The sequence below is a fragment of the Arthrobacter globiformis NBRC 12137 genome (assembly GCF_000238915.1).
Taxonomy (GTDB): domain Bacteria; phylum Actinomycetota; class Actinomycetes; order Actinomycetales; family Micrococcaceae; genus Arthrobacter; species Arthrobacter globiformis.
This window is the reverse complement of sequence record NZ_BAEG01000091.1, coordinates 57,303-114,973: the sequence shown is the minus strand read 5'-3', so window position 1 is coordinate 114,973 and position 57,671 is coordinate 57,303. Positions and strand designations below refer to the sequence as shown.

Here is a 57,671-nt window from a genome sequence, read left to right as displayed (position 1 = left end):
GCGCAGCCGGAACCGACGCCGGCTGCCTTCGTGGACGGCGCGATCGAGGTCCGCGGCGGTGAGTGGCTGGGCGACGCTGCCACGGCAGCGGATGCGGTTTCGGAGCTGCTGGCCCAGCTCGGCGGCGACGGCTACCTGAGCGTCCAGGCATACTTCGACCGCCTGGCCTACGCACAGCTCGAGGGTGTCCGGGACGAGCTCGCCGCCGTGAGCGGCCGTCCGGTCACCTTCGGCTGGGGACCGCGGTTCCTGCACTCCACCGGCCAGTTCCACAAGGGCGGTCCCGCCATCGGTGTCTTCCTGCAGGTCACGGCGGCGTCCGCGCAGGACCTCACCATTCCCGAGCGTCCGTTCACCTTCGGCGAGCTGATCGCGGCCCAGGCCGCCGGTGACGCCCAGGTCCTGGGCGAGCACGGCCGGCCCGTCCTGCGCCTGCACCTGACCGACCGGGCAGCGGGCGTTGCCCAGCTGCAGGAGATCGTTTCGTCGCTGGCCAGCAAGGCAGCATCCGCCACTGAGAGCTAAGGCACCGAATAAACCATGCCAGATACTTTGAACGGCAAAAGGCCAGCCAGCCGGTCCGGGAACCCCTTGCGGGATCCGCGGGACCGGCGGCTGAACCGGATTGCCGGACCGTCCTCGCTTGTGCTCTTCGGCGTCACGGGGGACCTTGCCCGTAAAAAGCTCATGCCCGCCGTGTATGACCTCGCCAACCGCGGCCTGCTGCCGCCCAGCTTCGCGCTGGTCGGTTTCGGCCGGCGGGACTGGGACAACGAGGACTTCGCCTCCGAGGTGAAGGACGCCGTGAAGTCCTACGCACGGACCCCGTTCGATGAGGCGGTCTGGAACCAGCTCTCCGAGGGCATCCGGTTCGTGCAGGGCGCGTTCGACGACGACGCCGCCTTTGAGCGGCTCGGCGAGACGATCAAGGAACTCGACGAGAACCGCGGCACCCGCGGCAACCACGCGTTCTACCTCTCGATCCCGCCGAAGGCCTTCGAGCAGGTCTGCCGGCAGCTGTCCAAGCACGGCCTGGCGCAGGCCGAGGGCGAGAAGTGGCGGCGGGTGGTGATCGAGAAGCCGTTCGGACACGACCTCGAATCGGCCCGGCAGCTGAACGACATCGTCGAATCGGTGTTCCCGCAGGACGCGGTGTTCCGGATCGACCACTACCTGGGCAAGGAGACGGTCCAGAACATCCTGGCGCTGCGCTTCGCGAACCAGCTCTTCGAACCGCTCTGGAACGCGAACTACGTGGACCACGTGCAGATCACCATGGCCGAGGACATCGGCACCGGTGGCCGGGCAGGGTATTACGACGGCGTGGGCGCGGCCCGCGACGTGATCCAGAACCACCTTCTCCAGCTGCTCGCCCTCACCGCGATGGAGGAGCCCATCTCCTTCAACGCCGATGACCTGCGCGCGGAGAAGGAAAAGGTCCTGGCCGCGGTGAGGCTACCGGAGGACCTGTCCACGCATTCGGCCCGCGGGCAGTTCGCCGGCGGCTGGCAGGGCGGGGAGCAGGTCCAGGGGTATCTGGAAGAAGAGGGCATCCCGGCCGACTCGACCACCGAAACCTATGCCGCGATCCGGGTGGACATCAACACCCGGCGCTGGAACGGGGTGCCGTTCTACCTGCGCGCCGGCAAACGGCTCGGCCGCCGCGTGACGGAGATCGCGGTGGTGTTCAAGCGGGCACCGAACCTGCTCTTCCGTGACCACGGCGACGACGATTTCGGCCAGAACGCGGTAGTCATCCGCGTCCAGCCCGACGAGGGCGCCACGATCCGGTTCGGGTCCAAGGTCCCCGGCACCCAGATGGAAGTCCGGGACGTGACCATGGACTTCGGCTACGGGCACTCGTTCACCGAGTCCAGCCCCGAAGCCTACGAGCGGCTGATCCTGGACGTGCTCCTCGGCGAGCCGCCGCTGTTCCCCCGGCACGAGGAAGTGGAGCTGTCCTGGAAGATCCTGGACCCCTTCGAAGAGTACTGGGCCGGCCTGGGCGAACAGCCCGAGCCGTACGCACCCGGCAGCTGGGGCCCGGCCTCGGCGGATGAGCTGCTAGCCCGCGACGGACGCACCTGGAGAAGGCCATGATCGTAGACCTGCCGAACACCACCACCTCGAACGTTTCCAAGAAGATCCAGTCCCTGCGCGAGCAGGGCGGCGTGATCGCCCTAGGCCGGGTCCTAACCCTCGTGGTGGTCACCAAATCCGGGCTCGAGGAAGAAGCGATCGAGGCGGCCAACGAGGCCAGCCGCGAACACCCCTGCCGGATCATCGTCCTCGCCGACGCCGGCTCCTCCGCGCCGAACCGCCTCGACGCGCAGATCCGGGTCGGCGGGGACGCCGGCGCGTCCGAGGTCATCGTGCTGCGCGGCTTCGGTGAACTCGCCGAGGAAAGCGAGTCCCTCGTCGCCGCGCTGCTGCTGCCCGACGCCCCGATCGTGGCCTGGTGGCCGCACGGGGCACCGAAGAACGCGTCCGAAACCTCGATCGGCCGGATCGCGCACCGCAGGATCACGGATTCGGCGAATGAGGCCGAACCCCAGGTGGCCCTGGAAAACATCCGGAACACCTACAAGGCCGGCGATACCGACCTGGCTTGGACCCGGCTGACGAACTGGCGCATCCAGCTCGCCGCGGTCCTGGACCAGGCCGACTCCTCGCCCGTCACTGCCGTGGCGGTCGAGGGCGCCTCGGACTCGCCCAGCACCATCCTGCTCGCGGCCTGGCTGACCCTGTCCTTGGACGCCCCGGTCACGATCGTCGCCGACCCGGCCGGCACCGGCATCCGCCGGGTCCGGCTCACCCGCCCTGGCGGGGACGTCCAGCTCTTCCGCCCCGGACTCTCCGTCGCCGAACTCACCCAGCCAGGCCAGCCCGCACAACGGATCTCGCTGCCGCGGCGCAGCCTCCGCGACTGCCTCGCCGAAGAACTGCGCCGCCTCGACCCCGACGAAGTCTTCGGCGAAGTGATTACTATTGGACTGCCCCGTACCAATCTAAGGAGTGTCCGTCCCAGTGAGCGCTGAGCCCAGAGTAAGCATCCATCCTGACTCTTCTGTACTCATGGCCGCCATCGCGGCCCGCCTGATCACCAAGCTCGTGGATGTGCAGGACCGGTTCGGCGAAGCGACGGTGGTGCTTACCGGAGGCACGGTGGGCATCGGAACGCTGAAGGCCGTGGCGGATTCGCCGGCTGCGCCGGCGGTGGACTGGGCCAAGGTGAACTTCTGGTGGGGTGACGAACGCTTTGTCGGCTCCCAGGACCCGGACCGCAATGCGTTCCAGGCCCAGGAGGCGCTTCTGAAGCACATCGATGTTGATCCCGCGAGGGTTCACGTGCCGGGGTCTACCGATGACTTTGGATCACCGGAACAGGCCGCTGAGGACTACGCGCGCCGGCTCAGCGAGGCGGCAGCTGCCGAGCACGCCGCGGATGCCTCGGACGACCGTCCCGAGGAGCCGGGCAGGCTTCCCCGGTTCGACGTCGTCCTGCTCGGTGTGGGGCCTGACGCGCACGTCGCGTCCCTGTTCCCGGAGCAGGCCGGCATCCGCGAGAAGCAGCTTACTGTGGTGGGGGTCCGCAACTCCCCCAAGCCGCCGCCAGAGCGCATTTCCTTGACCCTGCCGGCGATCAACACCGCCGCGGAGGTGTGGATGGTGGTCGCCGGCGAAGACAAGGCCGGTGCAGTGGGCCTGGCCCTGGCCGGGGCCAATCCGGTGCAGGTGCCCGCGTCCGGTCCCGCAGGACGGTCCCGGACGCTGTGGCTGATCGACGAAAACGCGGCCTCGCGCGTTCCTGAACAGCTAGTCAGGAAGGCGCCGGCCGGCTCTTAGCCGCTGCAGCGCTCCAGCCAGAACGTCTTCGGCGTCCTGGCTGGAGCGTCTTTCTTTAACGTATTCCAGGTGGGTCTTGAAGCCCTCTTCCTGGGTTTCGCCGGGCACCACGGCGCCGGGATTGCGCGACGCCGGCCGGCCGCACTGGCGGCAGTCCCACACGTCCGGAATCTGGTCGTCCGGCAACTTAAGAAAAACAGGCCGCGTCTCATGGCCCATGGCGCACCAATAGGACACACAAATACGCGGCAGGGGCTCCCCGAGAGGATCATCCCCCTGGTTCTTCAATCCGGCCCCTTGAATGACACCCACGCGGGTGCCGCGGAATCCTGAAGAGGAATGCACCATGGGAACTCCCTCGCTGCTAATGGCGGCGTTGCCGTTAGGTCCGATAGCGACAGTTTAGTCTGCCGTTCGCCCTGGCGGCACGAAAAGCCCGGCCCAATCAGCAACGGATCCTGACTGGGCCGGGCTTTTCTGCTGGTGGCTGAGACAGCGTTAGGAGTCAGCCACACCTGTGAAGCGCATGAGGAGGCCAAGGGCGATGATCACAACGCCCCAGGTGACGCCGAGGATAATGGTGAACCTGTTCAGGTTGCGCTCAGCAACACCGGAGGAGGACAATCCCGAGCTCATTCCGCCGCCGAACATGTCCGACAGGCCACCGCCGCGTCCCTTGTGGAGCAGGATGAGCAGGGTCAGCAGAAGGCTGGTAATGCCCAGCAGGATCTGCAGAATCACATGAAGAACGTCCACGACGGCCTTTCCAAAGTTGGTGGATGCGGGAGCGCCAGGTAAACGGACTAGCCCGTTACGAGGTGGCTCTCGAACCTGACAATATTAGCAAACTCAGCGGGATCAAGGCTGGCACCGCCCACCAGCACACCATCGACGTCGCGTTCTTTGAGGATGGCGGCAGCGTTGCTGGCCTTGACCGAACCGCCGTACAGCAGACGGACCTTGGCTGCCACGTCGGCGTCGAACAGTTCGGTCAGTTCGGCACGGATCGCGGCGCACATTTCCTGGGCGTCCTCCGGGCCCGCAACCTCACCGGTGCCGATGGCCCAGACGGGCTCATAGGCGACGACGAGCTCGGCCGCCTGCTCGGCGGTGAGGCCTTCGACGTCGGCGCGGAGCTGGTCCAGCGTGTGCTGGACGTGGGTGCCGGCCTGGCGGATCTCAAGGCCTTCCCCGACGCACAGGACGGGGATGACGTTGTGTCGGTAGGCCGCCTTGACCTTGGCATTCAGGACTTCGTCCGACTCAGCGTGAATGGTGCGGCGTTCGCTGTGGCCGACGAGGACATACTTGCAGCCAAGCTTGTTCAGGAACTGTCCCGAAATGTCGCCGGTATAGGCACCTGAGTCGAATTGGGACAGGTCCTGGCCGCCGTAGGCGATATCCAGTTCGTCGCCCTGGACGAGGGTCTGCACACCGCGGAGGTCGGTGAAGGGCGGGAAGACAGCGGCTTCCACGCGGCTGTAGTCGTGCTTGGCGTCGGACAGTGTCCAGGCCAGCTTCTGCAGGAGGGTGATGCCCTGGACGTGGTCCATGTTCATCTTCCAGTTGCCTGCGATCAAAGGCGTGCGGTCAAAGTTGCCGTTGGTTGACGTAGTCACGTGTTCTCCAAAAATGCCGGTCAAGTGTGCTGATCATGTGAACAGCCGGCAGGGCGCCTTCGCGGTGCGGAAGGTGCCCTGCCGGCTGGTGTGTCTTTAGCGGTCCAGAACGCTCAGGCCGGGAAGTTCCTTGCCCTCAAGGTATTCCAGGCTGGCGCCGCCGCCGGTGGAAATGTGTCCGAACTGGTCATCGGCGAACCCGAGGGTGCGCACTGCAGCCGCGGAGTCGCCGCCGCCGACCACCGTGAACGCGTCCGTCTCCGTCAGCGCCTGGGCGATGGCCCGGGTGCCTGCGGAGAAAGCCTCGAACTCGAAGACGCCCATGGGTCCGTTCCAGAACACCGTCCTGGCACCCTTGATCTGCTCGGCAAACGCCGCGGCGGACTCGGGTCCGATGTCCAGGCCGATGCCCTGTGCCCCGAAGCTGCTGCCTTCAATGGCGTCGGCGCTGACCGTCTCGTGGTCGGCGTCGGCTGCGAACTTGGCTGCAACCACGACGTCGGTGGGGATCACGAAATCCGTGCCGGCGTCGGCAGCGCGCTTGAGGTAGTCCTGGACGACCGGGATCTGGTCCTCTTCCAGCAGGCTGCCGGCCACCTTGTGGCCCTCAGCCGCAAGGAACGTGAACAGCATTCCGCCGCCCACCAGGATGGTGTCAGCCTTGCCGAGCAGGTTGTCGATGACTGCGAGCTTGTCCGAAACCTTCGAGCCGCCCAGCACCACAACGTAGGGACGCTGGGTGTCGGCGGTGAGCTTGCGAAGGACTTCCACCTCGGTACCCACAAGGTCGCCGAGGTACGACGGGAGCCGGGTGGCGACGTCGTAAACGCTGGCGTGCTTGCGGTGCACAGCGCCGAAGGCGTCGTTCACGAAAGCGCCGTTTTCACCGGTGAGTCCCACCAGCTCGTCGGCGAATGCGCCGCGCTCGGCTTCGTCCTTGCTGGTCTCGCGTGCGTCGAACCGCACGTTTTCGAGGACCAGGACCTGGCCGTCCTGCAGCGCAGCCGCCTTCTCCTTGGCCGAGGGGCCCACCGTGTCGTCCGCGAGGGAGACCGGGAAGGAAGCCAGCTCGGCCAGGCGGGCAACCGCAGGCTTGAGCGAGTACTTGTCTTCAGGGGCGCCCTTGGGGCGGCCGAGGTGGGCTGTTACCAGCACGCGGGCACCGGCGTCCGTGAGCTTTCCCAGTACTGGCAGTGAGGCCCGGATGCGGCCGTCGTCAGTCACTGTAGAGCCGTCGAGCGGCACATTCAGGTCACTTCGAACCAGAATGTACCGCCCGCGGACACCTTCAGCGATCAGTTCGTTGAGGGTGTGAGATGTCATGTAGCTAACCCTAGCCCAGCTTTGCGGCGACGAGCTCCGTGAGGTCCACCAGGCGGTTCGAGTAGCCCCATTCGTTGTCATACCACGAAACAACCTTGACCTGGTTGCCGATGACCTTGGTCAAACCGGAGTCAAAGATGGACGAGGCGGGGTCGCCGACGATGTCCGAGGAGACGATCGGAGCGTCGGTGTAGGTCAGGATGCCCTGCCATTCGTCGGACTCTGCGGCCTTCTTGAGGGTGGCGTTGACTTCCTCGACGGTGGTCTCGCGGGAGACCGTGACGGTGAGGTCGGTGGCGGAGCCGGTGGGGACCGGAACGCGGATGGCGTAGCCGTCCAGCTTGCCCTTGAGCTCCGGCAGGACCAGGCCGATGGCCTTGGCGGCACCGGTGGAGGTGGGGACCATGTTGATGGCGGCGGCGCGGGCACGGCGGAGGTCGTTGTGCGGGCCGTCCTGCAGGTTCTGGTCTGCGGTGTAGGCGTGGACGGTGGTCATCAGGCCACGCTCGATGCCGAAGGCGTCGTTAACAACCTTGGCCAGCGGTCCGAGGCAGTTGGTGGTGCAGGAAGCGTTGGAGATGATGTGGTGGTTCTCGGGGTCGTACAGGCCGTCATTGACGCCCATCACGATGGTGATGTCCTCGTCGGAGGCGGGGGCGGAGATCAGGACCTTCTTGGCGCCGGCTTCGATGTGCTTCTTGGCGGCAGCTGCCTTGGTGAAGAAACCGGTGGACTCGATGACGATGTCAACGCCCAGGTCCTTCCAAGGGAGGTTGGCGGGGTCGCGTTCGGCCAGGACCTTGATGGCGTTGCCGTTGACGACGAGGTTGCCTTCCTTGACCTCGATGGTTTCGGCCAGGCGCCCGCCGACGGAGTCGTACTTGAGCAGGTGGGCCAGCGCCTCGGGGCTGGTGAGGTCGTTGACGGCAACGATCTCGAGGTCCGCACCCTGAGCAAGTGCTGCGCGGAAGTAGTTGCGGCCGATGCGGCCGAAGCCGTTGATACCAATACGGGTGGTCACTTTTAGTCTCCTTTGTGCCTTGGAAGCACAACTAGTAAGCGGGCGTTCAAGCCAACTAACAGATCCCGCACGCCATTGGGCAGAGATATTTTTCAGATCGGAGGGCGACCAGCCTCATTGCTGAAGGCTAACCGCCTTCCGTGATCCATCTTACGTTTAAGTGGGTCTGCCCCCGCAAGTGCGGGGGCAGACCGTCCACAATTCGGCCCTAAAGTCGCCGAATGTGAAGTTTGTTACTGCTTTGTGTACGCCGGATCACACCTAGAGGGTGATGAGACCCGTCGCGTTGGCGCGGGCCGCGGCGAAGCGGGCGGACACGTCAGCCCAGTTGACGATGTTCCAGAACGCCTTGACGTAGTCGGCCTTGACGTTGACGTAGTCCAGGTAGAAGGCGTGCTCCCACATGTCCAGCATCAGCAGCGGGGTGGTGCCCAGCGCGACGTTGCCCTGCTGGTCGTAGAGCTGCTCGATGACGAGGTTCCCACCGATGGGCTCGTAAGCCAGGAAACCCCAGCCAGAACCCTGCAGGCCGAGGGCGGCGGCGGAGAACTGCGCGCGGAAGGCATCGAACGAGCCGAAGGCGTCGTCGATGGCCGCGGCGAGCTCACCTTCGGGCTTGTCGCCTCCATCCGGGGAGAGGTTGTTCCAGAACACGGAGTGGTTGATGTGGCCGCCGGTGTGGAAGGCCAGGTCCTTGGAAAGACGGTTGATGTTGGCGAAGTCGCCCTTTTCGCGCGCCTCTGCCAGCTGGGCCAGCGCGTTGTTGGCGCCCGTCACGTACGCGGCGTGGTGCTTGCTGTGGTGCAGCTCCATGATCCGTGCAGAGATGTGGGGCTCGAGCGCTGCGTAGTCGTAGCTGAGTTCGGGCAGAACGTACTCGGTCACAAAATCCTCCAATGTCGTGGACAGTTTGTCCGGTTTTGCTAACTCTGGGATTGTGCATCCCGGATGACGGGTCATCCGGAAAACTCCGATGGCGGCAACAGCCGCCACCTGGTCTTGATTCTATGGGCGCCGTTTACTCGTCCAACATTTCCGGCGTCACATTGGCATCCGTGCCCGGGATGCCAAGATCCGAGGCACGTTTGTCCGCCATTGCCAGCAACCGGCGGATGCGCCCGGCGATGGCGTCCTTTGTCATGGGCGGATCGGCAAGCCGGCCAAGTTCGTCGAGGCTGGCCTGCTTGTGGGCCACCCGGAGTTCGCCGGCGTACTTGAGGTGGTCCGGGACGTCGTCGCCGAGGATCTCCAGGGCCCGGTCCACCCGGGCGCCGGCTGCCACGGCGGCCTGCGCGGAGCGGCGGAGGTTGGCGTCGTCAAAGTTGGCGAGCCGGTTCGCCGTCGCCCGCACTTCCTTGCGCATGCGCCGCTCTTCCCAGACCATGAGCGCGTCATGGGCGCCCATCCGGGTGAGCAGCGCGGCGATGGTGTCGCCGTCGCGAATTACCACGCGGTCCACTCCCCTGACCTCCCGGGCCTTGGCCTGGATCCCCAGCCGGCGCGCCGCGCCGACCAGGGCCAGGGCGGATTCGGGACCGGGGCAGGTGACCTCCATGGACGAGGACCGGCCAGGTTCGGTGAGTGAGCCGTGCGCCAGGAAGGCGCCGCGCCACACCGCCTCGGCGTCCGCGGCTGAACCGTTGACGACGACGGACGGCAGCCCGCGCACGGGGCGTCCCCGGCCGTCCAGGAGCCCGGTCTGCCGGGCCAGCGCCTCACCGTCGCGGACAACGCGGACGACGTAACGGCTGCCGCGGCGCAGGCCGCTGCCGGAGACGACGATGATTTCGCTCTGGTGCCCGTAGACCTCCGCGATGGCGGCGCGCAAGCGCCGGGCGGTGGAGGCAAGATCCACCTCGGCCTCGATGACAATGCGGCCCGAAATGATGTGCAGTCCCCCGGCGAAGCGGAGCATGGCCGAGACCTCAGCCTTGCGGACTGATGATTTCTTAATATCCAGGCGGGAGAGTTCTTCCTTGACTGATGCTGTCAGTGCCATGGCACCTTTCCTAACTATTCCCGAAAATATCCTGGTAGGCCGTAGCCAGCCGCAAGGGGTCGTGGACCGGTCTCCGGCCCGAAGCCCCTACTCTACCCAAGACAACCTCGGCGCCGATCATCCCCGCTGCCCGCTCAAACTCGGCCAGGTCCGAAACCGAAGCCGGGTCCGCGAGGACCACGTCCGCGCTGAACTCCGGCGCGTAGTCCCGCAGGACGTGAAGGTGGTCCGCGGCGGACATGCCAGAGGTTTCCTTCGTGTCCATGGCGAGGTTCATGGTGAGGCAGCGCTTGGCCGGAGTATCGCAGAGCGCCTGCCGCATTTCCGGCAGCAGCAGGTGCGGCAGCACGGACGTGTACCAGGAGCCCGGACCCAGCACCACCCAGTCGGCAAGCTCAACCGCGGTCAGGGCTTCGACGCAGGCCGGAGCCTGCTCGGGCAGCAGCCGGACGCTCTCCAGCGAGCCCGCCACGGCACAGCGCGCCTGGCCCGTGATGGTGGTGACCGTGCTGCTGCCGTCCGGCGCCGTCACGCGCACATCGCCCTCGATGGTGAGCGGAACCGTGGACATGGGCAGGACCTGTCCGCGGGCGCCGAGCAGCGCCCCGGCCCATTTCAGGCCGGCCACTGCGTCGCCCAGCAGTTCCCAGAGGGTGACGATCAGCAGGTTGCCCATGGCGTGCTCGTCAAGGGAGGCGCCGCCGCGGGCGGACCGGAACCGGTGCTGCATGACGTCGCGCCAGGTGCGGCCCCAGTCGGTGTCATCGCACAGGGCGGACAGCGCCATCCGGAGATCACCGGGCGGAAGGACGCCGTACTCCTCGCGGAGACGGCCGGAGGACCCGCCGTCGTCCGCCACGGTGACGACCGCGGTCAGTTCGGACGTCAGCAGGCGCAGTGCCGAGAGTGAGGCCGAAAGGCCGTGGCCGCCGCCAAGCGCGACGACGGTCGGTCCCTTGGCAGGCTGGGAACCGGTCAGGCCGGTCGGCGGAATGAGGGGCAGCGGGCCGGTGAGAACGCCCATTACTCGCGGCCCAGGTCCCGGTGAGTCGTGGTCACAGTTACGCGCGGATATTGCGCGAGGCGTTTGGAGAGCTCCATGGCGACTGCCACCGAGCGGTGCTTTCCGCCCGTGCATCCGACGGCGATGGTGGCGTAGTGCTTGTTCTCCCGGCGGTAGCCCTCCAGGACAGGTTCCAGGGCGAGGACGTACCGTTCCACGAAGTTCGGCACGCCCTCGGCACCGAGGACGTACTCGCTGACGTCCTGGTCCAGGCCGGTGTGCGGCCGCAGCGCGGGCACCCAGTGCGGATTCGGGATGAACCTGACGTCGGCCACGTAGTTGGCGTCCACGGGCAGGCCGTACTTGAAACCGAAGCTCATGATGTTGAGGCGGATCGCGATGGGGCCGGTCTCGGTGAACAATTCGGTGATCGCGGTGGCGAGCCCGTGCACGTTCAGGGAGGAGGTGTCCAGGACGAGGTCCGAGGAGTCGCGCAGTTCCTTGAGGAGCTCACGCTCCGCGGCGATGCCGTCCAGGATCCTGCCGCCGGCCTGCAGCGGATGCGGACGCCGTCCCTGCTCGAAGCGGCGGACCAGGACGTCATCGCTGGCGTCGAGGAACAGCACCCGGAAGGTGACACCGCTGGCTTCGAGGGCCCGCAAGGCCGCACGGATATCGGCGAACAGCGCCTTGCTGCGCACGTCCATCACCACGGCAAGCTTGGGGATGGACTGCGGGGCGTGGGACACGAGTTCGGCGAGCGTCCCCAGCATCTGCGGCGGCAGGTTCTCGACGACGTACCAGCCGTGGTCCTCCAGCGCATCGGAGGCGGTGCTGCGGCCTGCGCCGGACATTCCGGTCACGATGAGCAGTTCCGCTTCGGCGGGCTTGACCGGTGTCAGGCCGTCCTCCTCGGTACTGGACTCCGCCGTCGACTCTGCCATTAATTCCAGCCCCATTCCTGCTGTTGCTTCCCGCGCGCAGTTCCTGCGCGGTTGCTGTTTGCGGCACACGCCGATTTCCCGTACTTACCCTAACCAAGTTTCGGGGCGCGGGCTAAGTTTCCAGCACTTCCCCGGTGGTCATGTTGATCGCCGGAACGGTGTCACCCGAGCCGCCGCCTTCTCCGCCCGGACTGAAGTGCGTGACGATGGCCGCCGCCAGCGCCGGCCCAACACCCTTGGCAGCGGTCAGTTCCTCCGCCGATGCCGCCTTGATCTTCTTGACGGAGCCAAAGTGGGCGAGCAGGGCCTTCCGCTTGGAATCGCCCAGCCCGGGTACACCGTCCAGTGCTGAGACGGTCATCGCCTTGCCGCGCTTTTGCCGGTGGAACGAGATGGCGAACCGGTGGGCCTCGTCACGGATGCGCTGCAGCATGTAGAGGCCCTGCGAGGAGCGGGGCAGGATCACCGGAAAGTCGCTGTCCGGCAGCCAGACCTCTTCGAGGCGCTTGGCGAGCCCGACCACGTAAACGTCGTCGATGCCCAGCGATTCGAGGGCGCGGGCAGCCGCGTTGACCTGCGGCTTGCCGCCGTCCACCACAACAAGGTTGGGCGGGTAGGCGAATTTTGCCCGCGGGGCCGGCGTGGTGGTGTCGGACAGCGCGTCGTCCGGCGCCGCGGCACCCGGGGCCGCCCCGTTCGCGCCGGCAGCCGCGACTGCCGGCGTGGCGACCAGTTCGGCGGCTTCAACCTGGGCCGTTTTGTCCACGAGGTAGTGCCGGAAGCGCCGCGTCAGGACGTCGTGCATCGCGGCGGTGTCGTCCGTGGCCGCGGCTCCGGTGATGGAGAACTTGCGGTAGTCGGACTTCTTGGGCAGCCCGTCCTCCACCACCACCATGGAAGCCACCACATTGGTGCCCTGGACGTGGGAGACGTCGTAGCACTCGATGCGCAGCAGCGGGACGGGCAGCTCCAGCGCCTCCTGAAGTTCCTGCAGCGCCTGGGAACGCACGGTAAGGTCGCCGGCCCGGCGGGTCTTGTGGAGCCGGAGCGCGTGCTCGGCGTTTTCGCGTACCGTGGACATGAGGGCGGCCTTGTCCCCGCGCTGCGGAACGCGGATGTCCACCTTGGCTCCGCGGATGCCCGCCAGCCACACGGCCAGGTCCTGCGCATTGCTCGGCTCAACAGGCACCAGCACCTCGCGGGGAAGCCTGCCCTGGACCTCGGCGTCCTCGCCGTAGACCTGCTGGAGGAGGTGTTCGACGAGGTCGGGTGTGGTGAAGTCCTCCACCTTTTCGACCACCCAGCCGCGCTGGCCGCGGACCCGTCCACCCCGGACATGGAACACCTGGACGGCCGCTTCGAGCTCGTCCTCGTGCAGGGCAAAAACGTCGGCGTCGGTGTCTTCGGCGAGCACCACGGCGTTCCGCTCGAAGACCTTCCGGAGGGCGGTGATATCGTCGCGCAGCCGGGCGGCGCGTTCGTAGTCGAGGACGGCGACGGCGGCCCCCATCTCCTTTTCGAGCCGGGCGATGAACCGCTTGGCCTCGCCGCCCATGAAAGCGCAGAAGTCATCGGCCAGGGCGCGGTGTTCCTCAGGGGTGACGCGGCCGACGCAGGGGGCCGAGCATTTGTCGATGTAGCCCAGCAGGCAGGGCCGGCCGCTGGCCTGGGCCCGCTTCAGCACCCCCGCACTGCAGCTCCGCACCGGAAAGACCCGCAGCAGCGTGTCCATGGTTTCCCGGATGGCACCTGCCGTGTAGGGCCCGAAATACCGCGTGCCCTTCCGCCGTTCGCCGCGCATGACCTGCACGCGGGGCAGCTTCTCGCCCATGGTGACGGCGAGGTAGGGGTACGTCTTGTCGTCCCGGAAAACCACGTTGAACCGCGGCTTGAATTCCTTGATCCAGGTGTATTCCAGCTGCAGGGATTCAAGTTCGCTGCCCACCACCGTCCACTCGACGCTGCTGGCCGCGTACACCATGGCGTGGGTCTTGGGCAGCAGCCCCGCCGGGTTCGCGAAATACGAATTCAGGCGCGACCGGAGGTTCTTCGCCTTGCCGACGTAGATGACCCTCCCATGGGGATCCCTGAACCTGTAAACACCCGGATTGGTCGGAATCTCACCCGTCTGGGGTCTATAACTCGATGGATCTGCCACGATTCCAGTCTACTGAGCTGAGGGCCTCCGGATTGCCGCAGGCCATCCTGAACGGACGGCCGGCTGCTGTGAGGAAGCAGCCTACTCGATGACCTTGCTCTGGTTGTAGCTGGTGGAACGCTCCTGGCCGCTGAGCTCGGCAATGGCGTCCATGATCCGGTCGGTCACCTGGCGCCGGGCGGGAAGGGAATGGTCCGGTCCGGTCTTGTCGAAGTAGATCGGCTCCCCCACCTTCATGGTGAAGTGCTGGGGCTTGACGGCATTGCGGCCAGCGGGCTGCAGCTTCTCGGTACCGATGAGTCCCACCGGGATCACCGGCGCGCCGGTGGTGAGGGCCAGCCAGCCGACGCCGGTCCGGCCGCGGTAGAGGATTCCGTCACGGGAACGGGTGCCCTCGGGGTAGATCCCGATGCCCCGGCCGTCCTCGAGGATGTCCAGGAGTGTCTTGAGGGCCTGCACGCTCGCGGCCTGCTCCCCGCGTTCCACAGGAATGGAGCCGACTGCCTCGAAGAAGGACTTCATCACCCGGCCCTTGATGCCCTTGGTGGTGAAGTACTCCGCCTTGGCAAAGAACGCCACGGGACGCGGCATGAGCGCCTGGACAATCACGCTGTCCAAAAAGGAAAGGTGGTTGGGCGCCACAATGAAGGGACCGTCCTTGGGCACGTTCTCCAGCCCGATGACGGTTGGCCGGCAGCTACCGGAGATAAGGGTCCGCGTCGTCCAGCGGACGCCGTCAAACAGCTCCATCGTTGCGCACCTCGCTCAGGGCTGCGGCACGGACGTTCTCCAGCTCCTCGACCTTGGCGCGCAGGCCGGCGGTGTCGTGCACGACGGCCACCGCTCCCGCTGCCTCCAGTTCGCCGTCGGGCGCAAAACCCCAGCTGACACCGATGCAGTCGAGCCCGTTGGCCAATGCTCCGGCCACGTCCTGCGCGCGGTCGCCCACCATCACGGCATGCTGCGTGCCGAGGGCCGTCATGGCGGCGGCGATGATGCCGGTCTTGCCTACCGGACCTGCCGCAGCCGCGGTCTCGTCCGCGCCTGAGCCTTTGATGGTGAGGAACCGGCGAGCGATCTTGTGGTGTTCAAGCACGATATGCGCAAGGGCCTGCGGCTTTTGCGTCGCCACCGCTACGGGCCGCCCCGCCTCGACATAGCCGTCCAGCAGGTCCACGATGCCCGGATACAGGCGGCTCTGGGCAATGCCGGAGTCCAGGTAATGCATCCGATAGGTCCGGATGACCGCCTTGAGCATGGCCGGCGGAACAGCCGCGACGTTCAGCAGGGAGTCGCTCAGCTTGGGACCCACCATCGCGTCTAGAAGGTCCTGGCTTGGGACAGCAAGGCCATGTTCGGTGAGGGCCGCGGCAATTCCGTCTGTTATCCCGCCGGCCGGATCGACAAGAGTGCCGTCCAGGTCGAAGATCACGGGCACTGTTGTTGAAGTCACCGGCTTAGTTTCTCACGATGGCACGCCTGCTCAAACTCGTATGCCTTCCGAAGAATACTTCCGCCCCCGCAGACGAGTTCTTGCACACATATCACGACTTCCGGGGCGTTTAGCGGCCATTGCCTGTAGAAAAACTCCAACCGGACGGTGGACGACGGCGGGCCGCCATGGTGGTTAGGCGCCTTAGTTGGTTGGCGTCTCGGGGCTTGGGCCGCTAGCCGAGGATTTCGGCCAGGAACTTCGCGGTGTGGCTTTCCGAGGACTTGGAGACCTGCTCGGGGGTGCCGGAGGCCACGATCCGGCCGCCGCCGGAACCCCCGTCAGGGCCCAGGTCCACGATCCAGTCGGCGCTCTTGATGACGTCGAGGTTGTGCTCGATGGTGATGACCGTGTTGCCCTTCTCCACGAGGCCCTGCAGCACCATGAGCAGCTTCCGGATGTCCTCGAAGTGAAGCCCCGTGGTGGGCTCGTCCAGGACGTAGACGCTGCGGCCGTTGGACCGTTTCTGGAGCTCGGCGGCCAGCTTCACGCGCTGCGCCTCGCCGCCGGACAGCGTGGTGGCGGGCTGGCCCAGGCGGACGTATCCGAGGCCGACGTCCACGAGCGTCTTGAGGTGGCGGGCAATCGGGGAGAACGCCGCGAAGAACTCGGCTCCCTCCTCGATGGGCATGTTCAGGACATCGGCGATGGTCTTGCCCTTGTAGTGCACCTCGAGGGTCTCGCGGTTGTAGCGGGCACCGTGACAGACCTCGCACGGGACATAGACGTCCGGCAGGAAGTTCATCTCGATCTTGAGCGTGCCGTCACCGGAGCAGGCCTCGCAGCGGCCGCCCTTGACGTTGAAGGAGAACCGTCCGGGCATGTAGCCGCGGACCTTGGCTTCGGTGGTCTCGGCAAAGAGCTTCCGGATGTGGTCGAACACTCCGGTGTACGTTGCCGGGTTGGAGCGCGGGGTACGGCCGATGGGGCTCTGGTCCACGTGCACCACCTTGTCCAGGTGCTCGAGGCCCTGGACAGTGCGGTGGCGCCCGGCCACCTGCTTGGCGCCGTTGAGCTTGTTGGCCAGCACCTTGTACAGGATCTCGTTGACCAGGGTGGACTTGCCGGAGCCGCTGACGCCGGTCACGGCTGTGAACAGGCCCAGGGGGAAGGCGGCATCAACGTTCACGAGGTTGTTCTCGCGGGCGCCGACCACCTTCAGCTCACGCTTCTTATCGTACTTGCGCCGCTTCTTGGGGACGTCGATGCTCTTTCGGCCGGAGAGGTAGTCCCCGGTCAGGGACTTCGTGTTCTCCAGGAGTGCCTTGTAGGACCCCGAGTGGACCACCTGCCCGCCGTGCTCGCCGGCTCCCGGGCCGATATCCACGATCCAGTCTGCCTCGTGGATGGTGTCCTCGTCGTGCTCGACCACAATGAGGGTGTTGCCCAGGTCCCGCAGCCGGGTCAGGGTCTCAATCAGGCGCCGGTTGTCCCGCTGGTGCAGCCCGATGGAGGGCTCGTCCAGGACGTACAGGACGCCCACGAGGCCGGAGCCGATCTGGGTGGCGAGCCTGATGCGCTGGGCCTCGCCGCCGGAGAGGGTGCCGGAGGGGCGCTCCAGGTTGAGGTATTCCAGGCCCACGTCCAGCAGGAAGGTCAGGCGGGCCTGGATCTCCTTGAGGACCTGATGGGCGATCTGGGCCTCACGGCCGGTCAACACGAGGTTGTCCAGGAATGCTGCGCATTCGCGCATGGGCAGCCGCGCGACGTCGGCAATGGATTTGCCGTTGATGAGAACCGAGAGCGACGCCGGGTTCAGCCGGGCGCCGTTGCAGGCGGGGCAGGGGATCTGCCGCATGTATTCCTCGTAGCGGTCCCTGGCGTAGTCAGACTCGGTTTCGGTGTGCTTGCGGTGCACGTACTGCACCACGCCTTCGAAGCCGGTGCTGTACTTGCGCTCCCTGCCGAACCGGTTGCGGTACTGCACCACAACCTTGTGGTCCTTGCCGTGCAGGACAGTCTGCCGGACCTCGGACGGAAGGTCCTGCCACGGTGTGGTCATGGAGAACCCGAGCTCTTTGGCGAGTCCGCCGAGCAGACGGTTCCAGTACTCGGTGGTGGCGGTGCCCAGGGACCACGGCGCGATGGCTCCGTCCTCCAGCGCGAGCTCCGGGTTGGGAATGATGAGTTCCTCGTCGACTTCCAGCCGGGTGCCGATGCCGCTGCAGGCCGAGCAGGCGCCGAACGGGTTGTTGAACGAGAAGGACCGCGGCTCAATCTCGTCGATGGCGAGCGGATGCTCATTGGGGCAGGCCAGGTTTTCCGAAAAGGCACGCGTGCGGTGGGGGTCGTCGGATTCCAGGTCGACGAAGTCGGCAAGGACACGTCCCTCAGCCAGGCCAAGCGCCGTCTCGATGGAGTCCGTCAGGCGCTGCCGGATGCCTTCCTTGACCACGAGCCGGTCCACCACCACCTCAATGGTGTGCTTGAACTGCTTGCCCAGCTTGGGCGGATCGCTCAGCTGGACGAGGTCGCCGTCGACCCGGGCGCGGGAATAGCCCTTCGCCGTCAATTCCTTGAAGAGGTCGACGAACTCACCCTTGCGCCCCCGCACCACGGGAGCGAGGATCTGGAAGCGGGTGCCGTCCTCCAGTTCGAGCAGCTGGTCCACGATCTGCTGCGGCGTCTGCTTGATGACGGGTTCACCGCAGACGGGGCAGTGCGGACGGCCCACGCGTGCCCACAGGAGACGCATGTAGTCGTAAATTTCGGTGATCGTGCCCACGGTGGAGCGTGGATTCTTGCTCGTGGACTTCTGGTCGATTGAGACCGCGGGTGACAGGCCCTCGATGAAGTCGACGTCGGGCTTGTCCACCTGGCCCAGGAACTGCCGGGCGTAGGCGGAGAGCGATTCGACGTAGCGGCGCTGGCCCTCGGCGAAGATGGTATCGAAGGCCAGGGACGACTTTCCGGAGCCGGACAGGCCCGTGAAGACGATCATGGCATCGCGCGGCAGGTCGAGGTCAACGTTGCGGAGGTTGTGCTCGCGGGCGCCCTTGACCACCAGCCGGGACAGGTCCGGGCGCGCCGGTTTGGCGGGGTTCAGGGGGACGACGGCGGAGGGGACAACGGCGGTTTCTTCAGCTACGGCTTTAGGCACCCACTAATGCTAGTCGAAAACTTCTTCGAATATCCACGCGGGTGTGCTATGCCACCCTCACTACTCAGCGTCGTAAGCAGCCGCCAACAGGTGGACCGCCTCCGCGAACGTTGCGCCCTGCGATTTCGCGGCTGCCGCATACCCGGCTGCGGCCTCGGACAATGCCCCCCAGCGCTCGTCGCGGGCGCAGACCACCGTCCCGTTCCGGCCCTTCGTGGCGACGACGCCCGCAGCTTCGAGTTCCTTGTACGCCCGGGCCACCGTGTGGGGTGCCACGCCGAGGGTTCCGGCGAGGGCCCGCACCGCCGGCAGCCGTGTACCGGGGGCAAGCTTTCCCTGGTCCGCCTGTTCGATCACGTGGAGCCGCAGCTGCTCGAAGAGGGCCACGGAGCTGCCGGTGTTCGGCTTCCACCGCCCCGGGAAGGCATCCCCGGCGGTCACAGGCCGGACTCCCGGTAGCGCTGCTTGCCGGCGGCGTGCCTGCCGTGGTGCCGGCGGATGGCGCCGAGTTCGCGGTCTACCCCGCGGAACTGGGCCTCATACAGGTGCCGGTAATGACCGTCCACGGACAGCAGGCTGCTGTGCGTCCCCTGTTCAACAATGCGTCCGTGATCCATGACGAGAATTAGATCAGCGTCGCGCACGGTGGACAACCTGTGGGCAATGATGAAGCTCGTCTTGCCCTGCCTCAGCCGGTTCATCGCGAGCTTGATCTGCACCTCGGTCCGGGTGTCAACGGAACTTGTTGCCTCATCCAGGATCAGGACGCTGCGGTCGGCGAGCCGGGCCCGCGCGATGGTGATCAGTTGCCTTTGGCCCTGGCTCAGCGAATCGCCGTCGTCCCCCAGGACCGTGGCGTACCCGGCGGGCAGCGACCGCACAAAGTGGTCCACGTGGCTGGCCTCGGCGGCTGCCAGGACCCGGTCATCGTCCGCCCCAGGCCAGCCGTACTCGATGTTGTCGCGCACCGTGCCGCTGAACAGCCAGACGTCCTGCATGACCACGGCGAAATTGGACCGCAGCGAGTCCACAGGCACCGTGGCGATGTCCGTGCCGTCGATCGTAATACGGCCTGAATCGAGCTCATAGAAGCGCATGAGGAGGTTCACCACGGTGGTCTTGCCGGCGCCGGTGTGGCCCACGATGGCCACGGTCTGGCCCGGCAGGACGGAGAACGACAGCCCGCTGACGGCCGGTGCCCCCCGGGTGTATGCAAAGGTGACGTCCTCGAAATCAATCCGCCCGCGGAGGTTTTCGTGGCGGGCCGGAACCTGGTCCTCGCGGGGGATCTCAGGTTCGTCCAGCAGGGCGAAGACCCGCTCCGCCGAGGCTGCGCAGGACTGCATGAGGGTAAGCATGCCGCCGATCTGGCCCATCGGCTGGGTGAACAGCCGGCTGAACTGGATGAACGCCTGGATGCCGCCGATCGTCATTCCGCCGGCCGCCACCTGCAGGGCACCGACGACGGCCACGGCCACGTAGTTGAGGTTGGCGACGAAAACCATGAGCGGCTGCACGGCTCCGGAGACGAACTGGGCGCGGGCGCTGCTCCGGGCCAGCCGGTCGTTGCCGCGGCCGAAGATGGCCGAAACCGTGTCCTGCTGCCCAAATGCCTTGATCACCTCGTGACCGGTGATGAATTCCTCAATATGGGCGTTCACCTCCCCGGTGGATGCCCATTGGGCGCTGAAATAGGCCTGCGACTGGCGCGCCATGAACACCGTTATCAGCGTGGACAGCGGCACGGACAACAGGGCGATGACGGCCAGCAGAGGGGAGATCCACAGCATCATGGCCAGCGAACCGCACAGCATCAGAACGGACATGATCAGCTGCGTGAGCAGCTGGTTGAGCGCCTGCGAGATGTTGTCGACGTCGTTGGTTGCCCTGCTGAGGACATCGCCCCTGGCCTGCTCGTGGAAGTGCGCGGACGGCAGCCGGTGCAGTTTGTCCTCGACGGCGGCGCGAAGACCGAAAACAAGCCGCTGCACAGTCTGGGCGGTCAGGGCTCCCTGGACCCAGTTGAAAACGGAGGTCCCGACGTACATCAGCGACACCACAGCGAGCAGCGCCGCCAGCCTGCCGGCGTCGAACGTGCCATGCATGAAACCGTCGACGATGACGTCGGTGGCGTCACCCAGGAGCTTGGGAGCCGCCACATTGAGGGCGGCGAAGCCGCAGGTCGCCGCGACGGCCAGGGCCATCCTGCCCTTGAACGGGCGCAGCAAGCCCAGGAGGCGTCTGGCCGCCGGCAGGAAACTGCCCGTCTTGCGTTCGGCGGCGTGCGAGCCCTTCATGGGCGCCCGCCCCTCATGGCTGCCCGGCCCTCATGGCTGCTCATCGAGGGCCAGCTGCGACTCGGCGATCTCCCGGTAGGTGGGTGATGAGACCAGCAGTTCAGTGTGGGTTCCCTGGGCCACCAGCCGGCCTTCGTCGAGCACCAGGATCAGGTCCGCACCCATGATGGTCGGGATGCGTTCAGCCACCATCAGCACCGTTGCCGCTGCCAGCACCGGCTCGAGCGCCCGCGTCACTGCGGCCTCGGTGGCATAGTCCAGGGCGGAAAAACTGTCGTCAAAGAGGTAAAGATCCGCGGTGCGGAGCATCGCGCGGGCAATGCAGAGGCGCTGCCGCTGCCCGCCCGAAAGCCCGGCCCCGCCCTGCGCGACGGCGGCATGCAGGCCGTCCGGGAGCAGACGGACGAAGTCCTCGGCCTGCGCCAACCGCAGGGCCCTCCACAGGTCGTCCTCAGTGGCCCCCGGCGCGGCCATCCGCAGGTTGCCTGCCACAGTGCCTGAGAAGAGATACGAGTGCTGCGGCACCACCGAAATCCGTTCCCGAAGCCGGTCAGCGGGCAGTTTCCGGATGTCGGCTCCGCCCAACCGGATTTCGCCTGACGTGGCGTTCAGGAACCGTGGCAGGAGATTCAGGAGCGTGGTCTTGCCGCTGCCGGTGGCACCGATGATGGCCGTGGTGGTGCCCGGTCCGGCAGTAAAAGAGATGTCGGCCAGGACCGGGGACTCCGCCCCGGGATAGGCGAACCAGACGTGGCTGAACTCGACTCCCCCGCCGGAGCCGGCAGCCGGCTCCGCGATGGCTGGCACCGCGATTGTTGGCACCGGGGCGGACGCCGTCGCGGCCTGCCCTGCCCCTGCGGGACCCGGCACGGCGGGTACAGCCAGTGCCGGGGTCACGTCCAGCACAGCCTGGATCCGCTCGGCGCAGACGGCCGCGCGGGGTGCGGTGCTGAACACATACATGGCCATCATGATGGCCAGCAGGATCTGCAGGATGTAGGCGATGAGGGCCGTGAGGGCACCCACCTCCATATTGCCGCTGCCGATCAGTTGCCCACCGAACCAGACCACGGCCACCGAGGAGAGGTTCACCACGATCATGATCATCGGAAGCATGCCCGCAACCAGGAGCGCGGACTGGAGGTTGTTGCTGGTCAGCCGCCGGTTCGCTTCCGTGAACCGGGCCACTTCATGCTTCTGCCGGACAAAGCCCCGGATGACGTTGGCGCCAATGATCTGTTCGCGGAGGATCCGGGTGATGCCGTCGATAAGGGCCTGGCCCTGCCGGTAGAGCGGTATGAGGCGGCGCACGATCAAGTACATGATGAGCACCAGCACCGGGACTATGACGATCACGACAGAGGACAGGGCCGCATTTTGCTGGATGGCCAGGATGATTCCCCCGATGCCCATGACCGGCGCCGCGGCGAGCATGGTGAAGACCAGGACCGCGAAGGTCTGGATTTGCTGGACGTCGTTGGTTGCCCTGGTGACGAGGCTGGGGGCGCCGAAGGTCCCGATCTCCTGGGATGACATCGCCTGGACCTGGGCGAACAGCTCCCGTCTCAGGCGGTGGCCAATTTTCATGGCGACGTCGGCCCCGAGGTATCCGGCGGCCAGGGCCGCTGCGGCCTGGACCGCGGTGAGCACCAGCATCCAGCCGCCAAGCCCCAGGATTACCCCGGGCTGGTTGGCGAGGATCCCGTCGTCGATGATGCTGGCATTCAGCGTCGGCAGCAGCAGGTTTCCTGCCGTCTGCACCACCTGCAGCACGATGATCGCCCAGACAGCGGCCCGGTGCTCGCCAAGGAGGCGGAGCATTAAGCCAATCAGCACCGCGCCTCCTCTATCGCCAAGGCGTACGGGAGCCTGGGCAGGCCCCCAATGACCGCTTGGCCATTGTAAGCCAGATCACATGGGACCGCGCGGGACATTCCGCGCGCGGCGGGAGCGGCTGCCCTAAAGCTTGCGGGCCACCGCGAAGATCCTGCGGAACGGGTACACCGTGCCGTGCGGCGTGGCCGGATAGGCCTCGGCCAGCCGGGCGCCGTATTCGGCCTCGAACTCGGCGGCATCGTCCGGCGGCAGCGCAGCCAGCACGGGCCGCAGGCCGGCGCCGCGCACCCAATCCAGCACCGGGTTTTCGCCCGTGAGCACCTGCTGGTAGGTGGTCTCCCACGCGTCTGCCGCGCACCCGGCGTCGAGCATGATCTCGAGGTATTGTGCCGGAAGCGCCACCGCCTCATCGTGGCGCAGCACGCCGGCAAGCTTCCCGGCCCACTTCGGCGACTCGGCGACGTCGCGCATCAGGATATGGGACGCGGACGTGAAGTTCCCCGGCACCTGGAGGGCAAACCACGCGCCCGGCTTCAGCGCCTTCAGCCAGCCGGCCAGCAGTTCAGGGTGCCCGGGGACCCACTGCAGAGCCGCGTTGCTCACCACCACATCGGTGTCCGCGGAGGGGGCCCACGAAGCGATGTCCCCGAGCCGGAACTCCAGTCCCGGCGCGGACTGGCGGTGATGTTCGGCCGTGGCCAGCATTTCGGCGGAGGAGTCCAGGCCCACCACCCGCGCGTCAGGCCAGCGGGCCGCGAGCGTGGCGGTCAGGTTGCCGGGACCACAACCCAGGTCCACCACCTGCCGCGGGTCGTCGGGGAGGACGCGGCCGGTCAGGTCAAAGAACGGACGCTGCCGGTAGTCCCCGAACTGAACGTATTTGGCGGGATCCCACACATGGCCTCCGTTTGTTCGTTGAAGCTCGTTCGTTGAAGCTTCGTCCTTGAAGTTTTGTCCTGGCAGAGCGAGCCTAACGCCGGGCCGGACTGAAACCGTCCAGGGACGCGCTGGCACTAAGCTGGGAGGCAATGAAACTCGTTGAACAGCTCCCCGCCCCGTCCGCACGGATCACCACCGGAACCGGCGCGGACCCGGACACGCTGTACGAGCGCTTCGTGGAGTGGACCGAAAGCCGCGGCCTGCAGCTCTACCCGGCCCAGGACGAGGCCATCATGGAGCTGGCCTCCGGCGCCAACGTGATCCTCGCGACGCCTACCGGATCAGGCAAGTCACTCGTTGCCATTGCCGCCCACTTCCAGGCGATGGCCAGGGGTGAGCGCAGCTATTACACGGCCCCCATCAAGGCGCTGGTCTCCGAGAAGTTCTTCGCCCTCTGCGAGATCTTCGGGGCGGAGAACGTCGGCATGATCACCGGCGACTCCGGCGTGAACCAGGACGCCCCGATCATCTGCTGCACCGCCGAAATCCTGGCCAACACCGCCCTGCGCGAAGGCGCGGCGGCCGAGCTGGGCGCTGTGATCATGGACGAATTCCATTTCTACTCCGATCCGCAGCGCGGCTGGGCGTGGCAGGTTCCGCTGCTGGAACTCCCACAGGCACAGTTTCTCCTGATGTCCGCCACGCTGGGCGACGTCAGCCGGTTCGAAGCCGGCATGACCGAACTCACGGGACGGCCGACCACCACCGTCAGCTCGGCTGAACGCCCCATTCCGCTGCACTACTACTACCGCGAGACGCCGGTTCACGAAACCCTCGAAGAGCTGCTCGGCACCAAGGAGGTGCCGGTCTATGTGGTGCATTTCAGCCAGGCGGAGGCCATCGAGCGCGCCCAGACGCTCATGAGCATCAACGTGTGCACGCGCGAGGAAAAGGACAGGATCGCCGAGCTCATCGCGAACTTCCGTTTCGCGGCGGGCTTCGGCAAGACCCTGAACCGCCTCGTCCGGCACGGCATCGGCGTGCACCATGCGGGCATGCTGCCCAAGTACCGCCGGCTCGTGGAGCAACTGGCCCAGGCCGGCCTGCTCAAGGTCATCTGCGGCACGGACACGCTGGGCGTGGGGATCAACGTGCCCATCCGCACTGTCGTGCTCACCGCCCTGAGCAAGTACGACGGCGTACGCACCCGCCTGCTCAACTCCCGTGAGTTCCACCAGATTGCCGGAAGGGCCGGCCGGGCCGGCTACGATACGGCCGGCACCGTGGTGGTGCAGGCCCCCGAGCACGTCGTGGAAAACGTCAAGGCGATGGCCAAGGCCACCGCGAAGTTCGGCGACGACCAGCGGAAGCTGCGCCAGGTGGTGAAGAAAAAGCCGCCGGAGGGATTCGTGTCCTGGGGGGAACCGACCTACAACCGCCTGGTGGACTCTGTCCCGGACCCACTGAACTCCAGCTTCACCGTGACACATGCGATGCTGATGAACCTCATGGAGCGTCCCGGCGACCCGTTCGCGGCGGCGCGCCGGCTCCTGACCGAAAACCACGAAAGCCGTCCCTCGCAGCTGCGGCTGATGAAGAAGGCCCTGGGGATCTACCGGGAACTGCTCGCCGCCGAGGTGGTGGAACGCATCCCGGCTGCGGAACAGGGGCCGGACGGCCGCACGGTGCGCCTGACCGTACACCTGCAGCCTAACTTCGCCCTGAACCAGCCGCTTTCGCCGTTTGCCCTGGCCGCGCTGGACCTGATGGATCCGGAATCGCCGTCCTACGCCGTCGACGTCGTCTCCGTCATTGAAGCCACGCTGGAGAAGCCGCGGCAGATCCTCTCGGCGCAGCAGAAGAAGGCACGCGGCGAGGCGGTGGCCGCCATGAAGGCTGACGGCATCGAGTATGAGCAGCGGATGGCCATGCTTGACGAGGTCACCTACCCCCAGCCGCTCGCGGAAATCCTGGGCGAGGCCTTCGAGGTGTACCGCAAGGCAGCCCCGTGGGTGGGCGACTTTGAGCTGGCTCCCAAGTCGGTCATCCGGGACATGTACGAGCGCGCGATGAACTTCGGCGAGTTCGTGCAGTTCTACGGCCTTGCCCGTTCCGAGGGGATCGTGTTGCGGTACCTGGCGGATGGCTTCAAAGCACTCCGGCAGACCGTGCCGCAGGATGCGCTGCGGGAGGACCTCGAGGATCTGATTGCCTGGCTCGGCGAGCTGGTGCGCCAGGTGGATTCCAGCCTGCTGGACGAGTGGGAGGAGCTGGCGTCCGGTGCCGCCCCGACGCCGCACGACGCACCGCCTCCCCCGCCGCCGTCGCTCACGTCCAACATCCGGGCGTTCCGGGTCATGGTCCGGAACGAGATGTTCCGCCGCGTCGAGCTTTTCGCCGACGAGGACGCCACCGCACTGGGCGAGCTCGACGGCGACGCCGGCTGGGATGCGGACCGCTGGGAAGACGTCCTGGACGACTATTTCGACGAGCACGACGACATCGGCACCGGCCCTGACGCCCGCGGTCCCGGGCTGCTCATCATCACCGAGGAGCCCGGCGTCTGGAAGGTCCGGCAGATCTTCGATGATCCGGCGGGCAACCACGACTGGGGAATATCCGCGGAGGTGGATCTGGCTGCCTCGGACGAGACCGGCACCGCGGTGGTCCGGGTGACCGGGGCGAACCGGCTCTGACCGGCGCTGTCCTCTGACCGGCGCTGTCCGGATCGGGAAGGCTATTTCGGCAAACTGAGACCTCCGCGTGAGCGGGGGCAGTGCATTGCCAACAAGCCAGAGCGGCAGACGGCTAGCGCGGAGCGTACCTCAGCAGCTTCAGGACCATGCTGGCCTGGATGGACGAGAACCGGTCCCCCGACTCGGGATCGAGCCACGGTTCCGGGTCTGCCAGGTGCCCGGCAAGCTCCAGGACAGGCAAGGGCAGCGCGGGCGCCTCACCGTTCCCGGTGAATAACAGATCCGGCCTCGTGCAGGGATCGTAGTAGACCCGGGGCTTGCGGTCCCGCGTCATTTCGTCGGGGCTGTGGCAGGTGTAACCTGCCCAATGCACAGGGTCCGGCCATGCATCAGGGCCCGGTCGGCCATTTTGGCTTGTATCCGTGTGAGGAACTGGCTGGGTCAGGGGCGCTTCAGCATCCGGCCTCCGATCCTCCGACCGCGGGGCGGACTTTACGTATTCCACCCACTGCCCGTTGACCTCAACGTAGAGCAGGTTCTGCTCGCCGCCCAGAAAATAGACTGTGACGCCGGCACGCACATTCGCAGCCGGATCCGTATGCACTGCGGGCGGCATGCTGCTGCCCGTCGTCACTTCATGCATCTGACTGACCACCGTCGGTACCGGTTCCTGCTTGGCGGTTGCCGTACTCGGCAACGGGCGGGTTCCGGCGATGGAAGACGGCGCTTCCATGGGCCTGTCCCTTCCATCACTGTGACACGGCCTTGCGGTGCGGGTGGGTGTGCGCATGGAAGTCAGGCCTTCACGAGAGCCGGTGCCTCAGCCTCGGCGGTGGTGCCCGAACCGAGGTAGCGCTCGATGCTGACGGGGCAGTGGCCAAGCCCGTCACCTTGCCCCCGGCGGCGGAAGTTGATGACCTGGCCGGTTCTGCCGCACCCGCAGGTGCCCGTTTCGACATCGCCTATGTCGTCGGTGAGGAGGAAACCGGGGTAACTGGTGCTGAGGGCGTCCAATACGGCGATGGTGCCGGTCTCCCCCGGGGCGAGCTCTTTCCCGTTCTGGCCAGGATCCCGGATGGAGATGTAGCACCACGGCGGAACGTGCTTGCGATGCAGGTGGCATTCGACCGCGAGCATGTTCGACTCGACCATCCCGTACATGTCGCGCACGTTCTCCGCGCGCACGCCGAGCGAGTCGTGGCACCGCCCCCGAAAGCCTTCGTCAGGGATGGCCTCGGCCGTGTGCCGCTTCCAGCCGCCGAGAGTGATGATCATGCTGTACGGGTCCAGGCGCACATTGACCTTCTCCCGCTCCAGGAACCGGAGGAGCAGGCCGATGAGGAACGGCGGACCGACGATGTGGCGTGTCATATGGCCCTTCCACCGGCGCAGGTGCTCCAAGGCCTCCCTGGCGTCGAACGCCTGGTCGGCAGCGAGATATGTGTGGTGGTCGAAGACGCAGTTCAGGATGTTCAAGTCCTTGAGCAGTCCCATCTCCGAAGCTTCTGGGTCCGACGGGTTCAAGAAAAGTCCCGCGCCCCCGGACAAGCTGAAGAACTCCCGGTAGGTTCCGATCAGGCCGACCAGCGCCAGGGTCAATGTCTCGCTGTTGCGGGGGGCGACGGACGGGACACCGCGGGTTCCGCTGGAGCGGGTTTCGGTCTCGATGTCGGCCAGGGAGCAGGTGAGCAGCACCTGGGCGTCGGGACGCTTGAACATGCCGACCGGCAACAGTGGCAGGTCTTGCAGGTCGTTGATGTCGTTGATCGCGGCGGGATCGACTCCCAACGCGTCACACTGGGCACGGTAGAAGCCGTTTCTGGCTTCGTGGTAGATCGCGGCGTCCCGCAGGACGCCGGTTACCGATCTTGCCCAGTCCTCAACGGACTGGACGTGCGCCTTGGACACATTCCCCAGCATCTGCGGTAACGAAAGCATTGTGTCACTCCTCATTGAGTGCGAACCGATGAGCGTGGTTGCTCCGCCGGATCAGCCGTACCGACGCAACTCGGAAAAGAAGTCCTCGAGCACCCGGAGCTGGCCGCTGCGGGCGAGTTCGTCGTAGACGTATTTGCCCACTGCCAGGTCGAGCACGCCGAGGCCGAACGGCGAGAACACGATGGGGCGGTCGTCCGACGGCGGGACCTTGCCTTCCATGACGTCGGCCAGGGTGCCGTCCACGAAGTCCCTGTTACCGGTCATCTGCTCCAGGAGATGCGCGGACGTCCCGGCTTTCAGGCAGTGCTCGATGTCGTCGAGGATGTTGGTCGAGGCCAGCAGGATCTCGGGGGCCAGGTCGCGCAGGGACACGTGCAGCACCAGCGGGTTGTGCGCGAACCACGTCGTATCGTGCACGTGCGGCTGGCCCGCCACGGTGGCGAACACGACGAGGTCGCTGCTTCTGATCAGCTGCTCGGGGCCGTCGTGCACGGTCACCCGGGCTCCGGTGCCGCTGCGCTCGAGATAGCCTTTGAAACCCTCCGCGCTCTCACCCGAGAGGTCGAACACCCCGATCTCGTCGAAGGACCAGTCGGTGGCCTTCAGGAAGGTGTGGATGTAGCGGGCAATGAGGCCAGTGCCGAAGAACCCGACCCTTCTTGGACGCCCGCGGCCCCGGCTGAGCCAGTCGGCCGCCGCGGCAGCCGATGCGGCCGTCCTGGAGGCGCTGATAATGGAGCCCTCCATGCAGGCGAAGGGGTAGCCCGTCACCCGGTCGTTGAGGATCAACACTGCTGAGGCGCGCGGAATCCCCGACGACACGTTGTCCGGAAAGCTGGAGACCCACTTAATGCCGTCAACCTCCACCTGTCCGCCGATCGAGGCCGGCAGGGCGATGATGCGCGAGGTGGGCCGGTCCGGGAAACGCAGGAAATAGGACGGCGGGTTCACCGAGTCTCCGGCTGCGTGCACCCGGTAGGTCTGCTCGACCAGCTCGACGACCTGCTTTTCCCGGCCCTGGAGCACCTGCTGCACCTGGGTCCCTGAAATCACCGCGAAGGGCGGAACCGTCTTCGGCTCTGCGGCCGCTGCGGCTGGGGAAGTGGCGAGTTTTGTCATCTGGAACCGTCCTGGGTGTGCGTATCGAGATCGAAAATGTTGCGCGGCTCGGCCATACCGACAAGAATCTCCCGAGGCCCCTCATAGGCCTCGCGGCTGTGCGCCATGCGGACGTTGTCGACCAGCATGAGGTCCCCCGTCTCCCAGGGGGTTCGAAGAGTGTGGGCCTCGTAGACCTCGTTCAGGAGGGCAATGATGTCCTCCTCGATCGGCTCACCGTTGCCGAAGCGGGTGTTGAAGGGTAGCCCGTCGGGACCGTAGACGTCCACGAGGTACTCCCGCACCTCCGGCGCAATCGTCCATTCGCTCAGGAACGCCACCTGGTTGAACCAGCAGCGCTGGCCGGTCACCGGGTGCCGGACCACGGCGGGGCGCCGTTGCCGGGTGCGCAGCTCCCCGTCGCCCTGCCACTCGAACTCGATCTTGTGCGCGCGGCAGTAGTTCTCGACGTCGGCGCGGTCCGAGACACCGAACGCCTCCTCGTAGGTGGCACCGATGTCTTCGTTGTAGCTGCGGGCGAGCAGCCATCCCTCCTTTTCGAACCGCCGGACGATGTCCAGGGGTATGGCATCGAGCACGGCGCGGGCGTCCGCCACACCGGTCACCCCACCGACGCTGGGTGCCTGGAGGCAGGCGAAGAGCATCAGGCCGGGGAACTCGAGCGCGTAGCTGAGCTCGTGGTGCATGCACATGGGCTGGTTCGCCGGCCACGTCAGGGATGAGTACACGCCGTCCAGGTAGGGCTGCCTCGCGGCGAAAGCCTCCCGGTCCGGCATGAGCCCGCCCGGAACCAGCTGCTGGAAGGTAGCGGCCACTTCGGCTGGATCGCGGAGGCCCAGGCCGCGGACCAGGACGGCGCCGTACTCATCCACCGCCGCACGCAGCGCCCCACGGTTCGCTTCGGCCCACCGCGCGGGGTCGTGGCCATCCTCGACGGTGAGGATCGGCGCATGTCCGGCTTGGCGTTCCACGTCGAATTGGATCCTGGGTGTAGGAGATGACATCAGAAGTCCTTTCGTTTCATGGGTAGCTGGTGGGAGTGGCCAACCGGTCCTCCCACCGGGGCCATGGAGGCGGGCTCCGCCGCGGATCCCGCCGCGCGTGGGGCGGACGGAACAGCAGCGCCGGTCAGGGACGAGGCTTCGAGCAGGGCCGCCAGGTCCGCCAGGATGGGCGTCTGCATGATGTCCTTGATCGACAATGCGCGCTTAAGCAGGACGGCGAGCTTCACCGCGGACAGCGACGTGCCGCCCAGTGCAAAGAACGAGTCCTGCCCGCCGATCCGGCCCACCGGCAGGCCGAGCACCGTCGCCCATGCTTCGGCGAGCAGCTGCTCAGTGCCTGAAAGGGGTTCCGTGGCGGCGCCTGCTTCGGGAACGACCTCCCGCGCCATGCGGGTCAAGGCCTTCCGGTCGATTTTTCCGTTGCCGGTCAGGGGCAGGCTCTCCTGCCACCTGTACGCCGACGGAACCATGTAGCCCGGTACCCGCGCGGCCATCTCGTTGCGGATTTCGTCGACCTCGAGCTGGCGGTTACCGGAGTAGAAGGCCATCAGGAACTTGGACTGCCCGGAACCCTCGCCGACGACGACGGCGCCGTCGCGGACTCCGGGAACCCGCAACAGCGCGTTCTCGATGTCGCCGATCTCGATCCGGAACCCGGAGATCTTGACCTGGTTGTCCCGCCGGCCCAGGTATTCCAGCTTGCCGTCCGGGGACCAGCGGCCGTAGTCGCCGGCCCGGTAGAGCCGCGCGCCGTCCACATAGGGATCGGTGGAGTAGGCCTGTGCAGTGCGCTCCGGGTCGTTGATGTAGCCGCGGCCCACGCACACCCCGGAGAAGGCGATCTCGCCCGGCGCTCCCAGCGGCACAAGCCGCTGCCGCTCGTCGAGGATGTGGATCCGGACGTTCGGGATTGGCGGGCCCAGTGGCACGGAGCCGCCCGCGGGCGCTGCACTCATCACTTCGTGGTTTGTGTCGTCGGAGGTTTCCGTTAGCCCGTAGGCGTTGACCAGCTTGACGTTCGGCATCACGTCGAACCAGCGGCGGACCAGCTCACGCTTGAGAGCCTCCCCTGTCGCCGAGACGCAGCGGAGGTGCGGTAAGGGCCGGGGCTTGCCGCCCAGGTACGCCACCACGGCGTCCAGATACGACGGGACGACCTGGAAGACCGCCACCGCGCCCCGTTCCACCGTATCGATGAACCGCTCGACGTCGAGGATGCGGTCCTGCCCGACGATGAGTGTGCGGCCGCCGACGAGCAGCGCCGAGACCAGTTGCCACAGCGAGATGTCGAAGCATTGGGGGGCTGTCTGGGCGACGACGTCCCCGGCGCGGATCCCCAGGTCCTCAATCTTGGCGTACAGGTGGTTCACCATGCCGCCGTGCTCGCACATCGCGCCTTTCGGCTCGCCAGTGGACCCGGAGGTGAAATAGACGTAAGCGAGCTGATCGGGACGAATCTCCAGGCCGAGGTCGCCGGCGGGGTGCCCCTCGGCCTCGATGTCCTCGAACAGAAGCTTCGTCACTGCAGGCATTCCTTCCAGTGCCTCATCGAGGGTGGTGGTGCTGCCGCCTTCGGTGAGCACTGCCCGGGCCCCGGCCCGCGTGAGCGTTCTGGCGATTCGGTCGGCCGGGAAGTGCGGCTCAATCGGCAGGTAGGCGCCTCCGGCCTTGAAGATGCCGATGACGGCGGCCATCCACTCCAGGTCCCGTTCGGCGACGACCGCCACGATGTCCTCCGCCCGCAAACCTCGCGCGAGCAAAGCCCGGGCCAACCGGTTGGCGCGGGCGTTCAGCTCCGCGTACGTCCACTCCCGCGTGTCCTGGACCGCCGCGATGCGCCCGGGATGCTGCCGGACGCGCTCCTCGAACAGCTCGTGGAAACGCCGCTGGGGCCGGGGCCGCACGGCTCCGGCCAGCTGTTCCAGTTGCAGGCGCCGCTCCTCGGGACCGACGAGGTCTGCGTCGCCGGGGTCCGACCCAGGGTCGGCGAGCAGATGGCGGACTGCGCTCAGGTGATAGCCGGCGATCCGGAGGGCTGCGTCCTCGTCGAGGACGTCGCGGCGGTAGCGCAGGCTCAAAGCTTCGCCACCCGCGGCGGCGCGGAGGGACACTCCCAGAACGAGGCCTTCCGCGAGCCCGGAATCCTCGTCAGGGTCGGTGCTGAATACCACCTCGTATGTTCCGGAAGCCGGCGGCCGCCCCGCCTGCGGCCCCCCGGCCCCCTCGGCGCGGGCCCGGACCTGCCGGGTGCGCGCCGATGAGACCAGCGCATGCCATGAACCTACACGCAGATCGAGTTCGCAGGGCCACGTCCCCGAGGCGTCCTTGCAGCCGGTCGTGACCTCTGTTTCGCCGGACAACGCCTGGAGCACCCGTGCATGGGCTGCCAGCCAGACCGAGACGGGAGGCACCTGCAGGCTCTGGGCCAGCGTTTGCACGGCCTGGCGCAGGTCCTCGGGCACAGCCACTTCGATCCGCCCCCGACCCGGCAACCGCTCCTGCGCCCACCTGGGAATCGCCGTCGGCGCGGCACCCGCGGGAGCGGTCCGTTCCTTGTCCGGGCCCGACGGGCGGTCGGCGGTGCGACAGGTCACCGCAGAGGTGGTGGTCATGACAGGGCCCTTTCCAGCGGGAGGGGGGACATGGCGGCAGCCGGGGCCTCTTCGGCCGGGTTGCCGCCCCACACGGTTCCCCGGGGGAGAGTCGTCCCCTTCATCACGAAGGAGTCGGTGGTGACGACGGCACCGTCTTCTGCGGTCACGCCGTAGTGGACAACGCAGCCGACGCCGAGCGTGACGCCGTCCCCAAGGACGGTGCGGCCGGTCTTGAACATTCCGTCCTCCTGGGAATGGCACTGCACCGCGGAGCCGGCGTTCAGTGTGCAGCGGGAGCCGACCGTCACCAGGCCCCGCTCCGGGAACGCGCAGCCGTCGTCGAAGACCCGGGACCCGATCCGCACCCCGAGCAGACGCCAGACCAGCGGTTTGAACGGCGTCCCGTCCAGGATGCCCAGCTGCCTGCTCGGCATCTGCAGCTTCCAGTACCGCTCGTGCCACCAGAAATATGGGTAGTAGATGGAGCAGAGCTGTGGCTGAAGCCGCCCGGAGCGCGTCACGATGTGCTCGATGCCGCTGGGGACAAGCAAGGAAATCAGGAGCACCACGACAAACGACGCGCTCACGGCAAGGAAACCGAACTGGTCAGACAGGTCAAGGGCGGCGAACATGATGATCATGGCCAGCGAGAGGTTGAGCCACCGCACCAGCATCACGAGGGCCATCGTGCGCAGGTTGTGCCTGTTCTTGGCCGCCAAATCCCGCCGGAACTGCGCACGGTGCGTAAGTTCCTCGGGCAGGGCATCGCGCAGGACCGAGCGGGGGATCTCGAACGGCGGGGACCCGAGCAAACCCACGTCATGGCGCACCGGTCCGTCGATGGGGACCGCCACCATGGTCGCGAGCAGGCAGTTGTCCCCGGTCCTTGCCCCGGCCGGGAAGAAAACGCCGTTGCCAAGGAAGTTGTGCGCGCCGATCGCCGCCCGACTGACCTTGAACGACGTCGGCGAGTAGTCGGCGTTCATAAACGACACCGCGTCGGCGATCATCGTGCCGGTGCCGATCGAGGAAAGGAAAGGGTTGTCGTGCTTGAACACCGTGCCCATGTTCGAACCGGTCTGCTGGACCTGCCCCAGGTCGTACCCGATGGCCCGCAGGTAGTTCACAACATACGAGCTGTCGCCGAACAACCCTCCAAGCATGGCATTGTTGCTCAACCTTGTCACCGCCCGCGCCGCCGCGTCACGCAGGCCGAACAGCGGATACACCGTGTCGGGCTTCAGAGCGAGGTTGAGCAGCCGCGGCACAGTCGTTACGAGGACCAACGCCGCGACCGTTCCACCGAAGACAGTCAGGCCGGCGAGGCCAACAGCGTGGGCGTAGAAGGACCAGTCAGCGAACGCCAACGGCTGCGGCTCCAACAGCGCCGCCACGCGCGGAAACGCCAGGACGGCCAGGGCGATGGCTATGGTCAGCATGACCCGGCCCAACCCGAGCGCACTCAAAAACTGAGTGAAGGCGAACCATCCCCGGCGCCAGGGCCGGTAGGGCGTGGCCTCAACCGTGCGGAAGTCCACGTCCGTGCGCCTGCCCGGCGTACCGTGCCAGCGCTCGTCCCGGGGAACGGCCTGGCCAGCGTACAAACTGGACCGGTGGCCCAACTGCGAGCCGTCCCCCATAGCCGTGTTAATGTCCAGGATGCTGCCCTCGCCGACGACCACGTCACGGCCCAGCGTCACCGCGCCCAACTGGATGACGCCGCCGTGGGCCCGGTAGCCGCTTGCGATCACGTCCTTGCGGATCACCGTACCCTCCCCGATCGTGAGCAGGTCGGTGCAGACCGGCAGGCGCTTGGTCAGGATCGTCACGTTGCGGCCCACCTTGGCACCCATGGCCCGCAGATAGAAGGTTGTCAGCGGCGAACCAGCCATCAGCGACAGGGGTGAGGTTCGCATCAGGGTCTTGACCAGCCAGAACCGGAAGTACGACAGGCTCCAGATACGGATCTCCTGCGGCCGGAAGCGCCCGATGATCATCCACTTCGCGGCCACCGGGAGGATACTTAGCAGCACGAACGTCGCCCCCGCGAAGGCGATCGAGCGCAGGTAGATCTCCAACAGGTTCATCCCGTGGCCCAACCAATCGTGGTTACCCGGCCCCGCTTCCGGGAATATCCACAGGTAGCCCACGACCGCGAGCCAGCCAGCAAGGAGGCAATAGCCAAGATAGACGAGAACCTGCAGGGCGCCACAGGCGACGTACTCCCAGGTCCGTGCGTCCATGGGCGCAGGAACCACCGGCACCGAAGCCGCAACCGGCGAGGACTCCGGCAGCCGTTCCTGCTGTGAGGGGACCTGCAGAGCCGCTGCCAGTGCGGAGATATTCGGGTTGCTATAGATCTCCTTCATGGACACCTGGGGCAGGTCCGGCTGTTTGCGTACCCGGGCGCAGAACTTAGCCATGACCAGCGAGTCCGCGCCCAGGTCATGGAAGAAGTCATCGCCCACCGCGACCTGCTCGACGCCGAGCACGCCGGACAGCACCTCCGCCAACCGGTCCTGCACCTGCACCTGTGCGGGCGCCTCTTCCGCCGGTGCCAGGGCCGCGGCCAGCGCCGAGATCGTTGGGTTCTGGTAGATGTCCTTGATGGACACCTGGGGCAGGTCCGGCTGTTTGCGAACGCGGGCGCAGAACTTAGCCATGACCAGCGAGTCCGCGCCCAGGTCCTGGAAGAAATCGGCATCCACTGGCACATGCTCCATGTCCAGCACGCCGGACAGCACCTCTGCCAACCGTTCCTGCACCTGCACCGTCGCCGACGCCTCTTCCGCCGGTGCCAGGGCCGCGGCCAGCGCCGAGATCGTTGGGTTCTGGTAGATGTCCTTGATCGACACGGCAGGCAAGTCCGGCTGCTTGCGCACGCGGGCGCAGAACTGCGCCATGACCAGCGAGTCCGCGCCCAGTTCGTAGAAGAAGTTGGCGTCCACGGGGACGTCGTCCTTCTTCACCACAGATGCGAGAAGATCCGCCAGCCTGCGCTCCAAGGCAACGGCCGTAACCTTGGCCGGAGTGGCTGGTGAGCCGTTCCCGGCCGGAGCCGCGGTTGTCTCAGGAATGGGGGGATTGATGGTAGATGTGGAACGCGGAGCGCCCTGTAGGTTGTCGAGACGCATTTTCACTGCACGTAATTCCCTAGTGCGGCGGTGGCGACGTAATTGCCCACGGGTACGGGTGCTGGGTGCTGTGCTGCCGACACCGGGTCGGACCGTCGGCCCGGAGCCGCTGTCAAATCGGCGGTTGCCAGCGCTTCGGCCCCGAAATGATCGTGCACCCAGTCAGGGTTGTAGACAGTGTCCAGGTAGGGACGGCCCATGTCCGGGGAGATGGCCGCCGCCGTCAGGTCCTGGGCGGCGTGGTCGGCGAGCCAGGACGTGGCGCCGTGGACCACGGTCCCGGTGGAGCCACCGAGCATGAAGCCGGCAGCCGCGAGGCGGTGGCAGGCGCGCACCGTGTCCAGTTCTTCGACCATCACCACGTCATCAATTAAGGACTCGTCGAGCTGCGGCGGCCGCACGCTCATGCCGAGTCCCGGGATCAGGCGGGTGGCCGGCTGGCCGCCGAACGAAACTGATCCTGCGGCGTCGACGGCGACAATCCGGACTTCGGGCCGGTGCTCATGGAAGTACCGCGCGCAACCCATCAAGGTCCCTGTTGTCCCGGCTCCCACGAACAGCACGTCCAGTTCGGGGAACTGATTGGAGATCTCGGGGGCAGTCCAGCGGTAGTGCGCGCCCCAGTTGCCGGGATTGGTGTATTGGTTGAGCCAGATGTACCGCGCGTCGGACGCGCACAGGTCCTGCACGTGGTTGAGCCGGGCTCCGAGGAAGCCGTCGACGGGATCCGGTTCGGTGACCAGGTCCACCTGTGCCCCGAGCGACTCCATGAGTTGCCGGGTTGCCAGATTGCAGCGCGGATCGATAACACACACGAAGCGGTATCCCTTGCTGGCGGCGATCATGCTGAGCGCGACGCCGAGGTTTCCCGAGGAGGACTCCACGAGGATGGAGCCGGGGCCGATCAGCCCCTCCCGCTCGGCGCGCTCAACCATCTCCCGCGCGGGCTTGAGCTTGATAGAGCCGGCAAAATTGAACCCCTCGATCTTCAGATAGAGGCGGCAGCCGAGCACCCCTTCCAGGTCGACGAACAGGCTCTGCTCGTTGAACAGGTGCGGATCCTTGATAATCGGCATGTTCTTACTCGTTCCCCTGCCATGAGCTTGGTCAGGGTTGGGGATGTTCCTGCCATGTTCCTGCCAGCTTGTGTGCGAAGGGTGGCGGACGTCTGCGTCCGGACCAGAATCACTTTTCAAGAAGTGCCGCGCAGAGCGGCACGAAAGGAACACTGCGGTCACCGCTATTTCCCCCAGCAGCAATACCCGGCTTCCCCACCGCTAGTACCCCGGGATAAGCCTTCAAACCTGCTGCTTCGACCCTAGGCAGGTTTCGTGGCCCACCGCAACCACTTCGAGTACCTGCATCCCTACCCAGGTGAGTACTTACTTACTTGCACTCCTCGGGCTTTGTGACGGGCTCTACCTGACTCTTGCCGGAAGCCTTTCGAGGTCTCAAAGCAAGCGGTAGTTTTCAACCATGGACGCGTTCCGCACGAGGCGCCGGCTCCCAAGGAACACAGCAGCAGCCGTTATTGCTGCTCTCGCCCTGCTGTTGCCGGCATGTTCGTCCCCGGCCGCGAGAAACCCGATCCAGCCGCCACCGGCCGTGACCTTGCCGGCGGAGAAATCGCCGCAGTCACCGGCCCAGCCGGACCAGCCGGGGCCCCCGGCAGCGCCGGAAGCTGTCGCCGCCGCACCGAAGGCAAAGGCCAGCCAGGTACATGCCGCGTTCGCCGGCAGGAACCTGATGAAGCACCTCGAGGCACTGCAGAAGGTCGCGGACGGCGCGGGAGGAAACCGTGCTTCCGGCACGTCGGGCTATGAAGCCTCAGCCCGGTACGTGGAGGAACAGCTGCGCGCAGCCGGGTACAAGCCCGTCCGGCAGGTGTTTACCTATCGGGATGACGACGCTGACGTCGAGACTTTCAATATCCTTGCGGATACCGCGGGCGACCCGACCCACACCATCGTGGTGGGCGGGCACTTGGACTCTGTCCGTAGGGGCCCCGGAATCAATGACAACGGCAGCGGTGTGGCCGCCCTCCTCGAAACGGCCCGCTGGATAACCGAAACGGGCATTCAGCCGAAGAACCGGGTGCGTTTCGCTTTCTGGGGCGCCGAAGAGGTGGATCTGCTGGGCTCCAAACACTATGTAGACTCGCTCAGCATCCAGGAAAACACGCAGACCATGCTGAACCTGAACCTGGATATGGTCGCATCGCCCAACGGCGGACGGTTCGTCCACGACGGTGATGGCTCAAGCTTCGGAGTTGTCGGTCCGGCCGGCTCGGACGTAATCGAGCGCACCTTCCTGGACTATTTCGCTCAGAATGGATTGGCGACCGAGCCCACGGAATTTGAAGATGGCGACTCCGACTACGATCCCTTCCTGAAAGCCGGCATCCCCTCGGGCGGTCTGTTCACCGGAGACGAAGACGGGAAGACGGCAGAACAGGTCCAGGAGTTCGGCGGCGTTGAGAACAACGAGCACGATCCGTGCTACCACAGGGCTTGCGACGACATTTCAAACATCGACCGGCAGTTGCTGCACGAGATGGCGGGTGCCTTGGGCTATGTGACGGTTGCCTTCGCGATGCTGCCTCGCCCTGACTGACGGCGGGCCCGGGGCTGCGGTCTAACGCCGAGGCTGCATGACCAATGCCACTACCGCAGTGAAGGAATCCGGCAGCCCCACTGAGCCCGGATTCACGGCCTCGACCAGCCAACGACGGCAGCCGCCATCACGGTCCCCCACCACAGGCACGCCCGGATCCTGCAGAAAGGCCGGCAGCAGCGGAACGGGACCGGCAACGTCCACGAGGCTCGGATCGATGGCCGCCAACCCCCTGCCGAGGGCTTTGAGTACTGCCTCCTTGCGTGTCCACAGGCGTGTCTGGAGGCCGGGCCGGAGCGCCGGCTCCACACTCTCCAGCAGTTCCCGCTCCCGCGCCGAAAGTGCAACTTGTCCGAACCCGTCGAAACCTGCGGCGGTGCTGCCCTCGAGGTCCACACCGACTCCCAGCACCTGTTCGTCGGTTGTCGCGGCCAGGAGGCACCAGTCCCCCGCGCGGCTCAGGCTCGCCAGGACGGTCTGCCCGGAAGGGCCGGCCTGGTACCGGGGCATTCCATGCACATGGTCGTCCCGGGTGCACTCCCGGCAGACGTAGTCGGCCCGCAGTGCTCCGGCCCCGGTCCCAGCCGCCTCGGCAGCGTGGCGACGCAACGCAATGCGCCCGGCCAGGAACCTGTCCCGCTGAATCCCCGAGCCGAATGACGCCGCCCGCTGACGCTCGTTCTCCTCCAACGTGTCGGACTGGCCAAGGTCGACGGCGGACAGATTGACCGCAGCCAGAAGAAGCCGGCTAATATCCGGGTCTGCCGGCATTTGCACACCGTCTCCGGAAGGGTCGCTGCACTGTTGATAGGTCATTGGAATCAACAGCCTATACGCAGCCGGCATCCTGCCGGCATGCCGCTGGCCTGATCCGGCAAGCCCGGACGCAGTAAGCTCGAACCCATGAGTGTAATCCGTCCTGCCACACCCGCCGACGTTCCCGTAATCCTGCAGCTGATCCACGAGCTGGCTGTCTACGAAAAGGAGCCGGAGGCCGTCCGCAACACCCCCGAGATGCTCACCGAGGTGCTCTTCGGCAGCGACCCGCGCGTGTATGCCAATATGGCCGAGAACGAGGACGGCGAGGTGCGTGGCTTCGCACTCTGGTTCCTGAACTACTCAACCTGGGAGGGCGTCCACGGGATCTACCTGGAGGACCTCTACGTCACCCCTGAGGCACGCGGCGAGGGCCACGGGAAGGCCCTTTTGCAGCATCTGGCGGCGACCGCCGTCGAACGTGGCTACGCGCGCGTCGAATGGAGCGTCCTGGACTGGAACGAACCGTCCATCAACTTCTACCGGAAGCTCGGTGCGTTCCCCATGGAGGAATGGTCCACGTTCCGGCTGACCGGAACGGCGCTGGCCGAATTCGGCAGCCGCAGCGAGGCCGGTGTCCATGGCTGAGGCAACGCTGGACACCACTGTGCGCAAGGACCCGTTCCATACAGTCCGTGCCCGGCACAAGTTCCGCGGCATGCGCACGGCGGAACACTACTTCACGCTACCGCTGGACCATTTTGCCGGCCCGGACGGGGAAGATGGGGAAGACGGGGCAGAGACCATCACAGTCTTCGCCCGCGAGTATGTGTCCGCCGAGCACAGCGAGGCCGAGGCGGCTGACCTGCCGTGGATCCTGTACCTGCAGGGCGGCCCCGGCGGGCGGGGCAACCGCTTCGCGTCTCTGGGCGGCTGGAGCAAGGCAGCTGCAAAGGACTTCCGCATTTTGATGCTGGACCAGCGGGGAACCGGGCTGTCCTCCCCCATTGACCGCAACACCCTGCCGCTGCGTGGGGATGCGGCGGCACAAGCGAGGTACCTCGAGCACTTCCGTGCCGACTCGATCGTTGCCGACGCCGAGCTCATCCGCCAGGCTCTCGGTGCCGAGCCGTGGACCGTCTACGGGCAGAGCTACGGCGGCTTCTGCGCGCTGACCTACCTGTCGTTCGCGCCCACCGGCCTCCGCGAGGTGCTGATCACCGGCGGGCTTGCTCCGCTGACCGGGTCCCCCGACCGGGTCTACCGCGAGACCTTTAAGCGGGTGGCAGCCCGCAACGCAGAATACTTCGGCTGGTACCCCGAGGACCGGGAAACCGTAAACCGGGTCACCAATCATCTTCGCAGCACGGCGGAACAACTCCCCGACGGGTCCCCCCTCACCGTGGAAAGGTTCCAGATGGTGGGATCCTTCCTCGGCGGGAACACCCGGGTGGACAACCTGCACAACCTGCTGGAGGACGCCTTCGTGGAGACACCAGAAGGTCCACGGCTCTCAGACCCGTTCCTGGAGCAGGTCCGCGGCCTGGTCTCGCGCGCAGCCAACCCCCTGTACGCGCTAATGCACGAATCCATCTACGGCCAGGGCACGGCCACGGGCTGGGCGGCCTGGCGGATCCTTGAAGAGTTCCCCGAGTTCAGCCCGGACGCTGCCGAGATACTCCTGACCGGCGAGATGGTCTACCCCTGGTACTTCGAGCAGGATCCCGCCCTGAGTCCACTCAAGGATGTGGCGGAACTGCTGGCGGCCAAGGCTGACTGGAAGCCGCTCTACGACACGGCCCAATTGGCCGCCAACATCGTGCCGGCGGCCGCCGCCGTCTACCGCCACGATATTTACGTGGACCACGGGCTCTCCATGGAGACCGCCACCGCTGTCCGCAAGCTGAAGACCTGGGAAACCGGAGAGTTCCACCACGACGGCATCGCCGACGACGGTGAGGCCATCTTCGGTCGCCTGCTCGGCATGGTCCGCGCAGCCCGCTGAGACCAGCGCGAACGCACACTTAAGCCCCGCGGGCAGAGCCTGCCCCACGAACGAAGCCCCAAAAGAAAGCAACCCCGGCCACCAGGTGGCCGGGGTTGCTTTCTGCTGAAACGGATCAGTAAAACCTAGTCGACGTCGCTCAGGCTCTTCCGGGCGTCCTCTTCGAGGCGGGCGTCCAGCTTGGCCTGCTGCGCGCCGGAGGTCACCAGGCTGGCGATCACGGCGATGATGATGGTGCCGATGATGACCGCGAGGGACACATACGTCGGGATTTCCGGGGCCCATTCGATGTGGTGGCCGCCGTTGATGAAGGGCAGTTCGTTGACGTGCATGGCGTGCAGGATCAGCTTCACGCCGATGAAGGCCAGGATGATGGACAGGGCGTGCTTCAGGTAAATGAGGCGGTTCATCAGGCCGCCGAGCAGGAAGTACAGCTGCCGCAGGCCCATCAGGGCGAAGATGTTCGCGGTGAAGACGATGAAGGCGCTCTGCGTCAGACCGAAGATTGCCGGGATGGAGTCGACGGCGAACAGCAGGTCGGTCATGCCGATGGTGATGAAGACGATCACCATCGGGGTGAAGACCTTCTTGCCGTCCACGGTGGTGCGCAGCTTGCCGCCGTCGAACTTCTCGGACATGGGGATGACCTTGCGGAGCTTGCTGATGAGGGCGTTCTCTTTGTCCTCTTCGTCTTCGCCCTCGTCCTGGGCCTGCTTCCAGGCGGTCCACAGCAGGAAGGCTCCGAAGATGTAGAAGACCCAGCTGAACTGCTCGATCACGATGGCGCCCAGCATGATGAAGATGCCGCGCAGAATCAGCGCGATGATGATGCCCACCATCAGGACTTCCTGCTGGTACTTACGAGGCACCGAGAAGCGGGCCATGATGATGATGAAGACAAACAGGTTGTCGATGCTGAGGCTGTACTCAGTCACCCAGCCGGCCACGAACTGGCTGCCGTACTCAGGTCCCGTGAACATGAACATGGCACCGGCGAACACGAGGGCCAGTGCCACGTAGAAGGCCACCCAGAGGCCGGCTTCCTTCATGGAGGGTTCGTGCGGACGGCGCACTACCAGAAGCAGGTCCATAAGGAGGATGATGCCGAGGACGACGAACGAGCCGACCTCGAACCAGACGGGAAGTTCCACAAAAATGCCTTTCGCAGGGTACAAAAAACCGGTGTAAGTCTCTCCGGCGAACCTGTGCACTTGGTGCTGATGTGGCTGCCCGCTACGCCCGGCAGGGCATCTGTGCCCTGCGTGTTGACGTTCGTAGCGCTTGGGATACTCCCCTACGTGACCTCAACTTTACCCTAGAGGCGGCGCCCGGCGCGCCAGATGACGGCGCGCCCCCGTGCCGGCCGCATCTACGCCAGCCTCAGGCGTGACCGGCGGACTGCATCTGGCGCAGTTCCTTCTTGAGTTCGGAAACCTCATCGCGGATCCGCGCAGCCACCTCGAACTGCAGCTCGGCTGCCGCTCCGTGCATCTGCTCGGTCAGTTGCTCGATCAGTCCCACCAGGTCCTCGGCGGGCGCGGCGGCCAGCCCGTCTGCCCGGACGATAGCAGCGCCTTTCTTGGCCCCCTTGCCATCCTTGGCACCGGGCTTGGCCGCCGAGGTAATACCGCGCTTGCCCTTGCCGTAGTCGAAGCTTCCCAACAGCGCATGGGTGTCGGCGTCTTCCTTGGCCAGCTGGTCCGTGATGTCGGCGATCTTCTTCCGCAGCGGCTGCGGATCGATGCCTCTTTCCGTGTTGTACGCCACCTGGATGGCGCGGCGCCGGTTGGTCTCCTCGATGGCGTGGGCCATGGAGTCCGTGATGCGGTCGGCGTACATGTGCACCTGTCCGGAGACGTTACGTGCGGCACGGCCGATGGTCTGGATCAGCGAGGTGGACGACCGCAGGAAGCCTTCCTTGTCAGCGTCCAGAATGCTCACCAGCGAGACCTCTGGCAGGTCCAGGCCTTCCCGGAGCAGGTTGATGCCCACCAGGACGTCGAACGTGCCCATCCGGAGTTCGCGGAGCAGCTCCACGCGCCGCAGGGTGTCCACGTCCGAGTGCAGGTACTCCACCTTCACGCCGTGGCCAAGAAGGTAGTCGGTCAGGTCCTCGGCCATCCGCTTGGTAAGCGTAGTGACAAGGACACGTTCGTCCTTCTCTGTCCGCGTCTTGATTTCGCCGAGCAGGTCATCGATCTGACCCTTGGTGGGCTTGACCACCACCTCGGGGTCGATCAGACCGGTGGGGCGGATGATCTGCTGGACAAAGCCGTCGGCCTTGCCGAGTTCGTACTTGCCGGGCGTGGCGGACAAGTAGACAGTCTGGCCTACGCGCTGGAGGAATTCGTCCCACTTAAGTGGGCGGTTGTCCATGGCGGAGGGCAGCCGGAACCCGAAGTCCACCAGATTTCGCTTCCGGGACATGTCGCCTTCGTACATGGCGCCGATCTGCGGGACGGTGACGTGGGATTCATCGATCACCAGCAGGAAGTCATCAGGGAAATAATCAAGGAGGCAGTGCGGAGCCGTACCGGGGTCACGGCCATCGATGTGTACGGAGTAGTTCTCGATGCCGTTGCAGAAGCCCATTTGCTGCATCATCTCGAGGTCGTAGGTGGTGCGCATCCGCAGCCGCTGGGCTTCGACGAGTTTGTTCTGGCTTTCCAGGACCTTCAGCCGGTCGGCGAGCTCGTCCTCGATCCGCTTGATTGCCCTGGCCATGCGCTCGGGACCGGCGACATAGTGCGAGGCCGGGAAGACGTACATTTCCTCCTCGTCCCGGATCACCTCACCGGTCAGCGGATGCAGCGTGTGGATGTTCTCAATCTCGTCACCAAAGAACTCGATCCGGATGGCCAGTTCCTCGTACATGGGGATGATCTCCACGGTGTCGCCGCGGACACGGAAGGTGCCCCGGTGAAAGTCCATGTCATTGCGCACGTATTGCATGGACACGAATTTCCGCAGGAGGTCGTCGCGGTTCATCTCGTCCCCCTTGCGGAGGGTGACCATCCCGGCGATGTACTCTTCGGGGGTGCCGAGGCCGTAAATGCAGGACACGGTGGCCACCACGATGACGTCGCGGCGGGTCAGCAGGGCGTTGGTGGCTGAGTGGCGCAGGCGCTCCACTTCCTCATTGATGGAGGAGTCCTTCTCGATGAAGGTGTCCGTCTGCGCCACATAGGCCTCGGGCTGGTAGTAGTCGTAGTACGAGACGAAGTATTCCACCGCATTGTTGGGCAGCAGCTCGCGGAACTCGTTGGCCAGCTGCGCCGCGAGGGTCTTGTTCTGGACCATCACCAGCGTGGGCCGCTGCACCTGTTCCACCAGCCACGCCGTCGTGGCGCTCTTGCCGGTGCCCGTGGCGCCCAGCAGAACCACGTCCTTTTCACCGTTCCTGATGCGTTCGGTAAGTTCGGCGATGGCAGCCGGCTGGTCACCGGCCGGCTGGAACTCGCTGATGACCTCGAAGGGGGCAACGACGCGGTTGATCTCCTGCGCAAGACTCATGGGTCTAATCTACCGCCGGTCACTGACAGTAACCCCCTGATTCAGCTTTGGGCTGTACCTGTCAGCCCTGGGCCGCGTTGGCGGAGGTGGAAACGTACGACGGCGGCTGCCAGCCGCTGCTTTCGGCCCACCGTTCCATTCCGGGAGCCGCGACGTCGCGGAACCAGGCTTCCTTGTCGTCCGCATAGCCGGAGGTGTTGGCGTCGGAGGCGTGCAGGGCTGCCATCCGGCGCTTCTCCGCTGCATATTCCTCCCGCGCGGCCGGGTCGGCGCGCAGCCAGTCGCGGAAGCAGAGGGCGAAGCGCCAGCCCGGAGAACCTGCCACCCGGATATGGAGATTTACCGGACGCGCGGGATCGGCGTTACCGTGCAGGCGCTTGGACCAGGCAGCGGGATCGGGCCGCCCGTGGGGGCTGTCCATCAGGATGCCCGGCCAGAGCGGGAACCCCGCGGCACCCAGCAGGGGCGCAATCCGGTCTGCCGTCGCGAGGTCCGGGACCGCGAGCTGCAGGTCAATGACGTCCTTCGCCTCGAGGCCGGGCACCGCCGTCGACCCGATGTGGTCCACAGCCAGGACGTCATCCGGCGCCGCTACCTTCAGCCGCTCGGCCAGCCCGGCAGCCTGGCGCGGCCAGTCGGGGTTCGGCGCAGCCAGGACGGGCGCGCCGCTGCGGGCGGCCACTGCTCCCTGGCTGATGTTCCGCGCGAAAGGCACCAGCCGCCCGTTCCACAGCCCGTCCACCGCGGCCAGCAGCTCCTCGCGGGTCCCCGAGTTGGTGAGGACCACATCCCCTGCGGCGAGCCGGTCCTGCCGGGACGCCTGGGCGGCCATCCGCGAACGGGCATCCGCTTCAGTCATTCCACGGTGCTCAGTCATGCGCTGCAGCCGGACAGCCTCGGGCGCATCCACCACCAGAACGAGGTGGAAGTTCCTCTGCTGCCCGGTTTCCACCAGCAGCGGGATGTCCTGCACCACCACCGCGTCCTCCGCCGCGGCCGCTATCACCGCCGCGGCGCGTTCCCGGACCAGCGGATGGACGATGCCGTTGAGCTCCGCACGCCGTTCCGGCTGCTGAAACACGATGGCACCGAGGCGCGGCCGGTCGAGCCTGCCCTCGCCGTCGAGGATCTCCGGGCCGAACGCGTCCACGACGGCGGCAAGGCCGGGAGTGCCCGGTTCCACGACTTCGCGGGCGATCGCGTCGGCGTCGACGAGCACAGCCCCCAGCTCCGCCAGGCGTGTTGCCACCAGCGACTTCCCCGAGGCGATGCCGCCCGTCAACCCAATCTTCAACACTCCCCAAGACTAGTCCCCACCGCACCCCCAACCTCGCTCCGCTCGCCCAGGGAACCCTGGCGGCGTGGGCCCACCCACCGCACCCCCAACCTCGCTCCGCTCGCCCAGGGAACCCTGGCGGCGTGGGCCCACGCCCGGACTAGACTTGGGCGGTGCAAGAGCAACAGAGCAGGACGTCGGCCTTCACCACCTTGGCTGCGGGGGACGGATTCCGCCACGAAATCGAGATCAAGCGCTCCCGGTTCATCACCGTGCTGCGCCGTGCGGTGACCGAAGAAGATGCCCGCGCCCTGGTGTCCGAACTCCGCCGTGAGTTCCATGACGCACGGCACCACTGCTCGGCTTTCGTGCTTGGGCCGGACCGGGACATCCAGCGCTCCAGTGATGACGGTGAACCCTCGGGCACGGCCGGGATCCCCATGCTGGAGGCCCTTCTCCGGCGGGAAACTGCGCCCGGGGTGACGGACCTCAGCGACGTGAGCGCCGTCGTCGTGCGTTATTTCGGCGGGATACTGCTGGGTGCCGGCGGGCTGGTCCGCGCCTACTCCGATTCCGTCTCCACGGCGCTCGAGTTGGCCCCAATGGTGCAGCGCCGGCGGCTCCGCATTTGTGCCGTGCGGGTACCGCACGGCGCGGCCGGGCGGCTCGAGAACGATCTCCGCAGCGCTGGCTACGCAATGGCGGAGACCGGCTACGAAGCCCAGTCCACGGTGTTGCGGCTCGCCCTGCCGGATGCGGCCCATGACCTGGCGGCGGCCGCCGAACGGCTGGCCGCCATGACCGCGGGAAGCGCAGCCCTCCAGCGCGAGGGCACGGAGTGGATTGACGTCCCGCACTGACGGCAGGCCGAACTAATAATCAGCTTGCTTATGAGTTTCTGCTTTTCTAGGGTGGATCTGTAAGGCATCACTCGGAAAAGGAGGACGTATGTCAGAGCACGACATCACCGGCAAGAGAGTCGCGTTCCTGCTGACGGACGGCGTGGAGCAGGTCGAACTGACCAGCCCGTGGGAGGCCGTCAAAAACGCTGGCGGCGAGCCTGTCCTGGTGGCTCCGAAGAGCGGAAAACTCCAGGGTTTTGAGGGCGTCGAAAAGGGCGATACCTTCGACGTCGACCTGCCCCTTAAGGAGGCCAAGGCCTTGGACTTCCATGCCCTGGTGATTCCGGGCGGCGTGGTGAACGCCGACCACCTCAGGGTGGACAAGGACGCGCAGGCGTTTGCCCGCAGCTTCTTTGAACAGCACAAGCCCGTGGCGGCCATCTGCCATGGTCCGTGGCTGCTCATCGATGCGGGCGTCGTGAAGGGCAGGAACCTCACCTCGTACCACACGCTGGCCACGGACCTTCGGAACGCAGGCGCCAACTGGAGCGACCAGGAAGTCGTGGTTGACCAGGGCTTCGTGACCAGCCGGAACCCGGGAGACCTCCCGGCCTTCAACAACAAGGTGCTGGAGGAGATCGCCGAAGGCGAGCACGCCGGCCAGACCGCCTGACACCGCCAATCCAGGCAGCCTGCACAACACTAGTGCCGGCGACAAAAAGGTGGCCGCCCCCTTTCGGGGACGGCCACCTTTTTACTGCTGTTCAGCTGGGCTGCGTTCAGCCAGCCCAGCCAAATAAGCAGCGGGCAATTAGTTGCCGGTCAGCTTCTCGCGCAGTGCGGCAAGAGCCTCGTCCGAAGCAAGCGTGCCTGCACCGGAATCGGTGGCAGCCGGCTCGGAGGAGTAGCTGGTGGTGCCGGAGTCGCTGTCGCCGGACGTTGCAGCTGCAGCGTCGTCGGCAGCGTGCTGGGCAACCTGCTTCTTGTGTGCTTCCCAGCGGGTCTGGGCGTCAGCGTACTGCTGCTCCCAGGCTGCGCGCTGGTTCTCGTAGCCTTCAAGCCACTCGTTGGACTCCGGGTCGAAGCCCTCCGGGTACTTGTAGTTGCCCTCTTCGTCGTACTCAGCGGCCATGCCGTACAGAGCGGGATCGAATTCGGTGCTGTCGGCGTCAACGCCCTCGTTAGCCTGCTTGAGGGAGAGGGAGATGCGGCGGCGCTCGAGGTCGATGTCGATGACCTTGACGAACAGCTCGTCACCAACGGAGACAACCTGCTCAGCCAGCTCAACGTGGCGGACAGCCAGCTCGGAGATGTGAACGAGGCCTTCGATGCCGTCTTCGACGCGAACGAACGCACCGAACGGAACGAGCTTGGTGACCTTACCCGGAACAACCTGGCCGAGAGCGTGGGTGCCGGCGAAGGTCTGCCACGGATCTTCCTGCGTAGCCTTGAGCGACAGGGAGACACGCTCGCGGTCCAGGTCGACTTCGAGGACCTCGACGGTGACTTCCTGGCCAACTTCGACAACCTCGGACGGGTGGTCGATGTGCTTCCAGGACAGCTCGGAAACGTGAACCAGGCCGTCTACGCCGCCCAGGTCCACGAAGGCACCGAAGTTGACGATGGAGGAAACGACGCCGGGACGGACCTGGCCCTTTTCCAGCTTGTTGAGGAACGTGGAGCGGACCTCGGACTGGGTCTGCTCGAGCCATGCACGGCGGGACAGCACAACGTTGTTGCGGTTCTTGTCCAGCTCGATGATCTTGGCTTCGATCTGCTGACCGATGTACGGAGCAAGGTCGCGCACACGGCGCATCTCGACGAGGGATGCGGGCAGGAAGCCGCGCAGACCGATGTCGAGGATAAGACCACCCTTGACAACCTCGATGACGGTACCGGTGACAACACCGTCTTCTTCCTTGACCTTCTCGATGTCGCCCCAGGCGCGCTCGTACTGAGCACGCTTCTTGGAGAGGATCAGGCGGCCTTCTTTGTCTTCCTTGGTGAGCACCAGGGCTTCGACCTGATCGCCAACGGAGACGACGTCTCCGGGATCAACGTCGTGCTTGATGGACAGCTCGCGGGAGGGAATGACACCTTCGGTCTTGTAACCGATGTCGAGCAGAACTTCGTCGCGGTCGACCTTGACGACTGTACCTTCGACGAGGTCTCCGTCGTTGAAGTACTTGATGGTGGCGTCGACAGCTGCGAGGAAGTCCTCAGCGGTACCGATGTCGTTGATCGCGACTACGGGGGTACCGGGCTTCTCGGTGGAGGTGATGGTCATGTAGTAGGGGCTCCGTTGTGGATAGTTAGTCGGTCAGGCAAACCGCCGCGCCTGCGTTATGGAACGCAGGCGCAGGTGCGGGCACCTCGCAGGGAAGTGCCTGGTCATCCTGATTTTGTGGATTGAAGAAAAAACGTGCACGTAGTACACGCCCGTTTATTCTAGTGGCAAGCGCGAAGCAGGGTCAAAGCGCTAGAAATGCGTCAGGCAGTGTGGCGCACGTTCGACGGCGAACATTAGCTGCGCTTGGTGTGCGGCACCTGGTGTGTGCTCCAGGATCCGGCCCGCAGCCTTCAGCGTGACGGGGCAGACCGCGCCGAGGTAAATGGAGGCAAGGTCCGCCACGTCCATCGACAGGTCCGGCTGCGTATCCGTGGGCGCCGCGGAAACGGTGGCCTCGCCGCCCCTGGCGTCAAGGATGAAGGTGCCGCCGGCGAAGCCCAGCGGGTCCTCAATGCCCAGGACCAGAGTGCCGTCCACCGGATAGCGCCTGGCGCCGAGTGCGCCGACACTGTCCAGGATCCGGAGCCACAGCATGTCCCTGTGATCGGATGCTTCGACGCAGCGAGGGTCCGACAGGGCCCAGACCAGCGGATCGTCCACCGGAGCGTCCGACCAGCTGACCCGCTGGATGAGGTCGATGCTGCCGAGAAACTGCCACAGTTCCAGGTACGCGGCGTCGGTGGCGGCCACGAGGTCCACCACCTCCACGGTGTACGGTTTGGTGTCCCAGCCGGCGAACTTGTAGGACACGTAGCCGTCCACGGTTCCGTCCGCGTCATAGTGCAGCGCGCACTTGATGCCTTCGTCTTCGTTGCCGTCACGGCCGATTGTCCCTGAGACGTTCTGCCGGTAGGCCTCCTGCCGGACGATCGACCCGGGAGTGTTCCGGTGGACGCGTTCGAACACTTCGGGGGCAAGCTCCAGGAGCACCTTGCGGTCGGCAATCTCCACCGTTCCCGACGGCACGTGGCGGAGGCCGAAGCGGGGCCCGGTGTCCACCTTGATGCTGCGCTCGGATGTTGCGACGCCGTAACCGAACCGGCCGTAAATCGACCCCTCCGACGCGGTCAGCGCGGCCATCGCCAGCCCCTCCGCCTTCGCCGCGGTGAGGTCTTCGGTCATCATGCGGCGCAGGAGGCCTTGGCGCCGGTGCGTCCCGCGCACTGTCACGGCCGTGACCATGTGCGTCCGGAGCTGGCGGCCGTAGCCGACGTTAAGGTCCTTGCGGAGCGTGCCGAACGTGGCCACGGGAATGTCCGCCGCCAGGGAATGCGGTGCCACGTCGCCGGTCTGGTAGACGCCAGTCAGCTCGCGGTCGTCGCGCCGGTACATGGCCATGATCTTGTCCACGAACTCGTCGCTGCGGCGGCTGTCGTGGAAGCCGAAGCCCACCGCCTGGAGCCAATCGGTTCCCCGGGCGTAGTCGGGCGCATCCTTCTCCGCCGCCCTGAACCGCCTGATCTCGTACTTGTCCGCCACGTGCCCGCTCCCCCTTGAACCGATGAATGATGTAAACCCGAAATCAGTGACGCGCAGGGCACCCGTAGAGTGCCCTGCGCGCGTCGTGTACTTGCCTAGTGGCCGGCGTCGTACCAGCTGGTGCCGACGCCGATCTGGACTTCCAGCGGCACGCTGAGTTCAGCGGCGGCGGCCATCTGCTCAGTGACGAGCTTTTCGACTGCCTCACGTTCGCCCTTGGCCACTTCGAGCACCAGTTCGTCATGGACCTGCAGCAGCATGCGTGATTTCAGTCCCTGCGCGGCGAGCTCCGAATGCACGCCCAGCATGGCCCGCTTGATGATGTCCGCGGCCGAACCCTGGATGGGCGAGTTCAGGGCAATGCGTTCAGCGTTCTCACGTAGCTGCCGGTCCGTGCTGGTGAGGTCCGGCAGGTAGCGGCGCCGGCCTTCGATCGTGGCGGTGTAGCCGTCTACCCTGGCCTGGTCCACCACGCCGCGCAGGTAGTCACGTACGGCACCAAACCGGTCGAAGTAGTCCTTCATGAGGTTCCTGGCCTCGTCCACCGAGATCTCGAGCTGCTTGGACAGCCCGAAGGACGTCAGACCGTAGGCCAGACCGTAGGACATGGCCTTGACCTTGGAACGCATCGCGCTGGTGACCTCGGCCGGCGGCACGTGGAAGATGGACGAGCCGACGAAGCGGTGCAGGTCCTCCCCTTCGCGGTAGGCCTCGATCAGTCCGGCGTCCCCGGACAGGTGTGCCATGATCCGCATTTCGATCTGCGAGTAGTCAGCGGACAGCAGGCACTCGTAGCCGTCACTGACCACGAAGATGCCACGCACGCGGCGGCCTTCCTCGCTGCGGATCGGGATGTTCTGCAGGTTGGGGTTGTTGGACGAGATGCGCCCGGTGGCGGCCACGTTCTGGGCGTAGGTGGTGTGGATGCGCCCGTCCTCCGCCACGGACTTCTTGAGTGTCTCCACCATCTGCCGCAGCTTCGCGGATTCACGGTGCGCCATGAGCTGGACCAGGAATTCGTGCCCGGTTTTCTCCAGCAGGTTCTTCAGGGAAGCGGCATCCGTGGTGTAGCCGGACTTGATCTTCTTGGTCTTGGGCAGTTGCAGCTCCTCGAAGAGGACGGTCTGCAGCTGCTTCGGCGAACCGAGGTTCACCTCGTGGCCGATCGCGGCGAACGCCCGTTCCTGGGCGTCGTCGATCACCCTGGCCAGATCCGCCAGCTGTTCCTCCATCAGCTCCAGGGAGACGGCGATACCGGCCGTCTCCATGTCCGCCAGGACACGGGCCACCGGCAGCTCCAGCGTGGCCAGCAGGTCCTCGGCCTTGCGGTCCTTCAGTTCCGATTCGAAGTACTGGCTCAGCTTGTGGACGACGGCGGCCACCTGGACCAGCGCGCCGGACGCCGCGGCGTCGTCGTCGTCGAATGCCAGCTCCAGCTGGCCCGCCTTGGCGGCCTCGGGCGTGATGTGGATGTTCAGGTGGAACTGGGCCAGTTCGGCCAGTTCATAGGTGCGGCGGTCGGGCTGGATGAGGTAGCCGGAGATGGAGGTGTCATCCACCACGCCCTCCAGGCCGAACCCGCGGTTGGCCAGTGCCTTCAGCGCCGCCTTGTAGCCGTGCGTCACCTTCGGGGATCCCGCGTCCCGGAGCCACTGGGCCAGCACGTTTTCCGCCTCGGCGTCCAGCGTGGTGAGGTCGACGTAGGCCGCGGCATCGTCCCGCACGATCGCGACGGCGTCCGCGTCCTCGCCGATCCGGCCGGGCAGCACGTCCACGGCGAGGGCGGACCGCTGATCGGTCCCGGCCTCGAGGAAGGCCCGGAGCGCGTCGGCGTCCGTCAGCGTGGTGAAGTCCCTGGTCTCCAGGGCTTCGCGCTCCGGCGCCGGGGCTTCGCTGGCGTAAAGGTCGAAGAGCCGGGTGCGGATGGTCTTGAATTCGAGCTCGTCGAAGAGATCCTCCAGCGCCTGCTGGTCCGGCCGTGGATCAGCCAGTTCGTCCAGCGTCACCGGCAGGTCAAGGTCGGTGTGGAGCTGGTTCAGTTTCCGGTTGCGCTTGACGGCGTCGACGTTGGCGCGCAGCGAGTCCCCCACCTTTCCGCCGATGGCATCGACGTGTTCCAGCACGCCTTCGAGGCCGCCATAGAGGTTGATCCACTTGGCTGCCGTCTTGGGACCGACGCCGGGGACGCCCGGCAGGTTGTCCGCGGTCTCGCCCACCAGGGCCGCGAGGTCCGAGTAGCGCGAGGGGCTGACGAAGTACTTGGCCTCAACGGCGGCGGCGTCCATGCGCGGGATGTCGCTGACACCTTTCTTCGGGTACAGCACGAACACGTTGTCGGTGATGAGCTGGAAGGCGTCACGGTCCCCAGATACGAGCAGAACCTCGTAACCGGCCTTTTCACCCATGGCGGCGAGCGTGGCCAGGATGTCGTCCGCCTCGTAGCCGGGCATCTTGATGGTCTTGATGCCCCACGCGCCCATGACCTGGTCGATGAGGTCGATCTGGCCGCTCATTTCCCGGGGCGTCTCGTTGCGGCCGCCCTTGTACTCGCTGTACTCGGCCTTGCGGTGAGTGGTGTCATCCGAGACGTCGAAGGCGACCGCGATGTGGGTGGGCTTCTGCTCCTTGATCAGGTTGATGAGCATGGACGTAAAGCCGTGGATCGCGTTGGTGTGCTGGCCCCGGGCGGTGGAGAACTTGTCGGCCGGGAGGGCGAAGAAGGCCCGGAAGGCCATGGAGTGCCCGTCCAGCACCAGAAGCCGGGGCTGCTCCGTCAGGGGAATAACGGGGGCCTCGGTGGCCGACACCGACGGGGCGTCCGGCGAGGACACCGCGATGTCCTGAAGGGTCTGGGTTGTGGACGGAATTGGGGCCGGTTTGGTTGTTTCACTCACAGGTGCCAGCCTAGTTGCCATGATGGACAATTTCACGCCCGGGCCCGCCGGTGAGGCCAGCCCCACAGAGGCCGGCCCGACGGCGGAACCACGCCCCGCCGGCAAAACGCCTGCCGCGGTTGAAGCGCCAGCTGCGGTGGAAGCCACAGCGGAAGCACAGTTCAGGGAAGAGCTGTTTGCCGCCGGCGTCCCGGAACACCTCCACGGCTGGCTTGCCGACTACGGCATCGGTGCCTTGGTGGTGAAGATGGGGATCCGGTTCCTGGAGATGAGCCCCGAACGGTGCGTGGCCACGATGCCGGTGGAGGGGAATACCCAGGTGGCAGGCATCCTGCATGGCGGCGCACACGTGGTGCTGGCCGAAACACTGGGGTCGTTTGCCGCCGGGATGCATGCCGGTCCCGGCCGCCAGGCGCTGGGCATTGAGGTTGGCGCCACCCACCACCGCGCCGTTTCCGCCGGCACGGTGACCGGAACCTGTACGGCCATCCACCTCGGCCGCACGGTGGCCACCCACGAAATCGTGATGACCGACGAGCAGGGGCGCAGGCTGTCCACGGCGCGCATCACCAACCTCATCCGGGACACGGGCCGGTAGGCAGAAAACCGTAGACAGATGACCAACGCGCCCTAAGGCTGGCGCGCAGGCCACCTGTACCGGAGCTCCACGATCCCCCGCCCCTGGGGACGTGCCTCCTGCAACTCAAGTGGCGCCGTCGGGCCCTGGACGAGGGGAAGCAGCCGCTTTCCGCCGCCAAGCACCACGGGGATGACCGAGACGATCAGTTCGTCCAGCAGGCCGGCGTCGGCGAACTGGGCGGCGAGCTCGCCGCCGCCCACCATCCAGATGTTTTTGCCGCCGGCGTCACGCCGGAGGTCGTCGATGAATTCGGTCACTTCGCCGCGCACGAATGTGATGTCTGCCCCCGGCGGGGCGCTGAACTCGTGGTGGGTGAAGATCCAGCAGGGCGTGCCTGGGTAGGGCCAGTTGCCGGGTTCGTGCTCCATCAGCCACTCGTAGGTAGTCCCGCCCATGGCGATGCAGCCGACGCCACCATGAAGGTTTCGTAGCTTTCCTTGCCGCCTTCGAAGCCGTCGAACTGCAGCAGCCAGGCAAGATCGTCGTCTGCGGTGGCGATGAAGCCGTCGAGGGAGGACGCAACATAATACTGGACACTGGGCATGGGCCCAGCCTAGCCACTCCGGATGGAGGTTCACAGGGGCAGCCCGGCCCCGTGGCCGTCCGCGGCCGGACGGTGCAGCTAGCCGCTGAAGTACGGAATGATCAGGTAGAGCCCGAACAGCACGGCGACGCCGCAGAGCCCGAAGCAGATGTAGGAGAGGTACTTGACCCAAACGGGCGCGGCGACCTGCCGGTCACCGGCGATGGCCGTAAGCCGGACTCCGAGGGAATAGAGGACCACGACGGTCACGGCTGCGATCAGTGTGGCACCTGCCACGGTGACGAGTTCCAACCACTTCATCGCTGCGGGCCCTTCGGGTTGTTGTTCCTGGCGCGCTCGGCGGCGCGGGCCCTGGCGAGGGCCTTCTTCTTCGCGAAGCGGACAGCCTGCCCGGCCTCTTCGACTTCAACGGCGTTGTGGTGGCCCACCTGGGATTTGCGGGACACCAGGAACATGTACAGCACCGCCGCGGTGCCGGCCACGGCCGCGATCACCACACCGACAACCCCGGTCTTGACCAGCAGGGCGGTCAAAGCACCCACGATGCCGGCCGCCGGCAGCGTGAACAGCCAGCCGAGGGCGATGCGCCCCACCATGCCCCAGCGCACCGTGGTTCCCCTGCGGCCCATGCCCGAGCCGATCACTGATCCGGATGCCACCTGCGTGGTGGACAGGGCAAAGCCGAGGTGCGAAGAGGCCAGAATGGCGGAGGCGGTGCTTGACTCGGCCGCGAAGCCCTGGGCGGGCTTCACCTCGGTGAGCCCGGCGCCCATGGTCCGGATGATGCGCCAGCCGCCGGCGTACGTTCCGATGGCGATGGCGAGTGCGCACGCCGTGATCACCCATAGCTGCGGGCCCGAACCGGGATCCTGTGTCCCGGCCGCGATCAGCACCAGGGTGATGATGCCCATGGTCTTCTGGGCATCATTGGTGCCGTGCGCCAGGGCCACCAGGCTGGAGGTGAAGATCTGGCCGGTCCGGAAGCCGCCACGCTTCTGCGTGAGCTTGCTGCCTGTCTCCGGATCGTGCCGTGAGGTGAGCGCGTAGGCGATGCGGGTGCAGACGTAGGCCACAAGACCTGCAATGACCGGGGCGAAGACTGCGGGCAGAATGACTTTTTGGAGCAGCGTCTCAAGGTTGACGGTGTGGAATCCGATGCCCGCGATTGCGGCACCGATGAGGCCGCCGAAGAGCGCATGGGATGAACTGGAGGGCAGTCCCTTGAGCCAGGTGATCATGTTCCACAGGATGGCGCCCATAAGGCCGGCGAAAATGATGTCAGGGGTGATCTGGACGCCGCCTGACCCCTCGCGGATGATGCCGCCCGAGACCGTTTTGGCGACTTCCGTAGACAGGAACGCGCCAACCAGGTTCAGGGCCGCCGCGAGGGCAACCGCAGTCTTCGGCTTGATGGCACCGGTGGCAATGGGCGTGGCCATCGCGTTTGCGGTGTCATGGAACCCGTTCGTGAAATCGAAAAATAATGCCAGCGCAATGACCAGCGCCACCATGAAGGTGATGTCCACCTGTTGCCCAATCTGCAGAGTCTACGTTCAGCAGTTCCACTTCCCCTGCCTGCACTGCACAGCATAGTTCACCCGATGTTAAAGAAAACGTCTCCGGGTGGGGTAGCGAAGCTGCAGGGCGGGCTTGAAACCCTATCGATCGTACGCGCCCTGCAGACGAGGTCAAACCTGCACCGCGCAGGTGCTGTCACACCTGCCGGTCCGGGTGCCGGGCGAAGGCGCGGATGGCTTCCAGCTCGCCCGGCGACAGTCCGGTCCGGGGATCCGGCGAGACCAGCATGGCACGGCGGCCAAGGATCCGGGCCCAGGCCTGCGCGCGGCCCTCGAAGGCGAGCTGGTCGTCCACCCAGACGATGCGCTCCGGCGTGTTCCTGCCCACATCCGCCTGGATGGCTTCCAGCTTCCACCACTCCGCACCGCTTCCCGCCCCGTCTGCGGTCAGAACAGGCCACAAGCTTCCCTCCAGCCCGGTGACCGGGCAGAGTACTGCAGGCGCCAGTTCCTCCCAGCTGGTGAGCCAGACGAAACGCAGACCGGGCCACAGCGTCAGTCGGTTCAGGGCCGCCACCAGCTCCACCGCGTAAGCCACTTCCAGCATTCCGGCATAGGCATAGTGCCATGCTGAGCCCCAGGGTGTGGTTCCCGTGGGGCCGAACGGGCACACGACGCCGTCCACGTCCAGGTACAGGGTGACCTGGGCGGCCGGGTGTTCATGCAGCGTCGGGTCTCCATTCAGCGCCGGGTCTCCATTCGGCGCTGGGTCTCCACTCTGCGCGGCATTTCCCACGGCATTCCTCCTACGCCTGCTACCGGCGATGGACCCAACGCTACGGAACGCCCGCCGGACGGGGCAATGCTTTCAGGTTGCACAGGGCTTTCAGGCAGCACAGGGCTTTCAGGCAGCACAGGGCTTTCAGACAGCACAGGGCTTTCAGACAGCGCGGGGCTTTCAGACTGCATGCTCCCGCCCGGTACGGTTCCCTACGCCGGAACCGTTGCCCGCACGGACGACGCCGGAACCGCTGCGGCCGGAACGCCGTCGCCGTCCTGGCCGTACAGCCAGTCGTTGTACTGGAAGTTGTTGTCCTTCCGGCTCTTGAACAGCAGGTTGCGCAGCGACCGGGCCAGTCCGGAGACGTGCCAGGATTCGCCCCAGATGCGGGCGGTGCGCTGGACCCGTGCGGTGCGGCCGGCGCGGACGTTGTTGAATTCCCTGATGGCGTCATCCCAGCCTCCGGGGTTGACGCCGTCGGGGGTGAACACCGTGCCGTTGCTGGCGTCCTGCAGCACG

At 66.1% G+C, this 57,671-nt stretch carries 46 protein-coding genes and 1 pseudogene (2 of these 47 cut by a window edge); 11 read left to right on the top strand and 36 right to left on the bottom strand.

Annotated elements, in window-relative coordinates; genetic code table 11:
- The 4 genes in view from ARGLB_RS18850 to pgl are tightly spaced (at most 15 nt apart) and all read left to right on the top strand, a layout consistent with a single transcriptional unit that may run on beyond the window.
- Window positions 1-525, top strand: partial view of a phosphoglucose isomerase-related protein gene (locus ARGLB_RS18850; RefSeq protein WP_003805577.1) — the 3' portion only. Its footprint begins 1,110 nt before the window's first position; the window shows 525 of its 1,635 coding nt (coding positions 1,111-1,635); the start codon falls outside the window, past its left edge; its stop codon occupies window positions 523-525.
- Between the two features lie 15 nt (window positions 526-540).
- Window positions 541-2,100: a glucose-6-phosphate dehydrogenase gene (gene zwf, locus ARGLB_RS18845; RefSeq protein ID WP_043419789.1), complete on the top strand. Its 1,560-nt coding sequence runs from the start codon at window positions 541-543 to the stop codon at window positions 2,098-2,100.
- Window positions 2,097-3,038: a glucose-6-phosphate dehydrogenase assembly protein OpcA gene (locus ARGLB_RS18840; RefSeq protein WP_003805571.1), complete on the top strand. Its 942-nt coding sequence runs from the start codon at window positions 2,097-2,099 to the stop codon at window positions 3,036-3,038. The genes zwf and ARGLB_RS18840 overlap by 4 nt, the downstream gene beginning before the upstream one ends.
- Window positions 3,028-3,846 (top strand): 6-phosphogluconolactonase, encoded by an 819-nt coding sequence (gene pgl / locus ARGLB_RS18835; protein ID WP_003805570.1) that lies wholly within the window; start codon window positions 3,028-3,030, stop codon window positions 3,844-3,846. The genes ARGLB_RS18840 and pgl overlap by 11 nt, the downstream gene beginning before the upstream one ends.
- Here pgl and ARGLB_RS22920 read toward each other — a convergent pair.
- From ARGLB_RS22920 to ARGLB_RS18750, 17 genes are all read right to left on the bottom strand, one after another.
- Complete coding sequence (locus ARGLB_RS22920; RefSeq protein ID WP_003805568.1) at window positions 3,817-4,194, bottom strand: RNA polymerase-binding protein RbpA; 378 nt, start codon at window positions 4,192-4,194, stop codon at window positions 3,817-3,819. The two genes, pgl and ARGLB_RS22920, sit on opposite strands and share 30 nt — an antisense overlap.
- Window positions 4,195-4,344: 150 nt before the next feature.
- Window positions 4,345-4,602, bottom strand: coding sequence for a preprotein translocase subunit SecG (secG, locus tag ARGLB_RS18825; protein ID WP_003805565.1), 258 nt, complete (start codon window positions 4,600-4,602; stop codon window positions 4,345-4,347).
- Window positions 4,603-4,649: 47 nt separating this feature from the next.
- Window positions 4,650-5,465: a triose-phosphate isomerase gene (gene tpiA / locus ARGLB_RS18820; RefSeq protein WP_003805564.1), complete on the bottom strand. Its 816-nt coding sequence runs from the start codon at window positions 5,463-5,465 to the stop codon at window positions 4,650-4,652.
- A gap of 96 nt (window positions 5,466-5,561) precedes the next feature.
- Window positions 5,562-6,788 carry a phosphoglycerate kinase gene (locus tag ARGLB_RS18815; RefSeq protein ID WP_003805563.1) on the bottom strand — a complete coding sequence of 409 codons (1,227 nt, stop codon included), beginning with the start codon at window positions 6,786-6,788 and terminating at the stop codon, window positions 5,562-5,564.
- 10 nt (window positions 6,789-6,798) lie between these two features.
- Window positions 6,799-7,809: a type I glyceraldehyde-3-phosphate dehydrogenase gene (gene gap / locus ARGLB_RS18810; protein ID WP_003805562.1), complete on the bottom strand. Its 1,011-nt coding sequence runs from the start codon at window positions 7,807-7,809 to the stop codon at window positions 6,799-6,801.
- Between the two features lie 261 nt (window positions 7,810-8,070).
- Entirely contained in the window at window positions 8,071-8,694 is a 624-nt protein-coding gene (locus tag ARGLB_RS18805) for a superoxide dismutase (RefSeq protein ID WP_003805561.1), read from the bottom strand.
- 133 nt (window positions 8,695-8,827) lie between these two features.
- Window positions 8,828-9,808: a DNA-binding protein WhiA gene (whiA, locus tag ARGLB_RS18800; protein WP_003805560.1), complete on the bottom strand. Its 981-nt coding sequence runs from the start codon at window positions 9,806-9,808 to the stop codon at window positions 8,828-8,830.
- Window positions 9,809-9,818: 10 nt separating this feature from the next.
- Entirely contained in the window at window positions 9,819-10,832 is a 1,014-nt protein-coding gene (locus tag ARGLB_RS18795; protein ID WP_003805559.1) for a gluconeogenesis factor YvcK family protein, read from the bottom strand.
- Window positions 10,832-11,755, bottom strand: coding sequence for an RNase adapter RapZ (gene rapZ, locus ARGLB_RS18790; protein ID WP_043419783.1), 924 nt, complete (start codon window positions 11,753-11,755; stop codon window positions 10,832-10,834). The genes ARGLB_RS18795 and rapZ overlap by 1 nt, the downstream gene beginning before the upstream one ends.
- 112 nt (window positions 11,756-11,867) lie before the next feature.
- Window positions 11,868-13,913, bottom strand: coding sequence for an excinuclease ABC subunit UvrC (gene uvrC / locus ARGLB_RS18785; RefSeq protein ID WP_003805557.1), 2,046 nt, complete (start codon window positions 13,911-13,913; stop codon window positions 11,868-11,870).
- Between the two features lie 81 nt (window positions 13,914-13,994).
- Complete coding sequence (locus ARGLB_RS18780) at window positions 13,995-14,663, bottom strand: lysophospholipid acyltransferase family protein (RefSeq protein ID WP_003805555.1); 669 nt, start codon at window positions 14,661-14,663, stop codon at window positions 13,995-13,997.
- Window positions 14,650-15,366 carry an HAD hydrolase-like protein gene (locus ARGLB_RS18775; RefSeq protein ID WP_003805553.1) on the bottom strand — a complete coding sequence of 239 codons (717 nt, stop codon included), beginning with the start codon at window positions 15,364-15,366 and terminating at the stop codon, window positions 14,650-14,652. Before ARGLB_RS18775 ends, ARGLB_RS18780 begins: the two co-directional genes overlap by 14 nt.
- 214 nt (window positions 15,367-15,580) lie before the next feature.
- Complete coding sequence (gene uvrA, locus ARGLB_RS18770; protein ID WP_003805551.1) at window positions 15,581-18,505, bottom strand: excinuclease ABC subunit UvrA; 2,925 nt, start codon at window positions 18,503-18,505, stop codon at window positions 15,581-15,583.
- Window positions 18,506-18,565: 60 nt separating this feature from the next.
- Entirely contained in the window at window positions 18,566-18,946 is a 381-nt protein-coding gene (locus ARGLB_RS18765; RefSeq protein ID WP_003805549.1) for a GntR family transcriptional regulator, read from the bottom strand.
- Window positions 18,943-20,802, bottom strand: coding sequence for an ABC transporter ATP-binding protein (locus ARGLB_RS18760; protein WP_003805548.1), 1,860 nt, complete (start codon window positions 20,800-20,802; stop codon window positions 18,943-18,945). The genes ARGLB_RS18765 and ARGLB_RS18760 overlap by 4 nt, the downstream gene beginning before the upstream one ends.
- Window positions 20,803-20,832: 30 nt before the next feature.
- The gene (locus tag ARGLB_RS18755; protein ID WP_003805546.1) at window positions 20,833-22,638 is read right to left on the bottom strand and encodes an ABC transporter ATP-binding protein; all 1,806 of its coding nucleotides are present in this window, start codon (window positions 22,636-22,638) and stop codon (window positions 20,833-20,835) included.
- 123 nt (window positions 22,639-22,761) lie between these two features.
- A complete protein-coding gene (locus tag ARGLB_RS18750) occupies window positions 22,762-23,535 on the bottom strand; it encodes a trans-aconitate 2-methyltransferase (protein WP_003805544.1) in 774 nt (257 codons plus the stop codon).
- Window positions 23,536-23,666: 131 nt separating this feature from the next.
- Between ARGLB_RS18750 and ARGLB_RS18745 the strand changes: the two genes are divergently transcribed.
- Window positions 23,667-26,213, top strand: coding sequence for a DEAD/DEAH box helicase (locus tag ARGLB_RS18745; RefSeq protein WP_003805542.1), 2,547 nt, complete (start codon window positions 23,667-23,669; stop codon window positions 26,211-26,213).
- 112 nt (window positions 26,214-26,325) lie between these two features.
- On the opposite strand, the gene ARGLB_RS23395 is transcribed toward ARGLB_RS18745, so the two are convergent.
- From ARGLB_RS23395 to sbnA, 7 genes are all read right to left on the bottom strand, one after another.
- On the bottom strand, window positions 26,326-26,547 hold the full coding sequence (locus ARGLB_RS23395) for a hypothetical protein (RefSeq protein ID WP_139023410.1): 222 nt from the start codon (window positions 26,545-26,547) through the stop codon (window positions 26,326-26,328).
- Window positions 26,548-27,008: 461 nt separating this feature from the next.
- Window positions 27,009-28,151, bottom strand: a complete 1,143-nt coding sequence (locus ARGLB_RS18735) for a LuxE/PaaK family acyltransferase (protein ID WP_003805538.1) — start codon at window positions 28,149-28,151, stop codon at window positions 27,009-27,011.
- Between the two features lie 51 nt (window positions 28,152-28,202).
- Window positions 28,203-29,270, bottom strand: a complete 1,068-nt coding sequence (sbnB, locus tag ARGLB_RS18730) for a 2,3-diaminopropionate biosynthesis protein SbnB (protein WP_003805536.1) — start codon at window positions 29,268-29,270, stop codon at window positions 28,203-28,205.
- Window positions 29,267-30,274, bottom strand: a complete 1,008-nt coding sequence (locus tag ARGLB_RS18725; protein ID WP_003805534.1) for a TauD/TfdA family dioxygenase — start codon at window positions 30,272-30,274, stop codon at window positions 29,267-29,269. The genes sbnB and ARGLB_RS18725 overlap by 4 nt, the downstream gene beginning before the upstream one ends.
- Entirely contained in the window at window positions 30,274-32,886 is a 2,613-nt protein-coding gene (locus tag ARGLB_RS18720; protein WP_003805532.1) for a non-ribosomal peptide synthetase, read from the bottom strand. The genes ARGLB_RS18725 and ARGLB_RS18720 overlap by 1 nt, the downstream gene beginning before the upstream one ends.
- A complete protein-coding gene (locus ARGLB_RS18715) occupies window positions 32,883-35,873 on the bottom strand; it encodes a Pls/PosA family non-ribosomal peptide synthetase (protein WP_245531571.1) in 2,991 nt (996 codons plus the stop codon). The genes ARGLB_RS18720 and ARGLB_RS18715 overlap by 4 nt, the downstream gene beginning before the upstream one ends.
- A gap of 131 nt (window positions 35,874-36,004) precedes the next feature.
- Window positions 36,005-37,078, bottom strand: coding sequence for a 2,3-diaminopropionate biosynthesis protein SbnA (sbnA, locus tag ARGLB_RS18710; RefSeq protein WP_003805528.1), 1,074 nt, complete (start codon window positions 37,076-37,078; stop codon window positions 36,005-36,007).
- 670 nt (window positions 37,079-37,748) lie between these two features.
- Here sbnA and ARGLB_RS18705 point away from each other — a divergent pair.
- Window positions 37,749-38,615, top strand: coding sequence for a M20/M25/M40 family metallo-hydrolase (locus ARGLB_RS18705; protein WP_139023409.1), 867 nt, complete (start codon window positions 37,749-37,751; stop codon window positions 38,613-38,615).
- 21 nt (window positions 38,616-38,636) lie between these two features.
- Here ARGLB_RS18705 and ARGLB_RS18700 read toward each other — a convergent pair whose 3' ends face one another.
- Window positions 38,637-39,386 (bottom strand): 4'-phosphopantetheinyl transferase family protein, encoded by a 750-nt coding sequence (locus ARGLB_RS18700; RefSeq protein ID WP_175305026.1) that lies wholly within the window; start codon window positions 39,384-39,386, stop codon window positions 38,637-38,639.
- A 132-nt stretch (window positions 39,387-39,518) separates the two neighbouring features.
- Here ARGLB_RS18700 and ARGLB_RS18695 point away from each other — a divergent pair, with 132 nt between their 5' ends.
- Both ARGLB_RS18695 and ARGLB_RS18690 read left to right on the top strand, forming a co-directional pair.
- A complete protein-coding gene (locus ARGLB_RS18695; RefSeq protein ID WP_003805522.1) occupies window positions 39,519-40,019 on the top strand; it encodes a GNAT family N-acetyltransferase in 501 nt (166 codons plus the stop codon).
- Window positions 40,012-41,376: an alpha/beta fold hydrolase gene (locus ARGLB_RS18690; RefSeq protein WP_003805521.1), complete on the top strand. Its 1,365-nt coding sequence runs from the start codon at window positions 40,012-40,014 to the stop codon at window positions 41,374-41,376. The genes ARGLB_RS18695 and ARGLB_RS18690 overlap by 8 nt, the downstream gene beginning before the upstream one ends.
- A gap of 125 nt (window positions 41,377-41,501) precedes the next feature.
- Here the strand turns inward: ARGLB_RS18690 and ARGLB_RS18685 are convergent, their stop codons facing one another.
- The 3 genes from ARGLB_RS18685 to coaE form a co-directional block, all read right to left on the bottom strand.
- Window positions 41,502-42,527 carry a TerC family protein gene (locus ARGLB_RS18685; protein ID WP_003805519.1) on the bottom strand — a complete coding sequence of 342 codons (1,026 nt, stop codon included), beginning with the start codon at window positions 42,525-42,527 and terminating at the stop codon, window positions 41,502-41,504.
- Between the two features lie 229 nt (window positions 42,528-42,756).
- Window positions 42,757-44,889 (bottom strand): excinuclease ABC subunit UvrB, encoded by a 2,133-nt coding sequence (gene uvrB / locus ARGLB_RS18680; RefSeq protein ID WP_003805517.1) that lies wholly within the window; start codon window positions 44,887-44,889, stop codon window positions 42,757-42,759.
- 61 nt (window positions 44,890-44,950) lie between these two features.
- A complete protein-coding gene (coaE, locus tag ARGLB_RS18675; protein ID WP_043419779.1) occupies window positions 44,951-46,186 on the bottom strand; it encodes a dephospho-CoA kinase in 1,236 nt (411 codons plus the stop codon).
- Between the two features lie 152 nt (window positions 46,187-46,338).
- Here coaE and ARGLB_RS18670 point away from each other — a divergent pair, with 152 nt between their 5' ends.
- Together ARGLB_RS18670 and ARGLB_RS18665 are read left to right on the top strand one after the other, a co-directional pair.
- The gene (locus tag ARGLB_RS18670) at window positions 46,339-47,025 is read left to right on the top strand and encodes a YigZ family protein (protein ID WP_043419777.1); all 687 of its coding nucleotides are present in this window, start codon (window positions 46,339-46,341) and stop codon (window positions 47,023-47,025) included.
- Window positions 47,026-47,113: 88 nt separating this feature from the next.
- Window positions 47,114-47,680, top strand: coding sequence for a type 1 glutamine amidotransferase domain-containing protein (locus ARGLB_RS18665; RefSeq protein WP_003805511.1), 567 nt, complete (start codon window positions 47,114-47,116; stop codon window positions 47,678-47,680).
- Window positions 47,681-47,818: 138 nt separating this feature from the next.
- Here ARGLB_RS18665 and rpsA read toward each other — a convergent pair whose 3' ends face one another.
- The 3 genes from rpsA to polA form a co-directional block, all read right to left on the bottom strand.
- Complete coding sequence (rpsA, locus tag ARGLB_RS18660) at window positions 47,819-49,294, bottom strand: 30S ribosomal protein S1 (RefSeq protein WP_003805509.1); 1,476 nt, start codon at window positions 49,292-49,294, stop codon at window positions 47,819-47,821.
- Window positions 49,295-49,486: 192 nt separating this feature from the next.
- Window positions 49,487-50,776, bottom strand: a complete 1,290-nt coding sequence (locus tag ARGLB_RS18655; protein WP_003805508.1) for a GNAT family N-acetyltransferase — start codon at window positions 50,774-50,776, stop codon at window positions 49,487-49,489.
- Window positions 50,777-50,871: 95 nt separating this feature from the next.
- Window positions 50,872-53,691 carry a DNA polymerase I gene (gene polA, locus ARGLB_RS18650; RefSeq protein ID WP_083839701.1) on the bottom strand — a complete coding sequence of 940 codons (2,820 nt, stop codon included), beginning with the start codon at window positions 53,689-53,691 and terminating at the stop codon, window positions 50,872-50,874.
- Here polA and ARGLB_RS18645 point away from each other — a divergent pair.
- The gene (locus ARGLB_RS18645; RefSeq protein ID WP_083839700.1) at window positions 53,690-54,268 is read left to right on the top strand and encodes a hotdog fold thioesterase; all 579 of its coding nucleotides are present in this window, start codon (window positions 53,690-53,692) and stop codon (window positions 54,266-54,268) included. The genes polA and ARGLB_RS18645 overlap by 2 nt on opposite strands.
- A gap of 32 nt (window positions 54,269-54,300) precedes the next feature.
- Here ARGLB_RS18645 and ARGLB_RS18640 read toward each other — a convergent pair.
- The 5 genes and pseudogenes from ARGLB_RS18640 to ARGLB_RS18620 form a co-directional block, all read right to left on the bottom strand.
- Window positions 54,301-54,854: pseudogene (locus tag ARGLB_RS18640) on the bottom strand (dihydrofolate reductase family protein).
- Between the two features lie 78 nt (window positions 54,855-54,932).
- Entirely contained in the window at window positions 54,933-55,154 is a 222-nt protein-coding gene (locus tag ARGLB_RS18635; protein WP_003805503.1) for a hypothetical protein, read from the bottom strand.
- Complete coding sequence (locus ARGLB_RS18630; protein ID WP_003805502.1) at window positions 55,151-56,380, bottom strand: inorganic phosphate transporter; 1,230 nt, start codon at window positions 56,378-56,380, stop codon at window positions 55,151-55,153. Before ARGLB_RS18630 ends, ARGLB_RS18635 begins: the two co-directional genes overlap by 4 nt.
- A gap of 187 nt (window positions 56,381-56,567) precedes the next feature.
- Window positions 56,568-57,167 carry an HAD domain-containing protein gene (locus ARGLB_RS18625; RefSeq protein ID WP_003805501.1) on the bottom strand — a complete coding sequence of 200 codons (600 nt, stop codon included), beginning with the start codon at window positions 57,165-57,167 and terminating at the stop codon, window positions 56,568-56,570.
- 194 nt (window positions 57,168-57,361) lie between these two features.
- A protein-coding gene (locus tag ARGLB_RS18620; protein ID WP_003805500.1) for an FAD-dependent oxidoreductase crosses the window boundary here: on the bottom strand, window positions 57,362-57,671 show its final stretch. 962 nt of this gene lie beyond the right edge of the window; 310 of the gene's 1,272 nt are visible here — the last part of the coding sequence; its start codon lies beyond the right edge, outside the window; it ends in the stop codon at window positions 57,362-57,364.

Bases quoted from the DNA above. Each gene is read 5' to 3' on its own strand.
- zwf (WP_043419789.1), top strand. From the start codon at position 541: ATGCCAGATACTTTGAACGGCAAAAGGCCAGCCAGCCGGTCCGGGAAC.
- ARGLB_RS18840 (WP_003805571.1), top strand. From the start codon at position 2,097: ATGATCGTAGACCTGCCGAACACCACCACCTCGAACGTTTCCAAGAAG.
- ARGLB_RS22920 (WP_003805568.1), bottom strand. From the start codon at position 4,194: ATGGTGCATTCCTCTTCAGGATTCCGCGGCACCCGCGTGGGTGTCATT.
- ARGLB_RS18815 (WP_003805563.1), bottom strand. From the start codon at position 6,788: ATGACATCTCACACCCTCAACGAACTGATCGCTGAAGGTGTCCGCGGG.
- whiA (WP_003805560.1), bottom strand. From the start codon at position 9,808: ATGGCACTGACAGCATCAGTCAAGGAAGAACTCTCCCGCCTGGATATT.
- ARGLB_RS18795 (WP_003805559.1), bottom strand. From the start codon at position 10,832: ATGGGCGTTCTCACCGGCCCGCTGCCCCTCATTCCGCCGACCGGCCTG.
- rapZ (WP_043419783.1), bottom strand. From the start codon at position 11,755: ATGGCAGAGTCGACGGCGGAGTCCAGTACCGAGGAGGACGGCCTGACA.
- ARGLB_RS18780 (WP_003805555.1), bottom strand. From the start codon at position 14,663: ATGGAGCTGTTTGACGGCGTCCGCTGGACGACGCGGACCCTTATCTCC.
- ARGLB_RS18760 (WP_003805548.1), bottom strand. From the start codon at position 20,802: ATGAAGGGCTCGCACGCCGCCGAACGCAAGACGGGCAGTTTCCTGCCG.
- ARGLB_RS18745 (WP_003805542.1), top strand. From the start codon at position 23,667: ATGAAACTCGTTGAACAGCTCCCCGCCCCGTCCGCACGGATCACCACC.
- ARGLB_RS23395 (WP_139023410.1), bottom strand. From the start codon at position 26,547: ATGACGCGGGACCGCAAGCCCCGGGTCTACTACGATCCCTGCACGAGG.
- ARGLB_RS18735 (WP_003805538.1), bottom strand. From the start codon at position 28,151: ATGCTTTCGTTACCGCAGATGCTGGGGAATGTGTCCAAGGCGCACGTC.
- sbnB (WP_003805536.1), bottom strand. From the start codon at position 29,270: ATGACAAAACTCGCCACTTCCCCAGCCGCAGCGGCCGCAGAGCCGAAG.
- ARGLB_RS18725 (WP_003805534.1), bottom strand. From the start codon at position 30,274: ATGTCATCTCCTACACCCAGGATCCAATTCGACGTGGAACGCCAAGCC.
- ARGLB_RS18720 (WP_003805532.1), bottom strand. From the start codon at position 32,886: ATGACCACCACCTCTGCGGTGACCTGTCGCACCGCCGACCGCCCGTCG.
- sbnA (WP_003805528.1), bottom strand. From the start codon at position 37,078: ATGCCGATTATCAAGGATCCGCACCTGTTCAACGAGCAGAGCCTGTTC.
- ARGLB_RS18705 (WP_139023409.1), top strand. From the start codon at position 37,749: ATGAAGCACCTCGAGGCACTGCAGAAGGTCGCGGACGGCGCGGGAGGA.
- ARGLB_RS18700 (WP_175305026.1), bottom strand. From the start codon at position 39,386: ATGCCGGCAGACCCGGATATTAGCCGGCTTCTTCTGGCTGCGGTCAAT.
- ARGLB_RS18695 (WP_003805522.1), top strand. From the start codon at position 39,519: ATGAGTGTAATCCGTCCTGCCACACCCGCCGACGTTCCCGTAATCCTG.
- ARGLB_RS18690 (WP_003805521.1), top strand. From the start codon at position 40,012: ATGGCTGAGGCAACGCTGGACACCACTGTGCGCAAGGACCCGTTCCAT.
- uvrB (WP_003805517.1), bottom strand. From the start codon at position 44,889: ATGAGTCTTGCGCAGGAGATCAACCGCGTCGTTGCCCCCTTCGAGGTC.
- ARGLB_RS18665 (WP_003805511.1), top strand. From the start codon at position 47,114: ATGTCAGAGCACGACATCACCGGCAAGAGAGTCGCGTTCCTGCTGACG.
- rpsA (WP_003805509.1), bottom strand. From the start codon at position 49,294: ATGACCATCACCTCCACCGAGAAGCCCGGTACCCCCGTAGTCGCGATC.
- ARGLB_RS18645 (WP_083839700.1), top strand. From the start codon at position 53,690: ATGATGGACAATTTCACGCCCGGGCCCGCCGGTGAGGCCAGCCCCACA.
- polA (WP_083839701.1), bottom strand. From the start codon at position 53,691: ATGGCAACTAGGCTGGCACCTGTGAGTGAAACAACCAAACCGGCCCCA.
- ARGLB_RS18635 (WP_003805503.1), bottom strand. From the start codon at position 55,154: ATGAAGTGGTTGGAACTCGTCACCGTGGCAGGTGCCACACTGATCGCA.